This is a genomic window from Pseudomonas sp., assembly GCF_028293835.1.
In the GTDB taxonomy this organism is placed as follows: Bacteria; Pseudomonadota; Gammaproteobacteria; order Pseudomonadales; family Pseudomonadaceae; genus Aquipseudomonas.
This window is the reverse complement of record NZ_JAQGNX010000175.1, coordinates 1-56,138: the sequence shown is the minus strand read 5'-3', so window position 1 is coordinate 56,138 and position 56,138 is coordinate 1. Positions and strand designations below refer to the sequence as shown.

Here is a 56,138-nt window from a genome sequence, read left to right as displayed (position 1 = left end):
AAGGGCAGCCCGTAAACATTCTTGTTCCAGGTGCCGAACGACTCCAGCAGGATCGGAAAGAAACCGTCGAGCTTCAGCTCCGGGTCAGCCAGTTTTTTGTCATTAGTGAAAGTCTTGATCGGTTCAAGCCAGCCGTTGCCGGCGAACTCGCCGATCCACACCACATCGGTCAGCACCACATCGTTTTCGTTACCCGCAGTGAAATCCAGCACTTGGCGTTCGCGGCTGTTTTCATAGGGGACGGTTTCGTAGCTGACTTTGATCCCGGTCCTTTTCTCGAAGTCGGGCAGTAACTTGATGGCGGCAGCGTAACCGGGACGGTCGAGGAAAATGGCCTTGATCTCTGTGCCTTTGTAGGGCGTGGCGGCTTCTTCCAGCGTCCAGGCGTGTACGCCCCCCGAGGCGAGGGCAACCGACAGCGCAAGTGCGTTCCATACTAGCTTTTTCATTACGTGACCTCATTTGTTGTTGTTGGTGAGGAGTACGTCATTGGGCGGGCACTGGCGTGCCATTTTTTAAGGCGTTCGTTTTCAGGGGGCTCATCTCAAGGGGGCTCATTTTAAGGGGCCGGGCAAATCACCGTCTTCAGGGCACCGTCGATGAACTGAGACGGATAAATGAATGCATCGGCGGCCTGGCTGAGGTCGAAGCGGTGAGTCACCAGGCATTCGACGTCGACCAATCCTTGCGCGACCAGTTTTATCGCACGGTCGTAGACATGGCCCATGCGCCGGGACATGCGCACGTCGAGGCCCTTGCGCCGCAACAGCGAAGCGCTCAGCGGCATGTACTGGTCGCCATCAGGAATACCCACCAGCACCACCCGCCCGCCAATCCGTGCCGTTTGCGCTGCGATCTGAAAACCATGCGGGGAATTGGTCGCTTCAAGGACCAAATCCACGCCGCGGCCGTCAGTCCATTCGGCAACCGCTGCATGATCATGGGAGACCTTATTGGCACCCAGTCGCAGGGCCATATTGGCGCGGTAAGTGATCGGGTCGATGGCGTAAACCACGTCCTTGCACATCATCCGTGCCAACTGCAACAAGCACAGGCCTATCGGGCCGCAGCCGATGATGGCAACACTTTCGAAGACTTTTTTGCTCCCGGCCAGGTCCATGGCGTGGATCGCCACCCCGAGGGGTTCGAGCATCACCGCCTGAACACTGGTGAAACCTGCTGGCACCGGGTAGATCTGGCTCGGCGACACCGAGATGAATTCGGTCATGGCGCCATGGGTATCGGGCGGTGAGCCGAGAAACACCACGTGAGGGCAGAGGTTGACGTGGCCACGGCGGCACCATTCACATTGGCCGCACGGTTTGGCCGGATCGACTGCCACCAACTGCCCGGCAGTCAGGCCCAGCGCGGGATGATCATCCACCACGTAGCCGGCAAACTCGTGGCCGGCGATGAATGGTTTGGTGATTCGCGCATGACCAATCGCGCCTTCCTTGTAGTAATGCAGGTCGCTGCCGCAGACCCCAACCGCGCTGACGCGTAGCAAAACCTCATCACCCACGGGCTTAGGCATCGGTTTGTCACCGATTCTCACGTCGTGAATGCCGTGGATATAAGCAGCCCGCATACGACCTCCTGCTTGACATTTGTAATTGTTGAATTACAAATGATCGTAGAAGGAAAATTCTGACTGTCAAGGGTCCGACATCCTGCTTTGCTTTACCTGTAACCAGCGGCAGTAAGACGTGTCGTCACCCAAGCTCCGAGCGCCCCCGTGTCGCCGGAACTCACAACAATAATCAAGGGGAAACGATTTTGACTGAGCTCAGATTGAGTGGCGTCGAAAAGGCGTATGGCGACATCAAAGTCCTGCACAACATCGACCTGGAAATTGAGAGCCGCGAGTTCGTGGTGTTCGTCGGGCCCTCAGGCTGTGGAAAATCAACCTTATTGCGCTCTATTGCCGGACTGGAAAGCATCACCCAAGGGCAGATCCGCATCGGCAGCCGTGATGTGACCTACCTGGAGCCGGCGGATCGCGGCGTGGCCATGGTCTTCCAGTCCTACGCGCTGTACCCGCACATGTCGGTGTACGACAACATCGCCTTTGGCTTGAAAATGCAGAAGCTGCCCAAGGCCGAGATCGAGGCCAAGGTGCGCAATGCCGCTCGCATTCTGCAACTGGAGGCATTGCTCGACCGCAAACCCAAAGCCCTGTCCGGCGGACAGCGTCAGCGCGTGGCTATCGGTCGGGCGATTGTCCATGAGCCGGAAGTCTTTCTGTTCGACGAGCCGTTGTCGAACCTCGACGCGTCGTTGCGGGTGCAGATGCGCATCGAGATTGCCAAACTGCACAACGACCTGCAGGCGACGATGATCTACGTGACCCACGACCAAGTCGAGGCCATGACCTTGGCCGACAAGATCGTGGTGCTGAACAAGGGCCGCATCGAGCAAGTAGGTTCGCCGCTGGAGCTGTACCACCACCCGCGCAACCGTTTTGTTGCTGGCTTTATCGGCTCGCCGCAGATGAGCTTCGTGCCGGTCACCGTCGTGGCGGTGGCGGCAGAAGGGGTGCGGATCAGCTTGCCAGGCGGGGAACAATTGCTGGTCCCGGTCCACGCTGAAGGCATTACGGTGGGCGTGCCGCTGACCCTCGGCCTGCGGCCCGAACACCTGTCAGAACTGGGCCATGGCGAGGCGCGGATTCTGGCGAAAACCCTGGTGGTCGAACACTTGGGCGGTGAAACCTTCAGCCATGCGCAAACCGCCGACGGCCATCACATCATGGTCAAAGGCGCAGGGCACTCACAGGTCAAAAGTGGGCAAAACCTGGTCATCGGCGTTACCGGCGCGGGCTGCCATTTGTTCGACGAACAGGGTTGCGCGTTAGTACACCTGACCCATTACAGCGACGTGGAGCACCCCACGTTTCCGGACGGTGACCTTGCCATTGAACAACAGATCTCGTCACTGTAAGAGCTTGCGCCCCGTCTTCGACGCTGCGCTGTCGCGCCGTTCAATTTAATTTTTATAGAACTCAGTAAGCTATGCATAGCTTGATAGGTCCAGACGTCTATTTGGCGAACTTCCTCGCCCCAACAACGCAAAGGATCACCGCAACGGTCACCCCGAGCATGCCACTGCTCACGTGCTCATGGAGCAGCGTAGCGGCCAGCGCCAATCCGAAAAAGGGTTGTAGCAGTTGAAGCTGGCCAACGGCGGCGATACCGCCCTGGGCGAGGCCGCGGTACCAGAATACGAAGCCGATCAGCATGCTGAAGACCGACACGTACGCCAGGCTAAACCATGCCGGGGTGCTAATGCCGGAGAATGACGGCGGTGCCAGAAACCAAGCCAGGGGAGCCATCACCGGCAGCGACAGCACCAGTGCCCAAGAAATGACCTGCCAGCCACCAAGCGTCCTTGAAAGCTTCGCCCCTTCGGCATAACCCAGGCCGCAGGCGAGGATGGCCAGTAGCATAAGAATGTCGCCCGCTGGCGATGCAGTCAGCCCTTGAGAGAGGGCAAACCCTACCACCAGAGCACTGCCCAATACCGAAAACAACCAGAAAACTGGCCGCGGCCGCTCGCCACCGCGCAACACCGCGAACGCAGCGGTGGCAAGTGGCAACATGCCGACGAAGACGATGGAATGCGCCGACGTCACGTACTGCAACGCCAGCGCCGTCAGCAGCGGAAACCCCACCACAACGCCCATCGCTACGATAACCAAGGGCAGCAATTGTTGTTTTGCAGGGCGCTTTTGTTTAAAAAGCACCAGCACGCAAAACGCCAGAACGCCAGCAATGGTCGCCCGTGCAAGGGTCAAGAACACCGGATCAAACTGCAGCACCGCCACCCGCGTCGCAGGCAGCGAGCCGCTGAAGATGAGCACGCCGATGAACCCGTTGAGCCATCCGCTTGCGGCTTTTTCCGTCGTTTGTGATTGCAGCTGCGATGTACGTTCCATCGTGGACACACTCGGTATTGTTTGTGGTTAATCCATCGTATGATCGAATATCAATACAATCAAAATATTGTCATGGATACGCTTTGGTATGCCTCGCTCACGTTACAAGTCACTGGTAGATTCCTTCGCGGCCGACATCCGCTCAGGCCGATTGCTGCCCGGCACGCGGCTGCCAACCCACCGCCAATTGGCGGCTACCGAAGGGTTGGCCTTAGTGACGGCGAGTCGGGTCTATGCCGAGCTGGAAGCCATGGGACTGGTCAGTGGCGAAACCGGGCGAGGCACTTTTGTCAGGGAGACATCACTGCCCCTTGGCCAAGGCGTCGATCAGCAAGCCGTTGCCGCTGGCATGATCGATCTCAATTTCAACTACCCGTCGCTTCCGGGGCAGGCTGAATTATTGCGCACTGCGCTACGCCAACTGGCGTTATCCGGCGATCTGGAATCCTTGTTACGCTACCAGCCCCACGCCGGGCGTTTGCATGAGCGCGGATCGGTGGCGCGCCATTTACGCGCCCGTGGCCTGACCGTCGCTGCCGATCAGGTATTGATCGTTAGCGGCGCTCAACATGGGCTGGCTGTGACGATGATGGCGCTGCTGCAACCGGGCGATGTGATTGCCGCGGACGCGCTGACCTATTCAGGGTTCAAGGTACTCGCCGAAGCGCTGCACCTTGAAATAGTGCCAATACCTGCATTCGGTCACGGGCCGGATCTGCAGGCCCTCGATAGCCTGTGCCGCAGCCGACGGGTGCGGGCGGTGTACACGATGCCGACCCTGCACAACCCGTTGGGATGGGTGATGAGTGCCGACCAACGCGAACATTTGGTCAGTATCGCCCGTAGGCATGGGCTGCTGATTATTGAGGACGCGGCGTATGCTTTTCTGGCAGAAGATCCGCCTGCCCCCTTGGCCGCACTGGCACCCGAGCGAACGGTTTATGTATCGGGACTGTCCAAGAGCGTCGCCACCGGACTGCGCGTTGGTTTCGTCGTCGCCCCGACCGAGAAGGTTGCCGCGCTGGAGCGAACCATCAGGGCCTCCACTTGGAATACGCCAGGGGTGATGACCGCGATTGCAAGCGCGTGGCTCGACGACGGAACCGTTATACAACTGGAAGCCGAGAAGCGCCGTGACGCGCAGATGAGGCAAGCCGTGGCGGCTGAAGTGCTGACGGGGCTTGCCTGCACAAGCCACCACTGTTCATATTTTCTGTGGCTGCCGTTGTCTGAAGATGCCCGGGCAGACCAGATCGCCACGGCATTGATGCGAGAAAACGTCTCGGTCTCAACCGCTGAGCCGTTCGCTACCTCCACCCACGTACCCCATGCGATCCGCTTGGCATTGGGCTCGGTGGAGATAAGCGTACTGCGGGAGGCGCTGGCTAAGGTGAAATGGGTAGTGGGGGCTTATTCGTAGTCGTTCGCTCCAACCAATTGCGGTTAATTTCAAGCAGACCGCTGCACGCTGACAATCCCATGCTCTAGCATCGTCGCCAACAGTACGTCTACTTTGTTGCGCAAGTGATCTTCCATCAAGGCTCGTAGTTTTTTGCTGTCGCCTTTTTTAAGGTGCGTCAGCATTTGCTCATGTTCGGTAACCGCTTGCAGCCAGCGTCCCGGTGTTGGCGTCAGGCGCCGACGCACGTGGCGAAGTCGAGCGTTGAGGTTGCCAAACATTTCAGACAGTACGCGGTTGTCCGCCACGGCCAGAATTTTCAAGTGAATCGCCTGGTTCAGCTCAAAGTAAGTGGTGAGGTCTTTTTGCTCGTAGCTTAGACGCATGGCTGCCTGCAGCGTATCCAGCTCAGCGATGTCAGAGCCTGAAATCTTTTGGCAGGCCTGCTCCCCGGACAACCCCTCAAGCGCTGCCAGCAAGGTCAGCATGTTCGCCGCCTCATCAAGGGTCACGCTGGCAACTTTCGCCCGGCGTGTTGCAGAAATCTCCACCAGTCCTTCGCGAGCCAACATCTTGATGGCTTCACGCAACGGCGTGCGCGACACCTCCAGCGCCTCGCACAGCGCGCGCTCGGAAAGCGGGGCGCCGGGCTGTAATTCACCGCTGACGATGCGCTCTCTCAAGGCGGCGTAAGCGGCCTCGTTGATGTTCGCTAAAACTGTTTCCTCGGCCATTTATCTCTCCTTCGGTATCCCAGACTGATCAGCGCGCTCGGCATTGGACAGTGAACGATTATCGGGTGGAACGAAAAAATAATCTATGTGAAACGGGTTAATAAGCTTCTAGCCCAATGATTTAGGGGTTTTACGCGTACCTAACGGCCATGTCATTGGTCAGTACGCCGATGGATGTGAAAAAAACCGCTTGCGCTAAAACGCATCATAGCTATATTTGGGATACCAAAAACGTAAATCGGTATCCCAAAATAATAAGGTACGGTTATGAACACGCACATCCCCCCGGGCAAACCTGCGCCCGATCAAGTCGGTTCTGCTGCTCCTGTGTTGGTCGAGCGCGACGGCGCCGTAGTCACTGTCATCCTTAATCGCCCGGAAAAACTCAACGCCACCACGATGCCCATGTGGAAGCTGTTGGATGAGACCCTTAGTGCTCTGGACGCTGACGATTCGATCCGCTGCATTGTGATTCGGGGCGCCGGCGTCAAAGCCTTCGGCCCCGGCAATGATATTTCCGAATTCGAAACCCATCGCAGCAATGTCGAGCAAGCGCGCCTTTATGGACCCGTTATGCACGGCGCGTTGCGCGCAATCGCCCGCTGCCGCCATCCGTTAGTTGCGATGATTCACGGCATCTGCGTCGGTGGCGGTCTTGGCATCGCGTCGCTCTGCGACATCCGGATTTGCGGTGAATCCAGCCGTTTCGGTGTGCCGGTGAATAAGCTTGGCTTGGCCATGTCCCACGATGAAATGAGCGGCCTGATGCGCATCGCCGGACCCGACGTGACCCTGGAAATGCTGTTGGAAGGCCGGGTATTTGATGCCGCCGAAGCGCTGCACAAACGCATCGTCAGCCGCGTGGTTGCGGACGCTGAGGTTGAACAGCAGGCATTGGAAAGTGCGCAACGCATCGCTGGCGGCGCGCCGCTGGTGGCCCGCTGGCACAAGAAATTCGTGCAGCGCAGCACCGACCCCACGCCGTTGTCTGCCGAGGAATACGACGAGGCTTTCGATTGCTTCGGCACCGAGGATTTCCAGATTGGCTACCAGGCTTTTCTGGCCAAACGCACCCCTGTTTTCGGAGGCAAATAATATGGCCGGTCCACTGCAAGGCATGAAAGTCATCGAACTGTCGCACATCATGTCCGGCCCCATCTGCGGAATGATGCTGGCCGACATGGGCGCCGACGTAATCAAGGTCGAGAAAATGGACGGCGGTGATGACTGCCGCCGCTTCGCGCCGATCCTCGAGCACGGCGAATCCGCCTCGTTCATGATCCTCAACCGCAACAAGCGTGACATCGCCTTGAACCTCAAGACCGAAGGCGGTAAAGACGTGTTGCGGCGGATGCTGGCGGACGCCGACGTGGTCACCGAGAACTACCGCAAAGGCACCATGGAAAAGTTGGGTTTGGGTTACGACAGCCTGAAGCTGCTCAATCCCGGACTGATTTACTGTTCGGTGTCCGGTTATGGCCGCACCGGTCCGTACGCTGACAAGGGTGGCTTCGACCTGATCGCCCAAGGCCTGTCTGGTTTGATGAGCACCACTGGCGAGCCGGGGCAGGACCCGATCAAAGCGGGCTCGCCCATCGCCGACATCAACGCGGGGATACTTGCCGCGCTGGGCATCGCCGCAGCGTACGCTCACAAACTGAAAACCGGGCAGGGCCAAGTGGTGGATACCTCGCTGCTGGAAGCGGGCTTCCAGCAGATGTACTGGCCGGCCGCGAACTACTTTTCCGAGGGCGTGATCCTGCCGAAAATGGGCTCCGCCAATTCCACCAGCACGCCGTATCAGGCGTTCCGTACCCAGGACGGCTGGATCAATATCGGCGCGGCTAACCAAGGTAACTACGAGCGTTTGCTGCAAGTGCTGGACGCGTCGCACATCACCAACGATCCACGTTTCGCCAGCAACATGTTGCGCATGAACAACCGCGAAGCATTGGTGGCATTGATCACTGAATGCCTGTCCCACGACACCACCGACAACTGGGTCGCCCGACTCGACGCCGCTGGTTTACCGGTGGGCGCGGTGCTGGACATCTCCCAAGTGATCGAACATCCGCAGATTCTTGAGCGGGAAATGATCGTCGAGACCCACCACCCAGTGACCGGTTCGGCGCGCAGCATTGCCTTGCCGATTCGTTTTTCGGAAACACCAAAGCAGGTCAGCCGACCTTCACCGTTGCTGGGCGAGCACACCGTGGAAATTCTCAACGAGTACGGCTACAACGCCCAACAGATCTCGGACCTGCAACGTGAGGGCGCGATTCTGGAGCTATAGCCCCGGCCCACGCACACACGCGCATTAGTGAACAACTACAAAAAAAACACTGAGGATCGCAACCATGAACAGGCTGAAAATCAAGGCCACCACCACTGTGTTGGTGATGCTGTGCCTGATGTACTTCATCACCTACGTCGACCGGGTCAACATCAGTACCGCGGCGAGCCAATTCAGCTCTGAGTTAGGGCTGAGCAACACGCAACTGGGCTTTATCTTTTCCGCGTTCGCTTATCCCTACGTAGTATTTCAGTTCATCGGCGGCTGGGTCAGTGACCGCTTCGGGGCCAAACGTACGCTGATTGCCTGCGCGTTCATCTGGACCATCGCCACCACCTTGACCGGGATGGCGGGCGGCTTCGTCTCCCTGGTACTGGCGCGTCTGCTGTTGGGGTTGGGGGAGGGCGCGACCTTTCCGGCGGCCACCAGCGCTATGGCGTCATGGATCGCCAAAGACAAACGCGGCATGGCCCAAGGCATCACCCACTCGGCGTCCCGTCTGGGCAATGCCGTGGCACCCATACTGGTGATGGGCTTGATGAGCGCTTACGACTGGCGCTTCGCGTTCTATCTGTTGGGCGCGTTAAGTTTCGGTTGGCTGGTGTTGTGGTACGTCACCTACACCGAAAAACCCGCCGATCACCCGCGCATCACCGCAGAAGAACTGCGCACATTGCCCGCGCCGAAGATCCATCCCATTGACGTACCGGGTACATGGGCACGCCTGTACAAGCGCATGCTACCGGTGTCCAGCGTGTACTTTTGCTACAACTGGATTCTCTGGCTGATGCTTAGCTGGATGCCGCTGTACTTCATGCACAACTTCAACCTGAACATCAAAAGCGCGGTGGTCTTTACCTCCGGCGTGTTCTTCGCTGGAGTGGTCGGCGATCTGGTGGGCGGCATGGTCAGCGATAAGCTGTTGCGGCGCACCGGCAACCTGCGAATCGCCCGCAGTTATATGGTCGCGGTGTGCATGGCCTTGACCGGACTGTCGTTAATCCCGGTGCTGGTGCTGCATGAGCCGATGTACGCGCTGCTGTTCCTCGGCGCCGCGATGTTCTTCAACGAGATGACCATCGGCCCGATGTGGGCAATACCCATGGACATCGCCTACGACCGCTCCGGCACCGCCAGCGGCATCATGAGCGGCACAGGCTTCACCGCCGCCATCGTCAGCCCAGTGCTGGCGGGGTACCTGATCGACCAGACCGGCAACTGGAACATCACCTTCCTGGTGTCCATCGGCATCATGGTCTGCGGCGTGTTGCTGACGTTCACCATGAAGCCGGAAAAACCGTTTGTGGCCGAGATGAAAGTACCGCCCAAAGACGTTGGCGCATTCGAGCGTAAAGAAGCGGTGGCGAAATAACCGGCGACCCTGGGTTTCTGTAGAACCACGTGTTGGCGAGGCGTCTCAAGCGCTCACCCGACACGTTGGCTCCACGAGATTTATGTGACCTGTTCAGGCGCCGAATCAATCACACAACGGCGAAAGCTCCTCCTCCATCACCTCGCGAGCGCATTGGGCAAATTTTCTCACCAGTCTGGACTGCGGATGGTGCAAGGGGAACAGCAAACCAATGACCACCGGAATGCTCGCGGTGAAGGGTCGGGACTCGATGTTATTGAGCGTCGCCTCTTCAATGGCCGCTATCGGGTTGATCAAACTGACGCCCATGCCCGCGCCGACCAGTGCGCAGATGGACGACCCCAGGCTGGCTTCGGCGACGATAATTGGGTTGACCTGAGCCTCGTTGAAAATTTTGTCGATCTGGTTACGCACCGGACTGGTGTTGGGGAATGAGATGTAGCGTTCACCCGCGAAGTCTTGCGGAGTGACCTTTTCCAGCAGGGCGAAGCGGTGTCCTTTGGGAAAGACCGCCACGCAGTTGGTAGTGATTACCGGCTCCACCAGGATCCCCGGTGTCTGGCCGTAAAGCATCGCCAGGCCAGTACTGCATAGCCCCGAGCGGACCCATTCATTGATGTTGCTTTCGTTACCGGACTGAATGGTCACCAATACGTCCGGGTACTCAAGCTTGAAACGGGCAACCGCTCGCGCGAGCAGTCCTCCGGCCAGGCGCGGCATGGCGGCAAGCATCAATCGGTCCCTGCCAAAAGAGCGGATCACGGCGGCCGCCGACTCCAGACTGGACAAGCCAGCGAAGGTCTTTTCAACCTCTTGATAAAAACGCTCGCCATCCAGCGTTGGCTTGAGTTTGCTGCCATTGCGTTCGAACAGCGGAAACTGCGCGACGCCTTCAAGTTGCCCGATGAGACGGCTGATTTGCGGCTGCGAAGTATGCAGCGTTCGGGCGGCAAGCGTCATCGAACCCGTCATCATGATCGCCCGAAACGCCTCGATCTGGCGCAATTTCATGCCCGTTCTCCCATATCAATTTGGTATCTAGCAATACGCAACTGGAATTGGGCTTCACACTATTCTTCGCGGATACTTTTAGCCACTACCGATCTCCTGTTCCTGCTTCTGGTCCAACGTTCGCTGTTCCCGATGACGATGTTCACTGGTTCGATTACCGACCCAAGGAAGGAAAATGAAAGTAGCCTCAGCCGTATCAGCACTTGCACTGTTCATCATCAGCGGTACCGCGCTGGCAGATGGACGCATCGACAGAATCAAAGAAACCGGCGCCATCACCCTTGGCTACCCTGAAAGTTCGGTGCCGTTCGGCTATCTGGACGACCAGCAGAAGCCCATCGGCTATACCGTGGAAATATGCGAGGCCATCGCCGCTAAGATAAAAACGGCGTTGGGCCTCGCAGCGCTGGACGTACATTACAACCCTACCGCATCGGCAACCCGTATTCCGCTGCTGGCCAACGGCACTATTGACCTGGAGTGCGGTAACACCACCAACAAGGCCGATCGTCATTCGCTGGTGTCGTTCGCACCCACCACCTTCGTGGCTCAAGTGGTGTTGGTGGCCCGCAAGGACGCCGGTGTCGACGTCAACGACCTGTCCACTTTTCGCGGCAAAACCATTGCTGCGCAAGCCGGCGGACAAACCTTCAAGCTGATCTCCATGCTTAACGCCCAGTACGGTTATGGCATCACCGTTGCCCCAGCCAAGGACACCGGTGAGACGTTTCTGATGGTCAGCAGTGGTCGCGCTGCCGGCTCGGTCAATGATGATGGGCTCGCTTACGGTGCCGTCGCGTCCTCCAAGAATCCTGAGGATTATCGAGTGGGCACCAAGGGCTTGGAACTGGCGCCGTACGGCATTCTCGAGCCCAAGGATGATCCCGAGTTCAAGAAACTCGTGGACACTTCCGTGGTTGAGTTGATAAAGGACGGCACGGTTGCCAGGCTGTACGACAAATATTTCATCTCAGCGATTCCGCCCCGTGGCATCAACCTCAAGTACCCCATGAGCGAGCCGCTCAAGCGGGCGTTGGCGAACCCTACTGACTCGGCCGATCCAGCCGCCTACGAGTAAGCGCGTCGATGAATTATGACTGGCGTTGGAGTGTCTTTCTGGACGTCTCTTCCAATGGAGTGGACACCTACTTACATAACCTGTTCGTGGGTGTCGGCTGGACCTTGGCACTCTCCCTGACGACAGGGTTTGTCGCGCTAACCCTGGGATCAATCGTGGCGGTAATGCGGAGCTCTTCGTCGGTAGCGCTGCGGTTTATCGGTACAGTCTACGTTGAGGTGTTTCGCAACATTCCGCTGCTGGTGCAGATGTTCCTCTGGTATTTCGTGCTGCCGGAGTTGCTGCCAAAACACCTGGGGGACGCCATGAAGCAGATGGCCCAGCCATGGGGGCAGTTCATACCTGCCGTGCTGTGCCTGAGTACTTACGGTACTGCGCGGTTGGCCGAAACCATTCGCGCCGGTATTCAGTCGCTGCCACGAGGGCAGGCGCAGTCCGGTACAGCCATGGGTCTGACTCCGCTGCAGGTCTACCGGTACGTGATTTTGCCACAGGCGTACCGGATAGTTATCCCGCCCCTGACGTCGGAGTTCATGGGGATCGTCAAATATTCGTCCGTAGCGCTGACCATCGGCCTTCTGGAGCTGACGGGGCAGGCGCGGGCCATGCAGGAGTTCAGCTTTCATATTTTCGAAGCGTTCTCTGCTGCGACGGTGGGCTACCTCGCCATCAACGGCTGTGTGGTGCTGATTATGCGCAGTATCGAACGTCGTTTTGCCTTGCCCGGGATGATGGGCTGGAAGGCGAAAATCAAGCTGAACGGGAGCGCATCATGAATTTTGATTTCGCTGCCATCGTCCACGCCATTCCGTACCTGTTTGGCACCGGCATGACGTTCACCCTGGTGCTCACGTTCGCAGCCGCGACTATGGGCCTGGCGCTCGGAACGCTACTGGCGTTGATGCGCCTGTCACCGTATCGCGTGCTGTCGGTGCCAGCGGGTTTTTACGTCAACACCATGCGCTCTATTCCGTTGTTGCTGGTGATCTTCTGGTTTTACTTCTTGATGCCCTATATCGGCGCCTGGATTACCGGATCCTCACGGCCGATGAATGTAGGCGCCTATAAGTCGGCGATCATTACCTTCACGCTGTTCGAGGCGGCCTATTTTTGCGAAATCATGCGCGCCGGTATTCAGTCAGTGTCTCGCGGCCAGGTATCCGCAGGGCTGGCCATCGGTCTGACCTATCGCCAGACGATGCAGAGCATCATTTTGCCCCAGGCGTTTCGCAACATGCTGCCGTCGTTACTGACGCGGGTGATCATTCTGTTCCAGGACACCTCGCTGGTTTACGTACTGTCGCTGACCGATTTTCTGGGTGCCGGTGCCAGGATCGGGCAGCGCGATGGCCGACTGGTCGAGTTATACCTGTTCGTTGCATTGGTTTATCTGGTGATCTGTTTCACCGCCTCGCGGCTGGTCAAGCTGCTTGAAAAACGAACCCTCGCCCTTCGCTGAGCGTGCCAATCAGTATCAAGTCACTGAGAGCCTTCCAGATGATTGAGTTCAATAACGTCAGCAAGTGGTACAGCGATTTTCAAGTGCTGGATAACTGCACTACACGCATTAACAAGGGTGAAGTGGTGGTGGTGTGCGGTCCGTCGGGGTCTGGAAAATCAACCCTGCTCAAAACGGTAAACGCGCTGGAGCCTTTCCAGAAGGGCAGCGTGTCGGTCAACGGCGTCTCCGTCGGCGATCCTAAAACCAACCTGCCACACCTTCGCTCACAAGCGGGCATGGTCTTTCAGCATTTCGAACTGTTTCCGCATTTGACCGTGACGGAGAACCTCTGCCTGGGCCAAACGAAAGTGCTCAACCGCAACCCGAAAGAGGCTCAAGAGAAAGCCTACGCATTGCTTGATCGCGTCGGGCTGCTGGCGCACAAGGACAAGCATCCCGGGACGCTCTCTGGTGGACAGCAGCAACGCGTCGCCATCGCTCGAGCATTGTCGATGGATCCCACGGTCATGTTGTTCGACGAGCCGACCTCTGCGCTGGACCCGGAAATGGTCAACGAAGTGCTGGACGTCATGAGTGATCTTGCCAGCGAAGGCATGACCATGATGGTAGTGACCCATGAAATGGGCTTTGCCCGCCGCGTGGCTGATCGCGTGATTTTCATGGACGGCGGCAGAATCATTGAAGACTGCATCACCTCGGAATTCTTCGATAACGTTGAAGAGCGCGCCGATCGCACCCGCCAGTTTCTTTCCAAAATCCTTCAGCACTGATAGGGGTTGATCATGTTTCCTTTGAGTTCCCACGACGTGCAGAAGGGTCACGCCTCGCCTGTGGATTTGCGCAGCGATACCGTCACACTGCCAACGCAGGAAATGTACGAGTGCATGCGCCACGCGCCCATCGGTGACGACGGGCTTGATTTCGATCCGTCGGTGCGTCAGTTGGAAGAAACCGTTGCCCGGTTATTGGGGAAAGACCAAGGATTGTTTGTTCCCAGTTGCACCATGGCAAATTTGCTGGCCGTCCTTGCACAGACTGATCGCAGCGAACAGGTGGTCCTTGAATCGACCGCGCATATGTTCACCTCGGAGCGGGGCGGTTCGACTTTCACCGGGCTGTTCTACCTTGGCGTTCCGGGACAACGCGGCGCCATGGACCTGAATGAAGCCGAGGACGCGCTCAGGGGCGGCAAACACAAGCTGAAAACTGGCCTGCTGACCATGGAGACATCGCACAATAACGCTGGCGGCACGGTGCCTTCCGTGGAGCATATGGCGGCGGTCTATCGGCTGTCCGAGGCGCAAGGTGTCCGGGTTCACTTGGATGGCGCGCGGCTGTTTAACGCGGCGGTGGCGTTGAAAGTCCCGGCGGCTATGGTGGCGGCTCATGCTGATACCGTTTCCGTATGTTTGTCCAAAGGCCTGAGTGCGCCGGTGGGAGCGGTACTGGTAGGACCGCCGGACACCATGGAGAAAGCTCGTCGGCTGCGTCGGATGCTCGGCGGTACTCAGCGCCAGGCTGGAATCATGGCGGCGGCGGGGTTATACGCGGTGCAAAACATGGTCGCGCGCCTGAGCGATGACCATGAGCGGGCACGGCTCCTGAGCAACCGGCTCAATCAACTGGGGCTGCCGTTTAGCGCCTCGCTACCGGAAACCAATATCGTCCAGGTGGACATATCCAACACCGGGCGTGATAGCGCGACCTGGACCAAGAACCTGGAAAACGTCGGGTTGCTGGTCCGTCCGTGGGGCAACAACCGGTTACGTTGCGTGACCCACCGACACATTGACGAGGGCGACATCCAATGGGCGGTAGATTGTTTCCGGGCGAGCATGGTGATGGCGGCTCACTAAAATCGCTGTCGGGGCGGGTACGGAAAAGCGACGCGGTTTCACTGAAATACCGAGTCGCCTATTTCCCGAATAAATTCGGTCCCACCGGGGATTTGCGTGAGTCCACGACATCCTTGGCGCTGATTGATCGAATGGATCAATCCAGGCGGCGGCATGAATAAGCCTGTGTTTGATAGGGGAACTCAATGGTTTTGCGCCCGCGCAGAGCCGGGTGCGTCTCAATCAAGGTCTGCAGTTGCTCGGCCACTGCCGCTTTCTCGGCACTCGGTAGGGCGGCGATGAAACTCACTGACAAGAAGCGATCCATGATGACGGACTCCGGACTTCCTGTATGGGTGTACTTAAAGCAGGTCAGTTCAGGCGGCGAGAAGTAGCGCCCGTTGAACGGCAGTCGCCAGTCTCCGGTATGAAAGCGTGGGGTATCCCCTTCATAGGGTGTGATGATCTTAGTAATCTCCGCTACCCAGCCCACCGACTCATCCCGCACGTTCCAGATGAGCCCAAGTCGACCGTTCGGTTTGAGCACTCGGTGAATCTCGGCGAGCGCCGTTTCATTGGCAAACCAGTGGAAAGCCTGGGCGCATATCAGCGCTTGCGCCACGCCATCATCGAGAGGGATGGACTCGGCCGTTCCCCCTAGAATTTCAACGTCTGGTAGCTGCTTGGCAAACTCGAGTCGCATGGCTTCAATGGGTTCTACAGCAATGAGATCGATGTCCATGGGTGTTAGCAGTCGGGTGAGCTTGCCGGTGCCGGCTCCCAAATCGATGACCGTGGAGCCAGGGCTGATGTCCAATGCAGACCTGAGCCAGCTGCTTATATCGCTTGGATAGTCTGGGCGTCCCTGGGTATAGGTATTCGCTTGCGTGGAAAACCCCACCTGAGCAGACTTATGAACAACTGTCATTTTCAGCAACCCTCTGTGAATGAGCGGTACACACACTATGGCAAATGTTTAGTCTGGAGTGGCATTCGGCTCAGGCCAGGCGCCCATGCCAAGGCGACCAATTGCCAATACGCGCGCTCTGGAAGCACCGTCGCGTGCCTGCACAGCCATGCCCCGAAAAAGCGCGCTGAAATATGCCCCGAGCGCATCAATATCAGTTCCAGGCGGGATTTCGCCAGCCGCCAGCGCTTCCTTAAGGCGAGCCACTAACGCGTTTTCGGACGCTGCCCTGTGGGCGGACATCAGAGCGCGCACCGACCCATGGGCTGGAGACAAATGGGTTCCGGCCAGGGAAATCATGCAACCGGCCGGCAAATCGTCACAGGTGAACTGTGCGGCGGTGGCCTCGATCAGGCGTGTAAAAGCCGTTTTGGCATCTGTAACACCGGTCAGGGCTGCCTGAAACCATTCGCTCGATATTGCCAGGTAATGGTCGGTCGCTTCCCGATAAAGCGTCTCCTTGTTGCCAAAAGAATTGTAAAACGTCGACGGGCTGATTTTCATGGCGCTGATCAAATCATCGAAAGACGTTCCTTCATAGCCATGCTCCCAGAACAGCTTCATTGCCACATGAATCGCCTGCAGGCGGTCGAACGCCAGAGGGCGACCGCGGCGACGTCTTGGCTGCTGTTCTATTTCTGTTGTCATAGCTCCAATAATCCTTGACTGCTTCGCTTAAAAGCCTATCTTCTTAATACAGGAGCTTTAACTCCAAAACAAACTGCGAGCAGCGGGCAGGTTTTCCGGGCTCGAAGACGCTAGCATTGTAGAGGCGCCGTAATCGTATGGACACCACGCTGCAATGGGCCCGTCGTGCACTGAGTTCCCCTAACCATCATGAAGATCAGGGATGTATAACGTCATGAGCACTCTATCGCCGGTCAACACGCTCCCTTTAATAACGATAAAGCCTGTGCCGACTGTACTGCCCGGGACAGGTAATTCCGGGACGACAGCAACGACCGCTGCACCGACTTCAATTGTCACACTGGGGAAAAACGCGGCGCTAACAAGCGCTCAAACTTATTCCTCACGTGGGCTAGTGGATGAGCCAGCGACGCGGCCTGTGTTAGAGAATGAACGACAAGACAAAGTAACATTGACCATGGAGGGTAATTTTGCAGCACAGCCACCTGGTGGCGTATTTCATGGCCTCGGCGCCGCGCTGCTGACTCAGCTGTCAGAAGGGGTCAACAATTACTCACAGTCACTATTGAAGTCGTCAACCGGACAAGCGCTTGACCCAACCGAACAGCTTGTCGACCAGACGCAACTGCATACTGCAGCCGATAACTCAATTACGCTTACGGTTAAAACCGCAAGCGGCAGTACCGTACTTATAAATTTGGCCAGCCAGGCAAATGGCCTTGCGGTTCAGGTCCAGGTGAAGGGTGGAACACTCAGCGATGCCGAACGCAGTGCGGTAGGGAATCTCGCTGATGCATTTCAATCGGCTATCGACGGGTTCACTGAAACGCCACCACGGCTTGATCTAAGCAAACTTACCCAGTTCGATCCGTCTTTGCTTTCGTCCGTGGACCTGAACGCCCAGTTAAAACTCGGTGAAAGTAAATACCAAACCCTTGGTTTTCATGCCGATGGGCAGAACAAGACGGTGAACATGAGCGGGCCTATAGGCAGCTTGCAACTGGCCGTGAATACAAAAAATTCGCAGATAATGGGAAATGCTCAACAACAATCCCAAGCGCTGAATAGCTACCTGAGCCAATTCGATGCCGCCCGACGTCGAGGCGATGGCAACCAAGACCTCATGACGCTTTTTAAAGATGCATTCTCTGCAATGAATAGCGTCAACAGCAAAGATCTGAAGCAGGTAAACCTCAAGACACCCAGCTCAATAAGCCTGAACGATGTAGACCACGGAATGCTCACCGGTTTGGCGGATTTCACGGCATCGATCACCCAAGTGCCGCAATCGATCAATCCAATGCGTGTCAATGAAACAGATAACTTCTCCTATCAGGTATTGCAGACCACTAGCATCAATGGGGAAAACCAACTAAACCATTCGATCAAGCAAGACCAGCAATCGCACCTGACGGCCAGCTATCATCAGGGCCTTTACCCTGGTGCGCTTGCAGCGCTCGACCACACGAAGCAGTCTCAAAATTATAAGTATTTGCAGATTAACGATGACGCCAGCAGTTCAACCAGTGTCGCTTATAAAGCCGGGCTGTTGACTGCTGTTTCGCTGGTTCAAGCGGCCACACAAACTACGCACAGTCTTAAATACGAAATGGGCGATCTCAAAGAGGACACTACGACCCCGGTCGAGGCCACTAAGACCCAGGATCTATTGGGCATACTGCAAACCGCTTTGCGAAAAGACAAACAGGAGACGAAGGATAGCGGCAGCCCGACATCTGAGAACACGCTGGCTATTCACAGCCAGGTCATTTTGCAGGCTGATCCGTGGTGAAGCGCTCTGAGGCCCCATTATCTGGACGGGAAGAAAGAGCAGATTGTATGGACCGAGCAAGATCTGCATAAAACAATCACGTTTACGGCGGGCTGGCATTATCCTGCGTACCGCCGCTTAATCCGGGAAACGACGATGCAGCCAGGCAGCTGATGGTCGAAGCTAGACCGATTAGTGGCTCCTTGCACCATCGCCCCTTTATCACTTTAAGCAAGAGAACCCCATGGCAAACCAAGACCTGACCTTCGTGCCCGACCCAGACCCGGATTCCATTTCCTCCGACGTCGCCGGTTTCGGCGGCCTGCTGGTCTCCACGCAAATCCCTACCCGAGCCGATGGCAGCCTGGAGTTGGGCGGTATCGTTGAGCAGAGCGAGTGCACGCTGCAGGCGCTGAAACTGGCGCTGGAGGGGGCCGGCAGTTCCATGGATCGGGTTCTGCATCTAACCATCTACCTCACTGACATAGCTGACCGCGCCGCTTTCAACGAGGTCTACAAGCGCTTTTTCGTCAAGCCCTGGCCGGTTCGCGCCGCTGTCGGCGTTGCCGCGCTTGGGGTCAAAGGTATGCGTGTGGAAGTCACCGCCATGGCGGCCAAGGGCTGAGTATTCGGACCTGTTATCCCAATCGGACATCCTGATGACGACCCGTAGAGAATCCGCCCCGCCTTCGAGGCCGCGCTGGCACGCAGTGGCACGGTACGTGTAGGCGCTGCCGAAGGCTGCGATCAAGTTGCAGCCTTTCAGAAGCAGGCTTACCTGTACATCTCGCGTCTTGGCTGAACGACCAGGTAACCAGTGGCGCAAGGACACCTATATACTTCGCGCTTTTTCGGCTGAGCAGATGATTCAGATTAAAAGCGAGCGGGGCGCTACAACGTGCGGGTTACTGGCGATTATCTTGTGGAGCACCGCCGCCGGGCTCATCAGGAGCGTGAGCGAAACCTTCGGTCCGTTAGGGGGGGCGGCCATGATCTACACAGTGGGGGCCATGATGTTAGTGGCTTCGCTGGGGCGACCGCGTCTGCGCTCTATTTCCCGGCTCTATTTAGTTCTGGGAAGTACCCTATTCGTCGCTTATGAGGTCTGTCTGGCGCTTTCGCTGGGTTTTGCCATCAACAATACCCAGGCCATCCAGTTGGGCGTGGTTAATTACTTATGGCCCTGTTTAACCGTCTTGCTGGCCATTGTCATGAATGGGCAGCGGGCTCATTGGATTATCGTGCCTGGCACGGCCATAGCGCTTTTTGGCATTCTTTGGGTCGTAAGCGGCAACGGTTTATCAGTGCCCGGGATCGTTGCCAACGTGCAGTCCAATCCCTTGAGTTACAGCCTTGCAGTCGCCTGCGCGATCACTTTCGCTCTTTACTGTAACGTCACCCGCCGCTATGCGGGGGGCCAGAATCTCGTGGTGCTGTTCTTCGTCCTGACTGCGGCGGTTCTTTGGCTAAAATATGCCTTAAGCGCTGAGGTGATTCCGCCTCTTACGTTCCGTGGCAGTCTCGAACTGGTCTTGGCAGGTGCAGCGATGGCGGGGGGATATGCCCTCTGGAATCATGGCATTTTGCGTGGGAACCTTACCTTGCTGGCTACCGCTTCATATTCTGCTCCAGTGCTGTCGTCGGCGTTTGCCGCGGCGTGGTTAGGCGCGCAATTGAATGGGCAGTTTTGGCAAGGGGCGGTGCTAGTCACCACCGGTTCGCTGATTTGCTGGCAAGCGACTCGGCAGGGTAAGAAATCTGAGTAAATGTAAGCCTCTCAATTGTTTTTAGCACGAACATTGCTGCCACGTCTCCGACGCCGCGCTGTCTGCTGATTCAGTGACTTAGCCGTTGATTGATAAGAGCTTCCGCAGGCTGCGACAGTCGCGCTCCCTTGAAAAGGATCACTCCAGCAGCGAAACCAAACGCGGCTCAATCGAACCCTCAAACACTTCGAGCAACGCCAGCGTCACGGGTAATTTGAAACGCCGCCTGCCCGCGCTGCCGGGATTGAGGTGTAGCTGATCGCCGTGCCATTCGATGCGCGGCTTATGCGAATGGCCAGTGATCACCAGCTTTATGTCTGCATCGAGCACGGCTGGCACATCGGCGATGTCATGCACCAGCAGGGCCTGCCATCCGTTGAGGTCGAAACGCAAACGGTCAGCGAGGTGTTCTGCCCAAGGAAATCCCAGATCGTTGTTGCCGCGAACGACATGCAACGGGGCAATCGACGCCAATTGTTCGAGAATTTCAGGAGCGCCAATGTCGCCCGCATGAATGATCCATTCACAACCCTTTAAGGCAGCAACGGCTTCGGTGCGGAGCAAACCATGGGTATCGGAAATCACGCCAACCTTCATTCAAAGCTCCAGAACAAACTCAACGTAAAAAGACCGGTGTACCTAAGATTTTTCGCCAAGGAGCAGCAGGGTTCTGGCGTCTGCCTCGCCGGCAAAGAACTGATCGAGGGCGAGCTGGAATTGAGGGCGATCAGGCGCAATGTTGGCGAACAGCGTGAGGCATGAGCGTAACTTCAGGTCGTCGGGAGAGCCAAGCATTTCCAGGGCACTCTTGTCGCTGTGTTGCAGAATAATATTTACGCTTTGTTCCAGCCGTGGTCCCAGCAACTCATGCTGCAGATAAGCCCGGGCTTCGGCAGCACCCGAAATAGCAAAACGCATGGCAGTCTCGCTACGGCCAAGACCGTGCAATTGCGGGAAGATGAACCACATCCAATGGCTGGACTTGTGCCCGGCCCGCAACTCTTCCATGGCCCGAGCAAAAACCGGGCGCTGGGCCTCGACGAAACGAAGAAGGTTGAAGGGATCGTTCATAGCTGTACTCACTAGGTTGGCGGGCGTTGCGCAGCCTGATTGGGCCATTCGTTCCACGCAGATTGCAAACAGGCCACGCCACGGAAAGTTACGCAGAGTGCATTGGCCTGTAAGCGTATGACTCATTTGGATGGCATCGGTTTCGCACAAGAGTTGAACGGTGAGCGAGGCAGATACCTCTACTGTCAGGAGAACTATGCCGTTCGGCGCGATGCCGAAAGCTGCTCCAGGGGAAGCTTTGGTTATCTCTCCCCTCTGCCCGAATCAACGCCAGCGCGAACGCCGCTAGCCAAGGGGACCTGATGAAACATCCGAAACTCATTCACCACGGCGCTCGCGAAGGCGTCACCGGGTCGTGCCATCAGTTATGGATGGACGACACCTTTAGTCTGCTAATCGACTGCGGCCAGTTTCAGGGCGAAGACGAAGGTCAGGGCGGCGATGACGGGCTCGCGTTGGACTTCTCTATCGAAGGCATCAAGGCGTTGATCGTGACCCATGTCCACATTGACCATGTCGGACGTATTCCGAACCTGCTGGCAGCGGGTTTCGAAGGGCCGATCCTCTGCAGCGAGCCCTCCGCCCGACTCTTGCCAATTGTGCTTGAGGATGCATTCCGCCTCTCCATCAGCCGCGATCAGGAACAATTAGAGCGCTACCTTAAGGTCGTGGAGCAACGGATCATTGCGTTGCCCTACAGCAACTGGTTCACCCTGCACGAAACCACTACGGTTGATTGCAAGGTACGCCTACAGCCGGCCGGGCATGTGCTGGGTTCGGCTTATGTCGAACTGGAGCTGAGCACCCCCAGCTCTGGTAGCGAGCGCATCGTGTTCAGCGGCGATCTGGGTGCGCCCCATTCGCCGATCCTGCCTGACCTCGTTCCGCCCGAGCGGGCGGACCTGCTGATCCTTGAAAGCACCTATGGTGACCGCCGTCACGAAGACCGCGTGCACCGCCGCGAGCGTCTGCAGGCATCCATCGAGCGTGCGTTGGCCGACCAGGGCACGGTGCTTATTCCTACCTTTAGCATTGGCCGAACGCAGGAGCTGCTCTATGAGCTGGAGGAGATTCTCTACGAAAAAAGCGAGTCGGCAGACACCTCTGTCACGCCCGGTGAACCTGGGAAGCCGAGCAAGGAGGGCGCTCCCGATATCGACTGGCCGCACATCCCCATTATTCTCGACTCGCCTCTAGCCGGCCGATTCACCAAGACCTACAAAGAGCTGCAAGCCTTCTGGGATGAAGATGCCCGGAACCGCCTGGAGCAAGGGCGCAAGCCGCTGTCCTTCAAGCAGCTCATCACCGTCGACAGCCATGACGAACACATGCGTATCGCCGAATACCTCAGCGAAACCGCACGGCCCGCTATTGTCCTCGCCGGGAATGGCATGTGTTCGGGCGGGCGAATCGTCAACTACCTGAAGGCTATGCTGGGCGATCCTCGACACCATGTTGTCTTTGTGGGTTATCAAGGCAAGGGTACGCCAGGGCGAGACATCATGACGTATGGGCCGGAAGGCGGGTTTGTCGTTCTGGAAGGGCGCCGCATCGACATCCGCGCTGGCATTGATAGCGTAGGCGGCTATTCGGCCCATGCCGACCAAGCTGACCTGGTCGGTTTCGTCACCCGGATGAAGGAATGGCCGAAAGAAATCCGCCTCATCCATGGCGAAGGCCAGGCCAAGCAATGCCTGGCCGACGTTCTGAAGGCGAGGTATCGGGAAGCGGGGAAGGAAGGGCATGTACATATTCCCTAGACAGGATTTTCCTCTTTTCGATACTACCGAGGGTGCTCCTGCGGGCGCCTGAAATCCGGATACTCCACTCATCGGGCCAGGTAGAACTGGCGTTTTACGACCGGCTCGAAGGTTCTGTAAGCCCCATAAGAAGGGTTATGAAAGCCAACGCGCTTCTTGGTCAGCATCGCAGTCGCTGGGTAGCTGAGCGAAACGGTGCGGTAGAAGCGCCCTCTACTGCCAGGTTTTGATATGTGTGAATGCATTGTTCAGTCGTATTCCTCCCGTTTCTATCCTGCGCACTTGGGCCGGCGTCCGGAATCCCCAAGCGCCTTTGAAAAGAATGCATGGGAGATAGCCAGAGAAACCAGCATTAGCGCCAATCCTGCCCCTCCCGACCCAGATCGAATCATTCGACCTAACCACCCACTCACCGCAGTGATGAGTAAAGACGGGGACCTCGAATGCTTGCGAGTCCGTTGGGGGTGGTCTCCTGTCTGGAGCATGGGTACGCGACCGCCGTTGACTCATCTGCCACTTGAAATAGTGATGCGATCAAAAGTCTTTGAGAGGATGAGAAGTGGTGGCCGTGCGCTAGTTGCCGTGGATGGATGGTTTGATCTTGCCCGGGATGACTCGAGTCGGGACCGACCTGTCTACATGCGCCCTCGCTTCGGTGGGCCGGTCTTTTTGGGGGCCTTGGTCCAGCTCAGCGAGTCCCCAAGCGGCTGCAACGGGTTGGTTTTGGTCACGACTGGCGGCGGAGGAGCGACAGGCCCACTACAGCTACTCGCCTTTAGCGGTGAAAGCGCCGGCCAGTGGCTGGATCCCACACTTGGCTGGGAACAAGCACAGGAGTTGGCATCTCAGAGCGCGGTGCAAGAGCCAGAGTTTGAGCATGTGGCAGTCAGTGATCATTTCCTCAACAGGAGCCGATAAGTAGCGAAGGTGCAGCATGCTCAGGCTGAGAAGTGAGGACCTTTTGTTGATTTGAAACTCGATGGAATCATCCATCCATGCGTCGGTCGATGACTAAGCACTCTCGCTCATACCGAAGGCTTTGCGCATCCTGCCGGGCCCAGGGAACCAAGGAAATGAACCATGACTAACGACAACTACCTTCCTCGTCTGTTGCTCGCTGCTGTATGTGCACTGAGCATTCCAGCCTTTGCAGATGAAGAGCCGAGCGTGAAACTAGACCGACCAGGCGCGGGCATGCAGGAGATCAAGAAAGGTAGCAAGCTGCCCGACGGATACAAGCGTGAGGCATTGGCGCTGAAGGACTGGGACAAACGCCATCTGACCGCTCCTGGGGAAAACGAACAGTGGGTAGAGATTCAGGACAAATACGTGCTGGTGAACATTCCAAGTGGCCTTGCTAAAACACTGGTCGACAAGTCCGCCGTTCAGAAATGACCGCTTGTTTATACAGCGCTATCACATCCACGGATCCTCATTATTCTGCCATGGCATAGCACGTATGCCCTGGCCTCGCCTTCCGGGAACAGCCTCCTTGCACTATCGTCCCCATCAGGCGCCGCGATAACACGTTGCGGCGCGAAAACTCAGGCGGCGAGAGACTTCTATTCGACCTTCGCCCAACCTCTTTTGGAATATTTACTGGAGTAAAAAACCATGGTTGACGAAAACGGTCCTCATTATTTTGTGGCCTTCCAAACGCCTGGCCCGAATTGGGTCCAGGGAGTGAAATACAATGAGCAGCCTGAGTTCATGGCTCATGTTAACTACATGCTCGAAATGCAGCAGAAAGGCTTGACCGTCCTTAGCGGTCCGTTCATGGAAAAGGCGGGCGGTCTCAATGGCGTGCTGGCAGACGGCGGCATGACGATCTTCAAGGCCGCAGATTTCGATGAAGCCATCAAGATAGGCACGGACGATCCGACGGTGAAGTCCGGCATGCTGAACGTCGATGTGAAGATGTTCTGGGTGCCGTTCCATAGCTGATGGGTGGCCGCTGATGGCGGGAAGGGCGGCCACTGCTCCGTACCGAAGACCAAGCCGCCAAGCGGCGCGCATTCAATAAGGCGTGCCGTTCTGTCGTTGCTTTCGTAAAGCCTGGGCATACCATTCGAACTCGTCCAGGAACCTGTTCATCTGTTTCGTTGTGCGTTCTTCTTTAGGCTGCCCATCATTAGCCAAGGCGTCGCCGATGCGAGGAATGGCAAACAGGCTGGGAATACTCGGCATGCCCAGTTCTCCGAGAATCATGCGTAGTTGCATGGCGGCCCGCACGCCGCCATACGCTCCTGCGGAATAACAAGTGATCGCGGAAGGACGCCACATGTACTCCTCCAGAAAATGATCCAGCAGATTTTTCAACGCTGGCGGAACGCCGTTATTGTATTCCGCGCTCACCAACAGAAAACCATCGGCGCGGCGGTAAAGGGTGGCAAGTTGCTCCAGTTCGGCCGGCGCCGACCCCTTGGGGTATTCCTTATACATGCGGTCCAGCAGAGGCAGACGGGTCACCATGGGATCTACGAGCACCGCCTCGTGTCCACGCTCTTCAAGCGCTGCCAAGAGCAATCGAGCGGCTTTGATGCCTTGACGATCGGTACGCACTGAGCCCAGCAATACAGCGATGGTCAGGGGCGGGGAGTCGGTCATGGTGTGGGTTTCCTGGTTGAGTGGATCGTTCTCGGTTCTTCGTTGCTTTCGTTAACCTCAGGTAGTTGACGCTTTTGGGGTGGGTGGGTTCCTGATGAAGGCATAAGCGCTGGTCGAAAGCACCAGCAAGTGCTCCTTTGCGGCCTTGGTGGTCACGGCGTAAGAGTAAAGTCGTCCAACCTGGAGGCCGTCCCAAACAGCACTATCTGCACCAGATTTCCGTCGTTCTCTATTAGATTCACGGGAGCACTTCCGCCTGGCATCACCACGTCGACCATACCGCCAGACACCCAGCCCGCTAGCCAGGCTGCTGCTGCAACTGCACACGCACTTGTTCCTGAAGAGGCCGTCGGGCCTTCACCGCGCTCAAATACCTTCGCGATGAGGGTGTTTGCTGAACTCATGGCCGCCCATTGCAAATTTACCCCTGATGCAAACGGGTCGCCGTCGCTATGGGCACCTTCGGCGAAAGCAATATGCGCCAGGGCGTCATGGAGCGGTTGCTCGTGTAGCTGACGAAACCCGGGAAGCGCCTCTGCCTCAGGTACCAACGTTACGCAGTGCGGATTGCCGATGCGAACGAAGACGCTCAGACACCAACGCGGGTCCAGGCCGATGAGAAGCTTCACACCCGTGAACTGCACATTACCCTGGGCGTTCTCGATCATGCCTGAGCGCTTTGCCTGGACGGCCTCTGGTCCAAATGCAGGCGTTCCAATATCCAACCAGAAACCAGGTAGCCCTTGCCGCGTATCCGGTGTAACCATTGTCGCCACGGGAGACGGTGATGAGCTGTGGTCGTGATGAACCCTGAGCATGAAAGGGGTCGTGGTGCCTATCTGTCCCGAGTCGGTCAGCGCTTGCGAAAAAATGGTCAGCCCGTTTCCGCTGCGCTCCGCCAGCGTGCCGTCCGTATTGACTATCAGCAGGTCGAAAGGACTACTTGTTTCTTGGAACGGCCCAATCAGCAAGCCATCACAGCGATGTTCTTTCGCATTTTCGGGACGCTGACCCGGTGGCCAATGACACAGGGCCGAAACTGCCTCCTCTGCCCATACCTTACGTGTTGCTGCGGCCAACTCCGCATTCTGTGAAATGTTTATTCCCAGCGAGCGAAGTGTTGACGGCGAGGCGACCACGTAGCGGTTTCCCCGTGCATCATACAAAGCCGTCATTAATCATGCCTCCACCTCAAATCAGGAGTTGATTCTAAGAGCGGGGAGCCCGAAGAAGGCAAGAATTTTTATGGCTTCGGGCGGATCTCTGCCTGTCGCGACTGCCGGATCGGGTTCGCCACGTTGCAATCGGATAGCCGCTTGGACACCCGGGCCAATTCGGCCGTTGCCGGTTGTGCAGATCATGCGAAATGCTGAACGGCGCGACGGAATCGCCTGTCATAGATGAACATTCATTCACCGGAAGGCTACCGCCATGGGTACCGACGACCAAACGAAAGTCAACGAGCTCCGAATCTGGCACGACGTGTTAGAGGATAAGAATCTTAGCTTGGGTGCCCCCGAGTACTTCGTTGCGACCCTGCGCACACATGCCGAGGTTTTAGAGCGGCTTGGGATAATCACGACTCAAGAGTGCTTCGAATTGAAGAAGCATGCGGATGCGGCCTACGAACATGCCATTGAGTTCGGTCCGATTGAAACCGATGAGGACGAAGAGGGGAAGTAATGTCGAGCAGCGGGATCCAGACGTAAATCCCGCGTACTCGCTGGGGCGCCTCTACTTGCTCTTTTCTTGAATTTCTTTAAGCCGCGACCATTGCCGCCGCGCTTCTGAATATTTTCCGTCCGCAATTTTTTTTGCCTCCGTAAATCGGTCGACGGTGGCGCAGCTCAAAGGGCAATCGTTCAAAATTGCATAAGCTTCTTCGTCAAGCTGATCCGCCTCGAAAAAACTTTGAGTGACTTGCTGAAATGCGCCAAATTGGGAGTCCATCTGTACTGGCACATGTTTTAAATCGTTCATGTGGCTTCCCTCTGCGTTAGAGATGGCGCTCCTGGCGGGATCTCTATGATTGAACCGGAAAAACTGCCTGACCGGTCGATTTTCGCCTCGTCGAATGACTGCGCGAGTAAGCACCTACCATTGCACCAAGTTGGACCAAATTGAACCATTCGCCGACGGAAGGATATGATGATTTATACAGTTCACAGGCTAGAGGAGTGCCCGTTATTAGCCCCCGACCCCAGGCGGCCGAGCGTAGTTTCCTATGCTCGGTTCTGTCAGATTTTTAACGTTTAATGCGCCAACATGTTGTGGTGGATGCTGTCCATGATCCATAACGACAAACCCACCATCAGCAAGATAATGATGACCGAAAAAAACAATGCAACCCGGTTCCAACGCTGTTCGTCGGATGTGTTCAGGTGTAGGAAGTAAGCTAAATGAGCAACTACCTGAACGCCGGCGGCAATCACCACTGTCCACAAGGTGACAGGCCGCGACAGAAGCGGGTACATAGCCAATCCGAAAGGGATAAATGTAAGGATGAGGGACAGGATGAAACCGATCTGATATGAGCGGCTGCTGCCATGGCTTGAGCCCGCAGAGCTGCGAACCGGGCTTTGTGTATACATTAGATCACCCCCAATAGATAAACGACGGTGAAAACGCAGATCCAGACGACGTCGAGAAAGTGCCAGAACAGGCTCAAGCAGCTCAGACGAGTGCCGTTAGTGGTAGTCAGTCCCCCTCTTTTTACCTGCCACATCATAATTGCCATCCACACCAGACCTGTCGCCACGTGTGCGCCATGAGTGCCCACTAGCGTGAAGAAAGCAGTGAGAAACGCGCTTCGGTCGGGCCCATATCCCTCATTGATCAAATGGATAAATTCATTAATCTCCATGCCAATAAACCCCAAACCGAGCAAGAACGTCACGGCTAACCAGCGCAGTACCAGTTTGCTGTTTTCGTGATTCATTGCCAGCATGGCGTAGCCGTAAGTAATGCTGCTTATCAGCAGCAGCATCGTTTCCGTCAAAACATAAGGCAGCTCGAAAAATTCGCTGCCCGTTGGCCCGCCAGCAACGCTGTCACGTAGCACGGCGTAACCGGCAAATAATGTCGCAAAAAGAATGCAGTCGGTCATCAGGTAGACCCAGAAACCGAACAGCGTCATTGACCCCGCATCTTCGTGCCCATGCTCATGGGTATGAGCGACATCTTTCTCCAATATCATTTGGCTCATGTCACGCCTCCGCCATTTCCTTAATGTGTTTCTGCTCGATCCGCGCTACTTCCTCGGCCGGGATAAAATAATCCGTGTCCTCGTCCAAGCTGCGTACGATTAAGGTAATAACTGTGGCTACCAGCCCGAAAATAGCCATCCACCAGATATGCCAGACCATAGCGAAGCTGAAAATCAGCGCGAAGAAGCTCATCACCAGGCCCGCCGACGTGTTGCGTGGCATATGGATGCTTCGGTAATCGGTATGGCTTAGGGTGCTGACGGCGCGCTCTTTTATTCCCCAGTAAGCGTCCAGATCGTCAACTTTGGGTTGCTCTGCAAAGTTGTAAATTGGCGGAGGAGAGGAAGTCGCCCACTCCAGTGTGCGGCCGTCCCAAGGGTCCCCGGTGAGGTCGCGGTTTTGATGGCGGTTGCGAATGCTGATGAATAACTGCAAGGCCTGGCAGCTAACTCCGCACAGAATAATTGCAACGCCAACCAGTTCAAGCAAAAGCCAGGGTCGCCATTGGGGGTTATCGAAGTGGTTAAGCCGCCGGGTCATTCCCATGAATCCCAGAACATAGGACGGCATAAACGCGAAGTAGAAACCGACAATCCAGCACCAGAACGCCATTCGCCCCAGCTTGTCGTTCAACGTGAAGCCGAATGCTTTAGGGAACCAGTAGGTCAGGCCAGCCATGTAGCCAAAAACGGCACCGCCAATGATGACGTTATGGAAGTGGGCAATAAGGAACAGACTGTTGTGCAACATGAAGTCGGCACCTGGTACCGCCAACAGCACACCTGTCATCCCGCCGATACTGAAGGTCACAATGAACCCCAACGTCCACAACATAGGTGTCGTAAAACGAACTCGGCCACGGTACATGGTAAACAGCCATGTAAAGATCTTCACCCCGGTCGGCACGGCGATGATCATGGTCATTATGCCAAAGAACGCATTGACGTTAGCGCCGGCACCCATGGTGAAAAAGTGATGCAGCCAGACAACGAAAGACAATACGGTGATTGAAATAGTCGCCCATACCAACGATACGTAGCCGAACAGCCGCTTTGTGCTGAACGTCGCAGCAATCTCGGAGAATATCCCGAACGCTGGCAGGATCAGTATGTAAACCTCCGGATGCCCCCAGGCCCAGATCAGGTTTACATACATCATTGGATTACCTCCGGCCTCGTTGGTAAAGAAATGCATGCCCAGATACCGATCTACGGTAAGCATGAATAACGTCGCCGTGAGAATGGGAAACGCCGCGAGGATAAGGATTGAAGTACACAGGGAGTTCCAGGTGAACACCGGCATCTTGAAAAGCGTCATGCCGGTGGTGCGCATCTTCAAAATCGTGACGAAGAAGTTCAGCCCCGTCAAAAGCGTGCCTATACCGGAGATCTGCAATGCCCATATGTAATAATCCACGCCGACGCCCGGGCTGTAACCCAGCTCCGACAACGGCGGATAGGCCACCCAGCCTGTGCGGGCAAACTCGCCAATTCCGAGGGACACGTTGACCAGCACTGCACCGGCCACGAATAACCAAAAGCTCAGAGAGTTAAGGAATGGAAAGGCCACGTCACGCGCACCGATTTGCAGCGGTACAACAACGTTCATCAGACCGACAACGAACGGCATCGCCATGAAAAAAATCATGATGACGCCGTGCGCCGTGAAGATCTGGTCGTAGTGTTCCGGCGGGAGATAGCCGGGACCGCCATCGGCCGCCATCGCTTGCTGAGTACGCATCATGATCGCGTCGGAAAACCCGCGAAGTAACATAACCAACGCAACGATGATGTACATCGCGCCGATTCTTTTATGATCAACCGAGGTAAACCATTCCCGCCATAAATAGCCCCAGCTGCGCTTGTAAGTGACTGTTCCGACTAATGCAAAACCCATAAGGCCGACAATCGCCAAGGTGTACATGACGATGGGTTCACTCGTCGGGATGGCTTCCCACGACAGCTTTCCGAACATGTTCATTTTTCCTCCTGTACAACTTCGCTGTGTGGTTGATGTTCCTGATGAGCCTGCATAGCCTCGTGGGCGTGTCCGTCTTTATTCATGCCTTCGTACTTGTCGACGATGGTTTGAAAGAGTTGGCTGTCTACTGAAGAGTAATAAGTGATCGGGTGACGGATAGTGGGGCGCGCCAGAACGTCATAGGTCGCCCGGTTCAAACTCAGGGGGGCGGTGCGCACCTTTTGCACCCATTGCTCGAATTGCTCGGGCGTGCTGGCAAAGGTGGTGAAATGCATGTCGGAGAAGCCCTGCCCGTTGTAGTTCGCGGCGATACCCCGGTACTGCCCGACCTCATTGGCAATCAGATGCAGTTTTGTTTGCATCCCCGCCATGGCGTAAATTTGTCCACCTAGCGCTGGGATAAAAAACGAAGTCATCGCGGCATCTGACGTAATCGTGAAATTCACTGGCGTGTGCACCGGCACGGCCAGTTCGTTTACCGATGCGATCCCCAGATCCGGATAGATAAACAACCATTTCCAGTCGGTCGCGATGACCTGAACGTTGATCGGATCGACGTCGGAATCAAGCGGTCTGTAAGGATCCAACTCGTGAGTGGTTTGCCACGTCACGACGCCCAAAATCAAAACGATGACTAACGGAAACCCCCACACGACAGCCTCGATCTTGTGCGAACTAGCCCAGCGCGGCCGATAGACGGCCTTTTTGTTAGTGGCGCGGAAGCGATACGCAAATACGAATGTCATGACAATGACCGGTATCACCACAAGCAACATCAGGGCGGTGGCGAGGATAATCAGGTCACGCTCTTGGGCGGCGATGTGGCCTTTGGGATTGAAGACAATCAAATTACAGCCCGACAGCAAGCAACAAGTGGCGGCTGCTACGATGGCGCGAAATGGAGTTGGCGTTTGCATTTAGAAGTTTCCGTCTAATCGTTTATGCGAAGCCTGAAAGCTGTAACGACAGTGCCGCCTGGATCAGGGCGAGATGGGGTCGCTGGCCGGAAACGTCTCATCCAGTGCCTCATCAATATTCGATTCGGTCACGCTGCGTTCGCCAATACGCACGCCTGTTTCGCAATGGCATGAAGGGGACGGACATGGCTTGCCGTGAGGGTGCAAGTCGCCGCAGGCGTTGCTACAGAACAACTCACCGTTGCGTTCATAACGCTGCTCATCAATTACGCATGTGCAATCCGGGCAAGCGCAAAGCACTGACGGTTGGACGGACATGACCATCTCCTTTTTTCAAAAGTGGTAAGCCAGTCGCTGGTGGTGCGTCTGGGGTACAAGACGTTTGAAGAGCGCTGTCTCAGTTGGTTTTAACAGTACCGACGAATGGAGCTGCCAAGCGAAGCGCTGTTAGCTGTGAAGGTGTAACCATCTATCAGCTTTTGAAGGACTGGCCTGTTAAACGCCAGATCTTGAGCTTTATTTAATGACAGCGACGTACGCCTTAATCACGAAGCGCAAGGGAGGCTTGATCATGCAGGTCCGGGGTAAAGTATTTAACGATTGGATGGCAGCAGCTGCACCAGAAGAAACCTATTCTCAGTCCCTTGAGAATGGCTGCTGCATTGACGTTCGCGCACGGGAAGTACCATCAGGGGATATTCAACTGCTGGTCTGCGTCTATGCCAAAGATGGGACCGCCTGCTACGAGCATGTCTCTGCGCTAGACGGTAACCAGTGGACGGTACAAGACGCATTGAGCAAAGGGGAGGATCAGGCAGAGCGAATCGCTGGCGGTGAGGGCGGCCGCTTGCCGTGTGCTGATGCGGGGAGACTTGGCGCTGGTTAATGATGCCCAGATCCAGAGCCTTCAATAAGAACGAGCGCGTAGTTCCAGGCTGCGGCAACTTTTGCGTATCACCGCAAAATGGGCTGCTATCCGTTTATCGATCAAATTTATATCAGAACTTGCCACAGATGGGATTGAGTGGACTGCGCTTTTCAATACCGGACCGAACAACGCCGAGCGCTTTCGATAATAGCATTGCACTACCCATGGATTGAACGAGGCGTCAGGCATAGATACTATAGCTGACAGACTTGGTATTCATCTTTGATAACTCTATTGCGTGAATTATCCCACACGTCAGCGCATTTTCTGGATCCAGGATACGTGGCGCAGCAGTCAGGTACTTCTCCGTTTCCAGTAACTCCAGAGCGCCTGGGGTTCGCTCGGCGACGATGCGTGAATACAGTTGCAAGTCATAATCGAGGCTCATTGCGTATTCAGACATCCGCGCGTGGTCTACTGATCCCTGAAGATACCAATGAAAAGGATGGAAAAGAAATTTGCTGTGCAGACATGCGGTTCTATGCTGGCCTGCAAGAAAAACGATATTGCCCATGGATTCAACGGTCCCCATGTTATGGGTATGCACCGGAATGGGCAATGAAAGTAGAAAATTATACATCGTGAATCCATAACTGGATTCACCTCCCATGGTGGCGAGATTGATGATCAGATCCGATGCGTCTTTCTGCACGGCCAGCGAAGCTTTGGCAATGAGCTGACCGCAGGTGGACGCGTTGATGGGGCCAGTAAAATTGATGATGTACGGTCTCATGCAAGCACCTCTGGAACTGATGAATATACGCAGCGTGGAAACGCTGTCATCCACACATCGACTTCTCGAGTTGGAGCTTTATCAACACCCTACAGTCCTTTGGCTGACGGCTATGACGTTGTCGATTCAAAGGGTAGGGGAGATAGCTCCCCTGCCCGAGCACTATTAACTCAATTTAAATCAGCTTTTGCTACGTCCGCCTCCATGGCTATTTTCGCCTCCTTTTTTCCCTGCTTCTGATGCCTTCTCGCGATCGTTGGCAAAATTGCCGCCTGACGATTCGCCGCCTTTTTTCCCGGCCTCGGACGCCTTCTCACGATCGTTAGCGAAGTTACCTGGATTCTTATTGCCCGTAGTCATGATAGCTCTCCAATATCAACTTAAACTATTCGTTTGGTTAGCGTCCATCATTGATGACGGACATTATCTCCGATAACGGTCGCCCGGAAATGTTTCAGATGATTAACAGATGACCGATAAGCGGTAGTTACGATCACTGTATGCGGTGTTCCGTCGCGTTAATGCATTGAACATAACCAGCTAATAGCCGCTTCGTTTGTTTATTTCCGGTCTGTTGAATAGAGTGTCTTAACGGCAAACACTATCTTGATGAATCGGTTGAGCCCAGTGCGCCCCTCACATTTGTGTTTAGCTCCCCGAGGCTGAACGGTTTGGCGAGCACTTTTCCAAGTAGCATGCCTTCTGAGATCGCTTCTGCCTTGGTATAGCCGGTAATGAATAGAACTTTGAGGTCGGCATGTTTCGCTTTAAGCCTCTGCGCCAGTACCAGGCCGTTCATCGCCCCTGGCAATCCGATATCTGTTACTAAAAGATCCAGAACTCGCATTTTCTCTACTTGATTGAATGCTGACGTGCTGTCCACCGCTTCGAATACGGTATAGCCGAGGTCAGCAAGGAATTCGACCGTCATTTCGCGAACGCCTGCTTCGTCGTCCACCACCAGTATTACTTCATTTATTTTTCTTGTATCGAGCACGGGCTTGTCAACACTGTCGACGTTGTCAGCGATGGGGTCGACGCTTCGCAGATCAACCGGGAAATACATCGTCACGGTTGACCCAGCGCCAACCTTGCTATGGATGCGGATCTGTCCACCGGACTGTTGTGTGAATCCATAAATCATGGAGAGCCCAAGCCCAGTCCCTTGGCCGATTTTTTTAGTGGTAAAGAAAGGATCAAACGCACGCCTAAGCACTTCTTCAGGCATTCCAAATCCGTCATCAGTGACCTGGAGCGACACATAAGGCCCCGGCTTAAAATCCTGTTCAGTTGCAGATTTTTCATTCACCTCAACGAGCCGAGTGCTGATGGTTAGCGTTCCGCCGCCGGGCATGGCGTCCCGAGCATTTATCGAAAGGTTGAGAAGGGCGTTTTCCAATTGGTTGAGGTCACAGTTGATATTGCCGCCATGGGAAAGCTTGCAGTTGACCTTGATCGTTGGACCCATTGTGCGACGTATCAACTCTTCGAGCCCCACGACGACCGCGTTCGGGTCTACGATTTGAGGCTCGAGTGGCTGTAGCCTTGAGAAAGCCAGCAACCGCGCCGTGAGCGCAGCTGCTCGCTTCACGGATGTAAGCGCAAGCGTATGATATTTATCCAGTTCCGAAAAACGGCCGGCATCAATGCGTAGCTGCATGAGCTCAAGGCTGGTGGAAATACTGCCCAAGAGGTTATTGAAATCATGGGCAATACCCCCCGTAAGCTGCCCTACCGCTTCCATTTTCTGGCTCTGACGAAGTTTTGATTCGGCCGCTTCGCGTTCCCTCTGTTCGTCCCGCAGCTGCTTGGTCCGCTCTGCAATACGGTCCTCGAGCTTATCGTTCCACTCCCTCAGCGTTGTCTCAAGATGGACACGCTCACTGATATCTTCCACCGTTCCGTACCACTGTCTGCAATGCCCTTTGTCGTCGAGATCCGGGAAAGCTCGTACGTGATACCAGTCGTAGGCATTGGACAATTGGCGCAGACGTACCTGAATGTCAAACGGTGTCGAGTTGGCGACAGAATGAGTCCATTGCTCAATGATGGCTGGCATGTCGTCTGGATGGGTGAACGCTCTCCAGCCTTGCCCCAGCGTCTCATCACGGGGCAACCCCGAAAAATTTGACCAACGACTGTCCAGGGAAGTAATCGCGCCGTTGGCGTCCGCTGTCCAGGGTATCTGGGGATTGAGTTTGGTCGCGATGCGGTACTGCTCTTCGCTCTCGCGAAGTTTCGCTTCGGTAACTTTCAGCGCATCGGTAATTCGGAAGCGTTCGAAGCATCCTGCAATGAGGTTGGCATAGCTGCGAAGAAAATCTACATCGCTTGTAGAGAAAGCACGGTCGACACGACTGTCGACCTCAAAGATACCCAGTGGCAACTGTGTATGCGGCGCGTAAACAATGACGTTCACAAACGCGGACACACCGTTGCGGATAAGAAATGGATGAAGTTCGAAGCGCGTTTCATGCTTGGCGGCAGGGGAAATAACCGGCTGGTTAACGCCTAACGTATACCATTCAGGCGTACCTTGAAGCAGCGGTACTCTTATCTGGCCGACAACTTCAGGCGTCCACCCTACACCGTTTCTTACCCATAAATAGCGCTGGTCGGGGTCCACCTGCATGAACTTCGCCAAGTGCGTATCCAGGGCTTCTCCGACTTTTGAACACGCCGAATCAATAACCGTGTCCAAATCCGGGCTTATCAATGCAAGCTCACCAAACTCGGCAAGTATTCTGCGCTGACGTATCAGCGCTTGCTCGTTTGCGGACAGGCTCATAGCTTATTCTCAGGCAGGCCAGGAACGTACGTGGCGTCAATCTTTAACCACGATTTTGTACAGCGATGTCTTCAGTGTGGGACCCTGTTTGGGGTTGTAAAAATTCATATCCGGGATACGCGAATCAGTAACGTAAACAGTGCCGTCCGCGCCTTGGGCGAAGGTATCGGGCCAGCGCAAGTCTTTATCCTGAATCAGGACTTTTACCACGTCTCCCTGGCGAATCTTGATGGAGTGATCTTCTACCGAGCTGATATACATCGTTCCTTTAGCGTCGATCAGCAGACCGTCGGCAGGCCCATTCTCACCCACCTTTTGTACTTTTGCGGGCAGGTCGCCAAGCGCCGCCGTTTGTAACTCCGATGTCGAGATTCGGTATAGGGTGTTGCCCTTCACCGCCTGCCAGTACAACGTATCGCCATTAGGGGAGAGTGCGATTCCATCTGCGGAAAACTGCACGCCTCGACCGTCCGGCCGTTGCAATGGCTTGCCGTCGGCCTTGACCATCACGCCCTTTTCAGCCTGTGTACTAGTCGCGCCATCCAGGGCACGCCGCGCTTTGCCAGTATTCAGATCGAGAACTACAATCGCGCCGCTAGTCCCGGAGTCGGTGATATAGGCGAATTTTCCGTCGGGGCTTAAGCGTACGTCGTTCAGATAACTTCCTTGAGGCGCTACATCCAGCCCGAATGGGTACACCCTGGCGACACTATTGCTCGCCAGGTCTATCTTCACCAGCTTGGCTGCCCCCGGTACTAGTTGTGCCTGCGCCGGAGCCCCCGCATCGATCACCCAGAGGCTGCCTTTTTTATCGGCCACCACTGACTGCACACAAACCCAACGATTGCCTGGGCTAACGCTGTCTTGTCGGGCGTTGCGCCAACTGTTCCAGCTGGCGTCTGGATAGGATTTAAGGCTGCCGTTGGGCAGCAATTCAGCCACTGATATTTCCGAATCCTCGGTCCATCGCGGAAAGTTGACGAATAGCCGGCCCGTTTCGTCCGCCGTTACGCCCGTTACCTGATGGTCGAAGCTGGCAACTTTTTTGAGACTGTAGCCGGGATCAGCCACGGCGCTCTGAACCGGTGCCAGGTTGCCGAGTAAAACGGTGATGACGCAAAGTGCGAAAGCTGCCCGGTGGTTCATGAGTTACTCCGTAATGAGGTTGGATGAGTCCGAGGAATTACTGAGTTGAGGCGACGTGGCGACCCTTGGTTCCATCTAATTAGAGCAGCGGTATGAACAGGCAAATCACTCATTACACGTCAATAAACCAGAAGCTGGCCCACGAGATGGTTCTGCGCGGACGCATTAAGTTTGCCGAGGGCAGCGAGCAACTAAGTTCGGATAAGCCAGCCTGCTCGACGACTTGATCCACACAATGTAGCTGCCGTCGCAGCTGAGCTTGAAGCTTCGCAACCCGTGCCTGTCGAAGCCGAAATGCACCAACAGCCCAAGCGCATTGTGCTGCCACAGCAAAATAATTTTACCGAGGGCGTCAGTGGTCCGGGCTAATAGCCGAGGTGTTGATGTCCAAGCATCAACTTGGGTAATTAACTTGGCCGGTAATGCGTTTTGGAGGAGGAAGTCATGCTCAGCTACCTGTTCATAGGTGCCAACGACCTGGAGGCTTCTGCACTATTTTACGATGCCGTCCTTTCGCCTCTCGACTATGAGAAAGATCAGTCTGAAGGTCATTATTGTTTCTCACTGCCCGACACTGCGGACAAGTCCAATGGCCCAGGAAGCATTCATGTCGCCAAACCTTTCGATGGCCAGCCCGCAACGGCGGGGAATGGCTTCATGCCGGCCCTGAGGGCTGGCTCCAGGTCGAAAGTGGATGAGGTTTACGCGGCTGGTCTCGCCAGTGGCGGGAGGGATGAAGGCAAGCCGGGTATCCGAGAGGCATACACTGCTAACTTCTATGTCGCATACCTTCGCGACCCAGCGGGAAACAAGATCGCTGTCTTTTTCAAAGGTTAGTGGTATTCGTTGGCAGCGCCAGGTATCCCTCACAGAGGGATACCACCACCTCGCATGCACCCGGATCGCGCCGGAGCCCCGGATAATCCGCTCATCGGCCTATGTAGAACTGTCGCCTTACGCCCGGCTCGAAGGATCTGTAACCCCAGCCAGCATCGCAGTCGCTGGGTAACTACCGACCTGCATCCTCGCTTCGGTGGGCCGAGCGACGAAGACCTGGGCGTACCTACCCGAAAACCCACAGCCTCAACTCAGCTGGCGCTTATCTTTGCGAATGGATGTTGGCAGAGGAACATATTTCGATGAGTTTTTTCTCGTTAGATGATTTGCACCGAATCCTGCTGGGGAAAGGGAGTTGGTGGCTGCTTTTAGAGGTATTTGCCCGCTCGGCATTCCTGTTCGTCCTGATCATGTCCTCGATGCGCCTGTTGGGCCGCAGGGTTGCTTCCCAATACACACTGTTTGAATTGTCGGTTGTGGTGACGTTGGCCGGGGCCGTTGGGGTGCCCCTTCAAGCGACGGACCGGGGACTGCTCCCGCCGCTGTTGATCATGGCCGTGGTGATCGCGCTACAGAGATGTATGTCTTTTGCCAGTCTGAAAAATGGCAAGGTGGACAAACTTGTGGCCGGTGAGGTTAGCGTCATCCTGTGTAACGGCGAGATTTGCCTGGACGAGCTGCGCAAGGCGGTCTTGTCGCGGGAGAGATTGTTCTCCCTGCTGCGTGGACGGGGCGTTCAGCATCTGGGGCAACTTAGCCGGGTTTATCTAGAGCCATCAGGCAATATCGCCGTCGTGTGGGCCGATACACCGAGACACGGTCTTTCCATCGTTCCTGATATCGATCATTCCTTGCGTCAAGCAATGCAAGTAAACGGAACGTGGTGCTGTGCAAGTTGCGGTTTTGCACGTGAGGCGGAGCCTGAGCACTCTGCGACTTGCGATCGTTGCGAGGCAAGGGCATGGCAGGCAGCCGCGACAGAGTTAGAGGACTGACATGAGCGAAAACCTGGGAACAGTGCAGCGATTACTGATGGGCGATGCGCCATGGGTTTTTCTACTGGAAATCATCCTTCGCACGGTCACGATCTATATCGTTTTGTTTATTGTCATGAGACTTATGGGCAAGCGCATGGCTGCCCAACTCAGCATCTCGGAGATGGCGGTGATGATCACTCTGGGCGCTGCGATTGGCGTGCCTTTGCAAACGCCAGCCCAAGGGCTATTACCTGCTGCCGTTTTGCTGGTGAGCGCTTTGCTTTTTCAACGTGGGCTGTCCTATGCCGCCTACCGCCGGCGGAGGGTAGAAATTGCCACCCAAGGTGATGTCACGCTCCTGCTGGAAGACGGGCGCCTGCTTTTGGAAAACCTGGGTAAGGCGGGCCTGAGCATTGCTCGAGTCCATTCGACGTTGCGCGCGATGGATATTCAACACCTTGGTGAACTGCGCAGAATCTATCTAGAGGCGACGGGCGATTTCACCCTCGTCAAATACCGCACGCCCCATGTTGGTTTATGGATCATGCCTGGCTCCGATGAGGACTTCGTTCATAGAACCGGCGCCGTTGAGGCCCAGGCATGCGCCCGCTGCGGATATGTCACTGGCAGGACAAAGTCTGAGCCGTGCCCTCATTGCCAATGTACCGATTGGTCGACCTCAGCTCACCGGCTCGGCGTAAGCATTCAGGGCGCCATAAAGGATTAAGCATCCAGGGCCGCCCATAGCGTTTCGCCTGTCGGCATCGCACTGCCCAGGGTTAACAAAGAAGCCCTTACCGGTCATCGCGCGGTTTCTTTCCAATGAAAACTTCGTCGGCCTGGCAAAGTCACCTAATAGAACTAGAGCAGGAAGTAGAACTAGAGCACGAAGCGTCGCAGCGATGAGCAGTCCCAATAAAAACCAGGAGTGTTGAAATGATCGACGAAGAGAAAATCCGCCAACGGGCCTATGAGCTGTGGGAATTGGAAGGCCAGCCCGAGGCCATGGAGCATGAACACTGGCGTCAGGCCCGCGAACAACTAGAAGCAGAGCAGCAACCACCCGAGGCCAATACACTTGATTCTGTCGCAGGCGCTGAGCAGACCGGGATAGCGGGGCAGCCGGCAAACAATGAGGAGTCTGGTTCAACCAACCCGGAACACCAGGCATGGTTAACAGCAGTAGGGCAATCGAACTGAAGGCTTGGCATTTGTACACTGCGCTTGCCATGGAGAACGACTAGTGTCAGATAGAAAAGACATTCGTAGAACGACTGTATCAACAAGCGTTGGTGACGACGTAGGCGCAAGGTTAATCGAATGGAACAGCCGATGGTCCATGATGGGAGATTTTGTTGTATGCGACATCTGCCTCGCATCCTGGTCCGTCGACGAAGCGGCTAAACCTTTTGTGCACTTGCCAGCTTGCAGTTCTATAGCAGGGGGACTTTATCCTTGGCGGGAGCTCGCCGATATATTAACGGGCCTTCCGCCAACGCTTAACTAACGGAGGATCAACCCACGGACATGGGTGCCACGCGACGCTCATTGCTGCGCAGCCTTGTCTTCGCGATCCATCCGCTGACGTACTCCGCCAGACACGTCTCGGCCAGACTCCATCGGTATGAAAAGTGAGCCATCCGATGTTGGTGCCTGGGGAGCTTGCTCAAATTGATATTTGTGAGCGACGTCTGCTGAAAACCGTTCTGTCATACCGGGTGCGAGTCGGTGGGACCAGATTGCGCTCTGGGCTTTCCAGCCGACCGGAATATCTTCGCTGGGGTACAGCGCAGCCCTTACGATGGCGTTAACGACTTTTTGCGGGTCGTCCATGCTCGCCATACGCGGTGTATGACCGCTGTAGTTAGCGGCATGCTCCCACCACGGGGTGTCGACTGCCCAAGGCATCACTGTCGAGACGGTAATTGCATCCGCGCCACTCAAGCGGATTTCTTGATTGAGGGTGTGGCCTAGACTGAGGACGCCTGCTTTGGCTGCTGCGTAGCTGCTCTGATAGGCCAGCGGAACCTCGCTGTCCACCGATCCGACGTTAATAAGTGAACCGTATCCCTGCTTTCGAAACTGTTTCATGGCGACATAGCTGCCGTTCACGACACCTTTGAGCGTAACGTCGATTACCCGTGAGTGGTCTTCCAGAGGAATATTTTCAAAAGGACCAATCGCACCGATGCCAGCATTGTTGATCCAGCAATCTACACTGCCGAATCGGGCCACCGCCGCGTGCATAAGATTTCCCATGTCCGTTGCGCTTGTCACGTCGGTGGTGACGACCAGAGCCGTTCCCCCTGCCTGCCGGACCAATGTGGCAACCTCTTCGAGTAATTCAGTCCGGCGTGCGGCAAGCACAACGTTGGCATGGTCTTGCCCCAAGGCCACTGCAGTTCCCCTACCAAAACCGCTGGAAGCTCCTGTGATTACGAACGTCTTACCCGACAGTTTCACCTTGTCCGCCTGGCTTAGTTCGGCCGTTGCGCAGGCGGATAATGCAGCCGCGCACAGCATGAGAAACATGTACCGGGCAAGTTGTCCCATCATCCGATCCTCTGGCTGTGTTCCATCTCACATGGACTCGGAGAGGCAGCAGTTAGTTGAATGGTCAGTGCTCTATTCCGATAACCGGTGGTCTGGGTACTGCTGGTAATCCCGTTTTGGATGCCCATTGCAGTGCGAACCGGGCTTTTGTTTGCCTTTGCGGCAAGACGCGGGCTACCGTTGCCTGCGTTTAGAAAAACATTCCAAAAGGGCGTAACCGATGATCAAGCGTATTGGTGAGACAGATATAAAACTGATTCACAACGCTTCCTGCCACTGTGGAGAGGTAGTGCTCGAACTTGAGCTACCGAATGGCGTAGTTGACCCGAAAAGATGTAACTGCTCGCTCTGCAAAAGAAGGGGGGCGGTGATGGGCACCGTTCCTCTCACAGCCCTGAGAATATTGAAAGGGGCACATGTGCTGAGAAGCTATCGCTTCAACACTCAACAGGCATGTCACTACTTCTGCTCCATCTGCGGTGTTTACACCCATCACACCAGGCGAAGCGACCCCTCACAGTATGCGTACAACGTTGGCTGTTTAGACGGTGTTGATCCTAACGACCTGGGTTTGCTGCCATTGAGCAACGGACGCAGTCACCCGCTAGACAAAAAATGAGTCTTCCAGGCAATAGCAGGCCACCTTAAAATCCTGGGATTGATGCGATGAAACGTAGCGTTAGTTTGGTCACCTTGGCTGTCGACGACCTGAGCAGAGCGGTGCGTTTTTACCAGGATGGCCTCGGCTTACCGACAGAAGGAGTCGTCAACCCGGCGAGAGATACTTTTTGGGGAGGGTATGCTGGCTATTCTCAGGATCTCGACATGCACCTTTTGAAGGTGGCCTGGAACCCAGAGAGGCTGCCATAGGCAACGTTGGCGGTCGGTTGCTTTTGGCCCGGAAGCATCCTCACCTCAATTGCCCACCAGCAGGCCGCGCTGCACTCGCCAGACCAGATAACCGGCAATCAGCGTGGTGGCGACCAGCAAATAACCTACCACGTCGAAGTGCTGTAATTTGCCGTCGACGCCTATCAGTACGATGTGCCCGGCCAACAGCGAGGCAAAGCCGCCTGACAGCTGCTGGATGGCCGAGCTGACGGCGTTGAACGCGCCGCGATGGGAGGGCTCTGGTACGCCGGCGACCATAGCCTGGAAGGGTATCAGCCTGGAAAAAATACCCACGAACAACACGGCGTTCACCAAGACGACCCATGGCAACGGCACGTTGGGCAGGTGCGTGTAGATTGTGACCATGATGATGGTCAGCGCGCTGCCGACGTAGAACACCGGCAGCTTGCCGAAAGCATCACTGGCCCGGCCGATCAGGGGGCCGGTGACAATGGTGCAAAGGCCGGTGAACAGGTACACGGTGGGCAGGCTGGTGATGTCGATGCCCAGATTGTTGACGGTGAAGGCGCTGCTGAACGGCATCAGCATATAGCCGCCGGTGGTCAGCAGTGCGGTGGCGGCAAAGGCAGCCCAGTGCCGTCGCGTGGCCAAAGTGTTGAACAGGTGACGAAAGGCCGTGTGTTCCTGGCGAGCAGCGAGATGGTCGGCGACGGGACGCATCGCCAGCACAATCACCAGCCCCCCGGCGGCGCCCATGGCCGCCAGCAGCAGGAAAGGTGCATGCCACCCCCAGTGGTTGGCAAGGTACAGCCCTACCGGCAGGCCGAGCACTTGGCTAGCGGCAAAGGCTGTCTGGATCACGCCCATGACTCGGCCGCGAGACTGCGGGGCGAACAGGTCGGCGGCGATGGCCAGTACGATCGAACCGATCACCCCGGCGAAGACGCCGGTGACCACGCGTGCCAGCAGCAAGGTCTCGAAGCTGGTAGCCAGACCGCACCAGAGGGTGCCGATGACGAACCCGCTGTAGAAGAACAGCAGCAGTTTCTTGCGATCGAAGCGATCGGCAAAGCCAGCGGTCAGCAGGCCGGAAAGTCCGGCGCTGAAGGCGTAGGCGCTGACCACCAGGCCAAACTGGCGGGTGGACATGCTGAGCGCCGGCATGATCATCGCGCCGAGCGGGGCCATGAGCATGAAGTCGATAATGACCGCAAACTGCAGGGTGGCCAACAGGCCGACAACGAATTTCTGATAGCGGCTGAAGGGCGTCAAAGCGGGGACGTCGGCAGTCATCAAGGGACTCGGGAAAGAATTGGCAGGAGGCACGCGGCCCATCATGGTGCAAAGTGCCCCATAAATACACTTGCCAAAGGTTTGCAGCTCAACGCCTGTCAGTCAAAGGTTGAGTGACCGTTTTTGACACGCTCCTAACCGAACCTGAATTTTTCGGCTATTGGCTATTGGCTATCGAAGGCAACCCAGCCTTAGGAAGCTAGGGCCTAAAACCCTAGCGGATAGCAGATGTCACTTTTTCTTTTTCGCAGGCTTTTCTTCCTTCTCTGATTTCTTAGCCTTTTCTGGCTTGCTGTCAGATTTTTTTGCAGATTTTTCTGGCTCAGCATCCTTTTTCTTGTCTTTCTTTTCGGAAGACTTCGAAACAGCGGAGGCTGCGGCTGATTTCTTTGCCGGTGATGAATTTTTTTCTTTCAATTCCTTGCTGGCTTTCGAAGCTTCACCTTTGCTTTTCTTCTCGTCTTTAGCCACGTTGACCACCTCTCGGAGTATGCCGGTATTGGCATATTGCTTATGGAAGTATCCACAAGCTGATCATTAGGCTAACGGGTCGAAAAGGGGTTCAAATTTTTTCGTCGCGTGCGAGATAGGCTTCAAGCGGTGCACCGATAGGTACTGCCGACCCATTTACTGACGAGGCGAATTCGATTGCACGTGCCGAAGTTCGGCTGCGTCGTGGCTGCAAATGATCTGCATATCATCCAGTTCGGTCAAAGCCAGAGCCCGCAAACGATTTTGCGTACTGACACGCGCGGCATGATCCTGGTCCATCATCCGTTGATAGAACCGCAATCCAGGTGGACAGTGTCGCCGGGGCCTGTGTATTTCACCGTGATGGAAGTATGCGTCACCGGCGTGCAACTTCCAGTGTCCTTGGGAGCACACGGCAATACCGGCATGCCCCGAAGTGTGGCCCGGCAGCGGGACCATCAGGATCTCCTGGTCTAAACCCTGCACCGGCGTGACGCTTGAAAAACCTTTCCACTGCTCGCCGTCGGGCTCATAAAACCGCCAATGACGGCTGCGCTGCCACTGCATCTCACGGTATCGACGCGTTGCTCGCCAACCATCCAGGATTTTCGCGGCCGTGTATTCAGTTTGCATCACATGGACCATCGCATCGGGAAAATCACTCAGCCCTCCTGCGTGATCAAAGTCCAGATGAGTCAGCACGATATGGCGCACATCGGAAGGGGCGAAGCCAAGCTGTTTGACCTGTGAGACCGCCGTCAGGGAATGCTTGAACTTTATATTGTTGAAGTGCCGGAAGAACGACGCGATACGAGAGGGGTTCTCGACATCAGCGCTGCCAAACCCGGTGTCTACCAGGATAAGGCCGTCACGATCAGTTTCTATCAACCAACAGTGACAGACCAAATTAGCGAACAACCCCAGGGTGGTGCCGTCAAACAATGGCCCGCCGAAGGGGCACATACAACCGCAATTCAAATGATGAATGTTCAATGTCAAACCCGCCTGCGCTGGATCTTCAACTGATGAGTTGTCCAACAACTAAAACATCCGTAGAAGGTAGTTTTTTCCCATGATTCAGGTCCCTTTGGTCCAGGCAGGTGCTGCTGTTCCTGTTTCAAGGCGTTTTCGAATTCACTGGCAATGTTCGGATGCCCCGCTTTTCGGGTTAGTTCAATCAGCATCTCCCAAGCGTCGTTATCTTCCAGTTCGATGGTGAGTATTGCGCTGAGACACTGGGAAACCGTCGTCCGCGAGTCGGTCAGTACTTGGAGTACTCCCTGCGACTTTACGCCAGCCACGTCATCCAGCAAGCTGGGAAGTGTCGTACTCATCCGAGTTCTCCAGTTATCAACTAATTTCATCGTGTCACAACTACCGACCGGTACAGACGCGGCAGGATTTCCATCGCCCAGACCAATGGCCGCTTGGAAAGCGGCAATAACTGACGAACGGCGGCTATGCGAAAGTGTTCTGTGAATTGCCGAGCCCAGTGGTTGACTGGACTTGGTCCCTTTTGCGATTTGCGTCGCAGCGCGAGCTTGTACCTAGGGGGGACACAGCTTCGTTTGACGCAGCCATTTTCAACCCGTGACGACCACGGTGGAGGATGCAGCGTGCTGGGGAGTCATACAAGGTCCATACCCCCTCGTGACCTAGGAGAACCAGCCCTGGTGTGCTGTTTCGGGCGGAGCGAAGCGAGTGCGTTGAGTGGTTTTTAATCCAACGGGTCTTTAGCCGATCAATCAGGAAGGTGGTGGTGATCGCTTCTAGGTTCCTTACATCAATTAAGGGCGTTGACTTGAATATATAAATGGCAATTTTAAATATTAGCATTATGATAGTGGCGAAATAATGCTACTGCTTAAACCCGGTGGCATAACCGCAGGGCTTGGTTATGATCAGATCCTTGGTCTTCGGTTGTTTGGAGCTTTAAACGCTTGCCGGGATCAGAGCCGGTGAGCGTTTTACGTCGTTCAGGGACTAATGCAGGGCTTTTAATGCTCAATGACATCGAATTCTGGAAGCTGTTGCGCAAAGAGTTGCTGCCCCTCCGTCCAAGCCAGTACGACATCACTTCAATATGCAACCTTACCTGCGAAGGCTGTCTGTTCTTTTCAGGTGATGACTATCTTGGGCATAAAGACGCCAAGGATTTGAAGGTCATCGAAGCATTTTTCACAGGCGAAAGCGCTCGGGGCGTGCGCTACGGTTATTTTGGCGGGGCGGAGCCTTCGCTCGCCGAGAAAAAATTAGTCATTGCCAACAAACACATTCCCTATGGCGTGGTGTTTACCAATGGCATAAAGCGTTTGAGCGCCGAGATCGATTATCGAGTGCACGTCTCGCTTTGGGGCAATCCCGAACGTAGTCGCGAACTACGCGGCGCTGACATCATGACCAAGCAGATCAAGAATTACCGTGGCGACCACCGCGCTGTTTTCGTATTCACTTTGACCGCGCGTAACCTCGACGATATTCCGTATATCGCCCAAACGTGTGCGGACAATGACTTGGCGCTGACCTTCAACCATTACAGCCCCACTACCAAGTACATGGACTTTATCGGCAGTGGCGCCGGTGCCGACCAATATCACATCACCAGTACTGCCACAGACAATCTGATTTTAAGTGACGACGACTTACGACTTGCTCGGGACAGTATCGCGCTGGTGTTGCAACAGTCGGGACAACGAGTCCTTTATGACAATGATTTCAATAACTTAGTACACGATCCGGCTGGTTTATATCCCGATGCCCAAGGCGCAGGTGCGATAACTCGCGACTGTGGCGTGCTGTTGACTTCATCCCTGCGCCACTACAACACCGACTTGAGCCAAAGCACCGGTAAATGCTGTACGCCAAATATCGAATGCAGCGGCTGTCGTCTTTACGCTCAGTCGTTCGCCAGCGTGCTGGCACGGGCGACTCGAGATATGCGCCATCCCGGTGGCCAGCAACGGCTGATCAGACTCTGGCGTCTATGGTGTGAGTTGTTCCTGAATGACGACCGCTTGCGTATGGATCTTTCAAGCAGCGACGGCGTGAACCTCCCTCTGACTTCTATAGCGGAACACCCTTGTGTCAGTCATCAGTTCGTTTAAAAAATATCAAATTGTCTGGGTTTGGAATCAGACCACACCTGCGCTGCGCAACGAACTCATCGCCTTCTGGCGTGACAACGGTGCGATACAAGATCCGATAGAGGCTTGGCGCAGAACGTTTGAAGTGGCTTGCGTGGTCTTGAATGCCGAGGGCCGAGTCGTGGGGGTCAGTTCGGTGTATTGCGCCAGTCCTGCCGCGGGCAAGGTGCTGTATTGGTTCTACCGCACTTTCATCCAAGAGGACTGCCGCGACGTTGGCCTGGCTCCCCGTGTGTTTGCTCATACCTATGAGCAACTGGCGTTGGCCTATGCCGGTGAAGCCCGGGCACCTGCGGGACTGATGATCGTTACCGAGAATCCGAAGCTGGAAACTGCTGCCGGTGTTCGCGTTATTCAGAGCGTCGGTTTTCAGCGTTTTGGCCTCGATAGCAGCGGCCAAAGCGTCTGGCATCGGCTGTTTCTGCCATCACCCCAAAAATCATGACCAACTTGGCAAGGAGCCCTGTTTATGACTGAGCGAACCCTGCATTTTATTTCCGGACTACCTCGTTCTGGCTCGACTTTGCTGTCGGCATTGTTGCGCCAAAATCCCCGTTTTCACGCGAACATGAGCGGCCCCGTGGCGGGCATGGTCAACGATTTGCTCAACGGCATGAGCGGCAGTAACGAGTATTCGCTGTTTATTACTGATCAGCAGCGCCAGCGAATTCTGCGTGGGTTGTTCGAGCAGTTCTACGGCGACGAGTTTGCTAAACCGGTGATTTTTGACAGCAATCGTGCATGGTGTTCGCGCATGGGGTTGCTGCAAAGCCTGTTCCCGGACAGCAAAGTAATCGCCTGTGTGCGTGACGTGCCGTGGATCATCGACAGTATTGAACGCCTCGTTCAACGCAATACTTTTTCGCCCTCAGCCCTTTTCAACTTTCAGGCGGGCGGCACGGTTTATAGCCGCGCAGATACCGTGGCCGGGGCTGATGGCTTGCTCGGTTATCCCTACAACGCGCTTAAAGAAGCGTTTTACGGGGCGCACACCAAAAATTTGCTGTTGGTGCGCTACGAAAGTTTGGTCAGCGCCCCGCAAGCAGTGCTTAAGGGCATTTATGCCTTTATCAACCAACCCTCCTTTAAACATGACGTGCACAACATTGAGTTCGACGCGCAGGCGTTCGATCTGCGCGCTGGCATGCCTGGGTTACACGACGTGAAACCCAGTGTGCAAGCCAGCGCCCGGCCGACAATCCTGCCGCCCGACGTGTTTGCGCGCTTCAGTAATGACGCTTTTTGGCAACATCCCCAACACAACCTACAAGGGGTCAAGATTCTTTGAAAACCCTGAAAAAAAAGAAAACCATTGGAGCTTAGTTAGATGAATAAGGCCATTTACCGGCTGGTGTGGAATAGTCGTTTGGGGGCGCCACAAGTCGTTTCCGAAGTCGCCAAGTCGAAAACCTGTGGTGGTTCAGTATCGGTCAGCGGCCCGGGAGCCCGCACCTCGAGAACGCGTGGTAAAGCAGCCGTCTGGCCGCTGGCGTTGTTGTCGATGAGTATGGCGTCGTTAGCATTTGCGAGCGCGAACCCTACCGTCACTACAGGTGCTGATTCGGGGGCAGGTTCGTTGCGTGACTTACTGCCATCCACCGGCTCGGTGATTATTGGTTCTGGCGTCAGCACGGTTACGCTCACCTCCGACCTGGCAGCCTACAACGGACTAACGAGAATAACTGCTTCTGCTCCGGTGACCATCACCGGGGGGAGCTTGGTCGGTAGTGACGGATCGTTATTATTGACCGGGTCGAACGTTCTTGCAGGCGCACTGACGTCGACGATTTCAGGGCGGTTCACTGGCGTTTCGGGTAATGGTATATATTCAGGAACTGGAGCCGCCGGCGGGGCGGGATCAGCCGGTACGTCTGGTGGCACAGGCGTTGGCGGCGTCGGCTCAGCAGGTTCAACCGGCAAGTATTTCTCTCCATCTAATGGTTCTGCTGCCATCAGTGGAAGTTTTTTTGCCATCACTAACAATGCCGTAGTGACCGGGGGCCTCGGCGTATCTAATGCGGCCCCGGGCACTGGTGGTGCTGGCGGTAACGGCGGCGTTGGCTACTATTCTGCTAGCCACGGCGGAGCAGGTGGTAACGGCGGTGCTGGCGTAAGTGGCGGGGCTGGCTCTGCCGGTGGCGCTGGTGTTTCAGGCAGTTACTTTTCCGTGATCAACAATGCCAGCATCTCCGGTGGTAATGGTTCTGTTGGCACTACTGGTGGTACCGGCGGTCAAGGCGGTAACGGTGGGGCTGCTTTAAACAGCAGTAAATATGGCAACGGTGGCAACGGCGGCGCTGGTGGTAATGGTGGTAACGGCGGAGCCGGCGGTGCAGGCATAACCGGTTCGCACATCAAGATAGTCAATACCGGAACCATTCAAGGCGGTAACGGTGGCATTGCTGGTACAGGTGGTGCGGGCGGTTTGGGCGGTACAGGTCTGGTTGCTGGTCAGGTCGGCGCCAACGGCCAGGCCGGCAGCGCAGGTGTCGGTGGTGCCGGTATCGTGGCCACAGGGGGAGGCTCGGCCATCTACAACGCCGGGACTATTTCCGGTGGTTTTGCCAATAACGGCAGCGGCGCCCGAGCCAATGCAATCGAGCTGTCCGGCGGTGATAACAAGCTGGTGCTTGAAGCGGGCTCCGTCATTAACGGCAACGTGGTGAGCAACAGTGGCCTTGGCGGTAGCGGTGATGTATTGGTTCTCGGCGGCGAAAACCTGGTAGTTTCCACTACGTTCGACCTTGGCTCGGTCGGTGCTGTAGGGAGTGCGGCGCAATACCAGGGTTTTGCTGACTTTGAAAAAGAGGGCGCCAGTACCTGGACCCTGACAGGCACCGACACCTTCACACAAAACTGGACGGTAAGCGCCGGCACCTTAGCCATGGCCAGCGGTTCAAGCCTTTTAGGTACGGTCGATGTCAGCAGCGGTGCAACACTCAATACCGGCGACGCTTCTATCGGAGGCGACCTCAATAACGCAGGCTCCGTGGTCGTTGGCACAACTGCCTCGCCTTTTGCAACGTTGACTGTCGGCGGCGCCTTTACTCAAAGTGCAAATAGCACCTTGCAGGTGAGTGCCTACAGTGCGACGCAGTACAGCAAGCTTAGCGCTACAGGTAACGTCCAACTGGACGGCACGCTAAACGTTGATGTCAAAAGTGGTAATACCTTGGCTGCTGGTAATCAACTCGCCAATGTGGTCAGCACCACTGGCACGCTCAGCGGACAGTTCAGTCACGTCACCGATAACAGCCTGCTGTTCAATTTCACTCCGGTTTACAACAGCAAGAGTGTCGACTTGAATCTTGTGGGTGCCAACAGCGGTACCGATACTGGTAGCGGTGGCGGCGATAGCGGTGGCGGCAATAGCGGTGGTAATACCGGTAATACCGGCAGCAACCCGACCACGGTTGTGGGCAGTATTCAGGCACTAGGCAATACCCAGGGCAGGGGCGCGGCTGTAGTGCTGGATCAAGTTATCGCCAGCAGTCCCGGTGGCCGGTTGGCCAGTTACCTGGTTCCATTGACTACTCAAGCTGAAGTGTCGAAAGCGGTGAGTGAAGTCTTGCCTCAAACCGGCGGTTCAACAGTGGCGGCGCAAACCGCGCTGACCAGCATCAACCGGGTGGTTCAGGCGCGCTCCGATACAGTGCGTGGCGTGTCTTCCGGTGATAGCGCTTTCAGTGACGACCATTTCTGGATCAAGCCTTTTGGTTCCTGGGCTGATCTGAACAGCAATGGCGGCACGCCTGGAGTCGAGTCAAGTGTTGGAGGGATGGCGTTTGGTCTAGACGGCAGCCTGAATGATCGTTGGGTGCTTGGTACTGCGTTCGTCTACGCCAAAGCCGACACCCATAACAGCGGCAACTCGCCTCGTCAGTCACTAACCACTGACGTTTACCAGTTGGTGGGTTATGGCACCTATCACCTGGACGACACTACCGACTTGAGCTTTCAGATCGATGGCGGTCAGAACCGTAACGATGGCAAGCGCGATATCGACTTCGCCGGGCTGCAAGCCAAATCCAGCTACAACTCCTGGACCGCTCACGCGGGCGTCGTACTGGACCGCACGTTCAGCCTGACCAGTGCCACTCGTTTCACACCTTCTGTGCGGGCTGATTACACTTGGATCAAGGACGAATCCTACACCGAGAAAGGTGCAGATGCGCTGGACTTGCAAGCCAAGAGCCGCAACACAGATCAATTCATTGTTGGGTTTGACGGCAAGCTGGCTCATGACTTCACCGATCGGGTGAGCTTGAGCGGCACTGCGGGCGCTGGTTATGACTTCCAGGCAAGCCGTGACTCTGTGGTTAGCAGTTTCGCCGGAGCACCCGGTGCGGCCTTCACCACCTATGGTGGCGAGCCGCAACGCTGGTTGGTTCGTGGCGGTACCGAGTTGAGCTACAAGGTTAGCGGTCCGCTTCAATTGTCAGTACGTTACGACGTTGAAAAGCGCATCAACTTCCTCAACCAGACAGCCTCGGCCGAGGCGCGCTGGGCCTTCTAAACAAACGCTGATGTAACACTTACGCCCATTTCTCTTCCTGGGAAATGGGCGTTTTCATGTCTACTAGGCTGCTGATTATTAACGTACAGTCGCCGCTCTCACAGCCTTCATTGTTAACGAGCCTGTATGCGCAACGCCCACATTGCTTTCCCATGTTTCACCTTTAAACCAACCTCGCTTATAAGGCGCGGCCTGCTGGTGAGCCTGTTTATTTTCTCGCTGGGGGGCTGCGTCGATGCTCCCGGTATTGCTGATCTCGACCAGCGCGCAGACAGGCTGGCGAAGTCCAGTGGTTTGATACGAGGACAGGTTCAGACTGATAGTTTTGTGCTGACCAGCTTTTACCAAATCACTCGGCCCGACCTGCCGTTGACCGTCTATATAGAAGGCGACGGTTTTTCTTGGCGCACTCGCAGCCAGCCGTCAACGAACCCCACCCCGCACAAACCAATAGGCCTCGAACTGGCCTCGGTCGATCCGGCACCCAACAGGCTTTACCTTGCGCGGCCTTGCCAATACACACCGATGGCGGCTAACCCAGGTTGTGTGGTGAGCTACTGGACCAACAAGCGTTTTGCTGAAGATGTAGTTGTGGCGATGAACCAAGCCGTGAGCTATTACGCCAGGCAAGTGCCGGGGCAACGCATCAATCTGGTGGGTTACTCAGGCGGCGGCGCCATTGCGGTGCTTGTTGCCGCCCGGCGCCAAGACGTTGCCACACTGCGCACCGTCGCTGGAAATCTGGACACCGCCGAATTCAATCGCCTGCACCGTGTGACGCCAATGCCGGAATCACTTAACGCAATCGACGTCGCATCGCAGATCAGTAGCGTGCCGCAGATTCACTATTACGGCAGCGAAGACAGAGTTGTGCCCGAAATAATTGCTCAACGCTTCGCAAACAGCACCGGAGATCGCTGTACACAAATACGCTCCGTGCCGGGTATGGGCCATAACAGCGACTGGGCAAAGGTTTGGCTTGGGTTGTTGAAGGCGGTCCCGCAGTGTTTGGGGCCGCCTTAATGGCAACCCAAAGTGAGCTGGCCTGACGTAATAGACCCAGAGCCGACGTTGGGCTGGTCTATCACCCATCGCAGCACCAGCCGAGCAGCGCGGTCTTGCCACCACAACCTGTAAGGATTGGAACATGGAAGGAGGACTTCTCCCTCAACTATCGCTATAGAGCTTTAGCTTTTTTCGAAGAAAAGTGAATTTCAAGTGAGGGAACCGACCGCAGGCGTCACTAGCGCCGCTATTGGCGGTTGTAGTCAGCCATGTCAGCTCTTCCGACGTGATCTGTCCGCCTTTGGAGATTGCTGCCCTTGGCCTTATGGCGCGTAGCAGCCTGTCCGCCAGCCGATTGGTAGGTGAGGGAGGGTTCTGAATATTGCAGGAAAGGTTCCTGTGACCCCTTAAACCAACTGACGAATCCCAAGGGCCAAAATCAAACCGCCGCACAGCCGATCTATTTGTTTCTTGCCACGCTGATAGGCGGACGAAATTCTGGGCTGCGACAGGGTCACCGCAGCCATCGCATACCAGCTCAATGATACCAATACGACAACAGCCAGCATCGCCGAAAACGTTCCGGGCGATACATGAGCGGGGGCTGCGGCTGAAAAAACTGCTGCGTAGAACGCCACCGATTTAGGATTGCCGATGTTGGTGATCACGCCTTGGACAAAGGACTTTCGGCAGTTGCCATCCGCTATGTGATGCGGCGCAGTCACTACATTATTACCTGAATTGATCAGCAGCCTAATGCCGAACCACATCAGGTAGGCAGCTCCAGCGATTCTTACTACAAGCGCGGCCCAAGGGAACGCAGAGAAGACCACACCGATCCCGGCAATCGCGCAGGTAGACCAGAACAGATTGACCAGCACGATCCCTCCGACCAGAGCTAGAGCCTCAGAGCGTGTGGCAGATACGGCTTTGTGAACAACCGCAACAAAATTCGGACCCGGGATGACGACACCGGCGAGGTACACCCAGAACACAGTTAGAACAGCCGAGCTATCGATCATGTAGTTTCTCAATGTTGGTGACGATAACTTCAGTGACGCAGTGAGCAGACCATTTGAGGTCAAGCCAGTCAAGCCGCCATTGATTACATGACCACTGCGATCAACTTGGGCAGGTAGCTGCGGGGGTTGTGTGCGAACCTTTGGCTTTTTGTTTCTGACGTGGGTAGCTCAGATCAGGTAGCGTCTCGGGGGAGGTCCGGATGAAATTAGGATTACGTACCGTTCATTTGATTGGCACAATTAGGTTTTTGTGCTTGTGGAGCACGTATTCCGCTAACTTCATCCAGGAAGTCTCGTAGCAGGATGCCGAGCTACATCTGCGACGGACTCGACGTTTGGCGCTAGCACCGAGGGAATGACAGCTATCGACCCGAAGCGGACATTACGGCTATACCACGCGCAAACCAGACGGCTTCCTGCCCACGCTCGTTCGCGGATCAATCAAGGGTAGGATCTGCGCGACGGCAAATACTACCTCAAGGCACGTGAACCCTAGGATCAGAAAACTGGCCCCATGCGCTACGGCAAAGATTTGCCATAAGGCGAACAGTATTCTCGCCAGTGCATCATATATACCAACGCTACGGCTTGGGTGCTTAAGTCGCCAAAGTGACCAGACGACGACCACGCTGCCCAGCAGGTTAGCGAACAGCATTCCGTTGATGTCTAAGCTCGGCACTGGGCGGCCCAATGCCAAAGCGGCGGACAACGCTGCGAAGCCTTTAAGGACCAGTGATGCTGTCCAAGGCGTCATGAAGCCCACCGTAGCTATGAGGTCATAGAAAGCGCTACCCCGGACGATATGTAGATTGTTCTTTACGCTAATCATAATCTGCCCTCATTGTTTGAGCCCGCAGGCTAAACCCTAGTGTTAGGTCCAGAGTCAACACAGGTACGGGTGATTATGAGAATCGGAGAAGTGGCGAAACGTACGGGTGTGTCAGTTGACGCACTGCGGTTTTATGAAGCGAGAAGGCTGATCAAGCCTCTGCGTACTGCCAACGGTTATCGGCTCTATCCGGAACAAACGCTGCAACTGGTGGGGTATATAAAGTTGGCGCAGCAGCTTGGGTTCTCGTTAGGGGAGATTGGCGAAAATTTGCCACTGCTGTGGAACAGCGAAGGCGTCTCTAAGGACTTACTGGCCCAGTTATTTAACGAGAAAATTGCTTTACTGGATGAACGTGTCAAACAAATGCAGACTCTGCGCAATCTCCTTGCCGAGCGAGCCGCGCAGGTATGTCCTCTGTTGGTAACAGGGCTTATTGCCTCGTCTTGAATGACCGCTTCTGGCCCGATAGCTGCCGTCCGTCCAATCCGCCAACCGCCTAGCGTTTGACGGCTCTTGTATTGCCGAGGATCCTACCAGTGTCTTGCGCAGGAGGGAGCCCAAATACCCGCGCATAATCTCGACTGAATTGCGTTGCGCTTTCATAGCCAACCTCGAAGGCCGCAGCCATGACACTCTTGGCACTTGCCACCATCAGGGTTCGAGCCTGGAGCAGGCGCACGCGTTTCTGATACTGCAAAGGGCTCAAGTTGGTCACTGCCTTGAAGTGGCGATGAAATGCCGAGACGCTCATTGACGCTCGTTCCGCCAAACGTTCCACGCCGATGGGCTCGGCAAAGTCGCGGCGAATCCATTGGATAGCCATGTTCACGCGGGCCATGGCGGTATCGGGCGCTGCGATCTCGCGCAGCATCCAGCCAAGGGGCCCCTGGAGCACGCGGAAGATTATTTCGCGCTCGTAAACCGGGGCCAAGGCTGCGATGGCATCCGGGTCGCCCATCAGTCGCAGCATTCGCACCCAGGCATCCATCAGATCGGTCGTGACCGAGGCGACTGAGAAGCCAGGATTGTTCTCGACGCGCGCAGCAGGTTTGGGCAAGTCGGCGAACAGCGTCGACAAGACTGCCGGATCAAGCGTCAGGCTGACGGCCAGATATGGCTCGCCTGACTCGGCGGGGTGCACCGACCCCACCGCAGGCAAATCGATGGACATGACGAAATAGGTCGCAGGGTCATACCTGAGCGTCCGATCCCCAACAGTCATGCTCTTGCT

Annotated in this window: 57 protein-coding genes and 3 pseudogenes (1 of these 60 running past the window's edge); 32 read left to right on the top strand and 28 right to left on the bottom strand. The window is 55.7% G+C overall.

From position 1 onward, the window contains the following. Positions 1-449, bottom strand: the beginning of a protein-coding gene (locus JWR17_RS24170) for a sugar ABC transporter substrate-binding protein (RefSeq protein ID WP_299835554.1). Its footprint begins 880 nt before the window's first position; the window shows 449 of its 1,329 coding nt (coding positions 1-449); its start codon is at positions 447-449; the stop codon falls past the left edge of the window. Between the two features lie 110 nt (positions 450-559). Continuing rightward, a complete protein-coding gene (locus tag JWR17_RS24165) occupies positions 560-1,588 on the bottom strand; it encodes an alcohol dehydrogenase catalytic domain-containing protein (RefSeq protein WP_299835553.1) in 1,029 nt (342 codons plus the stop codon). 188 nt (positions 1,589-1,776) lie between these two features. Between JWR17_RS24165 and ugpC the strand changes: the two genes are divergently transcribed. After that, positions 1,777-2,940 carry a sn-glycerol-3-phosphate ABC transporter ATP-binding protein UgpC gene (ugpC, locus tag JWR17_RS24160; protein ID WP_299835552.1) on the top strand — a complete coding sequence of 388 codons (1,164 nt, stop codon included), beginning with the start codon at positions 1,777-1,779 and terminating at the stop codon, positions 2,938-2,940. Positions 2,941-3,037: 97 nt separating this feature from the next. On the opposite strand, the gene JWR17_RS24155 is transcribed toward ugpC, so the two are convergent. Next, positions 3,038-3,934: a DMT family transporter gene (locus tag JWR17_RS24155; protein WP_299835551.1), complete on the bottom strand. Its 897-nt coding sequence runs from the start codon at positions 3,932-3,934 to the stop codon at positions 3,038-3,040. Positions 3,935-4,022: 88 nt separating this feature from the next. Between JWR17_RS24155 and JWR17_RS24150 the strand changes: the two genes are divergently transcribed. Continuing rightward, positions 4,023-5,354: a PLP-dependent aminotransferase family protein gene (locus JWR17_RS24150; protein WP_299835550.1), complete on the top strand. Its 1,332-nt coding sequence runs from the start codon at positions 4,023-4,025 to the stop codon at positions 5,352-5,354. Positions 5,355-5,383: 29 nt separating this feature from the next. Here JWR17_RS24150 and JWR17_RS24145 read toward each other — a convergent pair whose 3' ends face one another. Then, entirely contained in the window at positions 5,384-6,067 is a 684-nt protein-coding gene (locus JWR17_RS24145; protein ID WP_299835549.1) for a GntR family transcriptional regulator, read from the bottom strand. A gap of 267 nt (positions 6,068-6,334) precedes the next feature. On the opposite strand from JWR17_RS24145, the gene JWR17_RS24140 reads away from it, so the two are divergent. From JWR17_RS24140 to JWR17_RS24130, 3 genes are all read left to right on the top strand, one after another. Beyond that, a complete protein-coding gene (locus JWR17_RS24140; protein ID WP_299835548.1) occupies positions 6,335-7,162 on the top strand; it encodes an enoyl-CoA hydratase-related protein in 828 nt (275 codons plus the stop codon). A gap of 1 nt (position 7,163) precedes the next feature. Continuing rightward, a complete protein-coding gene (locus JWR17_RS24135; RefSeq protein ID WP_299835547.1) occupies positions 7,164-8,360 on the top strand; it encodes a CoA transferase in 1,197 nt (398 codons plus the stop codon). A gap of 64 nt (positions 8,361-8,424) precedes the next feature. Next, a complete protein-coding gene (locus tag JWR17_RS24130; RefSeq protein WP_299835546.1) occupies positions 8,425-9,732 on the top strand; it encodes an MFS transporter in 1,308 nt (435 codons plus the stop codon). A 105-nt stretch (positions 9,733-9,837) separates the two neighbouring features. On the opposite strand, the gene JWR17_RS24125 is transcribed toward JWR17_RS24130, so the two are convergent. Further along, the gene (locus tag JWR17_RS24125) at positions 9,838-10,743 is read right to left on the bottom strand and encodes a LysR substrate-binding domain-containing protein (RefSeq protein ID WP_299835545.1); all 906 of its coding nucleotides are present in this window, start codon (positions 10,741-10,743) and stop codon (positions 9,838-9,840) included. A 175-nt stretch (positions 10,744-10,918) separates the two neighbouring features. Between JWR17_RS24125 and JWR17_RS24120 the strand changes: the two genes are divergently transcribed. The 5 genes from JWR17_RS24120 to JWR17_RS24100 are packed head-to-tail and all read left to right on the top strand — an operon-like array spanning position 10,919 to position 15,139. Continuing rightward, positions 10,919-11,821 (top strand): amino acid ABC transporter substrate-binding protein, encoded by a 903-nt coding sequence (locus tag JWR17_RS24120; protein ID WP_299835544.1) that lies wholly within the window; start codon positions 10,919-10,921, stop codon positions 11,819-11,821. Between the two features lie 8 nt (positions 11,822-11,829). Continuing rightward, positions 11,830-12,597 (top strand): amino acid ABC transporter permease, encoded by a 768-nt coding sequence (locus JWR17_RS24115; RefSeq protein WP_299835543.1) that lies wholly within the window; start codon positions 11,830-11,832, stop codon positions 12,595-12,597. Further along, a complete protein-coding gene (locus JWR17_RS24110; RefSeq protein ID WP_299835542.1) occupies positions 12,594-13,280 on the top strand; it encodes an ABC transporter permease subunit in 687 nt (228 codons plus the stop codon). The genes JWR17_RS24115 and JWR17_RS24110 overlap by 4 nt, the downstream gene beginning before the upstream one ends. Before the next feature lie 38 nt (positions 13,281-13,318). Continuing rightward, positions 13,319-14,053, top strand: a complete 735-nt coding sequence (locus tag JWR17_RS24105; protein WP_299835541.1) for an amino acid ABC transporter ATP-binding protein — start codon at positions 13,319-13,321, stop codon at positions 14,051-14,053. Between the two features lie 12 nt (positions 14,054-14,065). Then, positions 14,066-15,139: a GntG family PLP-dependent aldolase gene (locus JWR17_RS24100; protein ID WP_299835540.1), complete on the top strand. Its 1,074-nt coding sequence runs from the start codon at positions 14,066-14,068 to the stop codon at positions 15,137-15,139. 136 nt (positions 15,140-15,275) lie between these two features. Here the strand turns inward: JWR17_RS24100 and JWR17_RS24095 are convergent, their stop codons facing one another. Together JWR17_RS24095 and JWR17_RS24090 are read right to left on the bottom strand one after the other, a co-directional pair. Further along, positions 15,276-16,046, bottom strand: a complete 771-nt coding sequence (locus JWR17_RS24095; protein WP_299835539.1) for a class I SAM-dependent methyltransferase — start codon at positions 16,044-16,046, stop codon at positions 15,276-15,278. A gap of 48 nt (positions 16,047-16,094) precedes the next feature. After that, entirely contained in the window at positions 16,095-16,649 is a 555-nt protein-coding gene (locus JWR17_RS24090) for a TetR/AcrR family transcriptional regulator (protein ID WP_299835559.1), read from the bottom strand. Between the two features lie 298 nt (positions 16,650-16,947). Here JWR17_RS24090 and JWR17_RS24085 point away from each other — a divergent pair, with 298 nt between their 5' ends. The 3 genes from JWR17_RS24085 (at position 16,948) to yddG (ending at position 20,270) form a co-directional block, all read left to right on the top strand. Continuing rightward, positions 16,948-18,525: a lactate dehydrogenase gene (locus tag JWR17_RS24085; RefSeq protein ID WP_299835538.1), complete on the top strand. Its 1,578-nt coding sequence runs from the start codon at positions 16,948-16,950 to the stop codon at positions 18,523-18,525. 223 nt (positions 18,526-18,748) lie between these two features. After that, positions 18,749-19,129, top strand: a complete 381-nt coding sequence (locus tag JWR17_RS24080) for a RidA family protein (protein WP_299835537.1) — start codon at positions 18,749-18,751, stop codon at positions 19,127-19,129. A gap of 238 nt (positions 19,130-19,367) precedes the next feature. Beyond that, positions 19,368-20,270, top strand: a complete 903-nt coding sequence (gene yddG / locus JWR17_RS24075) for an aromatic amino acid DMT transporter YddG (RefSeq protein WP_299835536.1) — start codon at positions 19,368-19,370, stop codon at positions 20,268-20,270. A 138-nt stretch (positions 20,271-20,408) separates the two neighbouring features. On the opposite strand, the gene JWR17_RS24070 is transcribed toward yddG, so the two are convergent. Together JWR17_RS24070 and JWR17_RS24065 are read right to left on the bottom strand one after the other, a co-directional pair. Next, positions 20,409-20,867 (bottom strand): metallophosphoesterase family protein, encoded by a 459-nt coding sequence (locus JWR17_RS24070; RefSeq protein ID WP_299835535.1) that lies wholly within the window; start codon positions 20,865-20,867, stop codon positions 20,409-20,411. A 42-nt stretch (positions 20,868-20,909) separates the two neighbouring features. Continuing rightward, positions 20,910-21,341, bottom strand: a complete 432-nt coding sequence (locus JWR17_RS24065) for a DUF1810 domain-containing protein (RefSeq protein ID WP_299835534.1) — start codon at positions 21,339-21,341, stop codon at positions 20,910-20,912. A 302-nt stretch (positions 21,342-21,643) separates the two neighbouring features. Between JWR17_RS24065 and JWR17_RS24060 the strand changes: the two genes are divergently transcribed. From JWR17_RS24060 to JWR17_RS24050, 4 genes are all read left to right on the top strand, one after another. Beyond that, the gene (locus JWR17_RS24060; RefSeq protein WP_299835533.1) at positions 21,644-23,101 is read left to right on the top strand and encodes an MBL fold metallo-hydrolase; all 1,458 of its coding nucleotides are present in this window, start codon (positions 21,644-21,646) and stop codon (positions 23,099-23,101) included. A gap of 231 nt (positions 23,102-23,332) precedes the next feature. Beyond that, a complete protein-coding gene (locus tag JWR17_RS26410; protein WP_366944192.1) occupies positions 23,333-24,019 on the top strand; it encodes an SOS response-associated peptidase family protein in 687 nt (228 codons plus the stop codon). A 162-nt stretch (positions 24,020-24,181) separates the two neighbouring features. After that, the gene (locus JWR17_RS24055; RefSeq protein ID WP_299835532.1) at positions 24,182-24,496 is read left to right on the top strand and encodes an RcnB family protein; all 315 of its coding nucleotides are present in this window, start codon (positions 24,182-24,184) and stop codon (positions 24,494-24,496) included. A 219-nt stretch (positions 24,497-24,715) separates the two neighbouring features. Beyond that, entirely contained in the window at positions 24,716-25,045 is a 330-nt protein-coding gene (locus JWR17_RS24050; protein WP_299835531.1) for a YciI family protein, read from the top strand. Positions 25,046-25,117: 72 nt separating this feature from the next. Here the strand turns inward: JWR17_RS24050 and JWR17_RS24045 are convergent, their stop codons facing one another. Beyond that, positions 25,118-25,708, bottom strand: a complete 591-nt coding sequence (locus JWR17_RS24045) for an NAD(P)H-dependent oxidoreductase (protein ID WP_299835530.1) — start codon at positions 25,706-25,708, stop codon at positions 25,118-25,120. A 152-nt stretch (positions 25,709-25,860) separates the two neighbouring features. After that, the gene (locus JWR17_RS24040) at positions 25,861-26,883 is read right to left on the bottom strand and encodes a diaminopimelate epimerase (RefSeq protein WP_299835529.1); all 1,023 of its coding nucleotides are present in this window, start codon (positions 26,881-26,883) and stop codon (positions 25,861-25,863) included. Between the two features lie 256 nt (positions 26,884-27,139). Between JWR17_RS24040 and JWR17_RS24035 the strand changes: the two genes are divergently transcribed. Next, positions 27,140-27,391 (top strand): hypothetical protein, encoded by a 252-nt coding sequence (locus tag JWR17_RS24035; RefSeq protein WP_299835528.1) that lies wholly within the window; start codon positions 27,140-27,142, stop codon positions 27,389-27,391. A 51-nt stretch (positions 27,392-27,442) separates the two neighbouring features. Here JWR17_RS24035 and JWR17_RS24030 read toward each other — a convergent pair whose 3' ends face one another. The 6 genes from JWR17_RS24030 to JWR17_RS24005 all read right to left on the bottom strand — a co-directional run bounded on the left by JWR17_RS24030 (position 27,443) and on the right by JWR17_RS24005 (position 32,129). Continuing rightward, positions 27,443-27,688, bottom strand: coding sequence for a hypothetical protein (locus JWR17_RS24030; protein ID WP_299835527.1), 246 nt, complete (start codon positions 27,686-27,688; stop codon positions 27,443-27,445). A gap of 272 nt (positions 27,689-27,960) precedes the next feature. Next, positions 27,961-28,299: a cytochrome o ubiquinol oxidase subunit IV gene (gene cyoD, locus JWR17_RS24025; protein ID WP_299835526.1), complete on the bottom strand. Its 339-nt coding sequence runs from the start codon at positions 28,297-28,299 to the stop codon at positions 27,961-27,963. After that, positions 28,299-28,913: a cytochrome o ubiquinol oxidase subunit III gene (gene cyoC, locus JWR17_RS24020; RefSeq protein WP_299835525.1), complete on the bottom strand. Its 615-nt coding sequence runs from the start codon at positions 28,911-28,913 to the stop codon at positions 28,299-28,301. Before cyoC ends, cyoD begins: the two co-directional genes overlap by 1 nt. Position 28,914: 1 nt before the next feature. Then, on the bottom strand, positions 28,915-30,888 hold the full coding sequence (gene cyoB, locus JWR17_RS24015) for a cytochrome o ubiquinol oxidase subunit I (RefSeq protein ID WP_299835558.1): 1,974 nt from the start codon (positions 30,886-30,888) through the stop codon (positions 28,915-28,917). A gap of 2 nt (positions 30,889-30,890) precedes the next feature. Beyond that, positions 30,891-31,811, bottom strand: coding sequence for a ubiquinol oxidase subunit II (gene cyoA / locus JWR17_RS24010; RefSeq protein WP_299835524.1), 921 nt, complete (start codon positions 31,809-31,811; stop codon positions 30,891-30,893). Between the two features lie 63 nt (positions 31,812-31,874). Beyond that, complete coding sequence (locus JWR17_RS24005) at positions 31,875-32,129, bottom strand: hypothetical protein (protein ID WP_299835522.1); 255 nt, start codon at positions 32,127-32,129, stop codon at positions 31,875-31,877. A 253-nt stretch (positions 32,130-32,382) separates the two neighbouring features. Between JWR17_RS24005 and JWR17_RS24000 the strand changes: the two genes are divergently transcribed. Next, positions 32,383-32,697, top strand: a complete 315-nt coding sequence (locus tag JWR17_RS24000) for a hypothetical protein (RefSeq protein WP_299835520.1) — start codon at positions 32,383-32,385, stop codon at positions 32,695-32,697. A 223-nt stretch (positions 32,698-32,920) separates the two neighbouring features. Here the strand turns inward: JWR17_RS24000 and JWR17_RS23995 are convergent, their stop codons facing one another. From JWR17_RS23995 to JWR17_RS23980, 4 genes and pseudogenes are all read right to left on the bottom strand, one after another. Further along, a complete protein-coding gene (locus tag JWR17_RS23995) occupies positions 32,921-33,472 on the bottom strand; it encodes an ATP-dependent Clp protease proteolytic subunit (protein WP_299835518.1) in 552 nt (183 codons plus the stop codon). Positions 33,473-33,652: 180 nt separating this feature from the next. Then, positions 33,653-33,817, bottom strand: a pseudogene (locus JWR17_RS23990) (general stress protein); the annotation flags it as partial. Positions 33,818-34,073: 256 nt separating this feature from the next. Then, entirely contained in the window at positions 34,074-36,260 is a 2,187-nt protein-coding gene (locus JWR17_RS23985; protein WP_299835516.1) for an ATP-binding protein, read from the bottom strand. A 36-nt stretch (positions 36,261-36,296) separates the two neighbouring features. Next, on the bottom strand, positions 36,297-37,406 hold the full coding sequence (locus tag JWR17_RS23980) for an L-dopachrome tautomerase-related protein (protein WP_299835514.1): 1,110 nt from the start codon (positions 37,404-37,406) through the stop codon (positions 36,297-36,299). Between the two features lie 92 nt (positions 37,407-37,498). Here JWR17_RS23980 and JWR17_RS23975 point away from each other — a divergent pair. From JWR17_RS23975 to JWR17_RS23955, 5 genes and pseudogenes are all read left to right on the top strand, one after another. After that, a pseudogene (locus JWR17_RS23975) lies at positions 37,499-37,739 on the top strand (IS66 family transposase); the annotation flags it as partial. Between the two features lie 111 nt (positions 37,740-37,850). After that, positions 37,851-38,243, top strand: coding sequence for a VOC family protein (locus tag JWR17_RS23970; RefSeq protein WP_299835512.1), 393 nt, complete (start codon positions 37,851-37,853; stop codon positions 38,241-38,243). Positions 38,244-38,545: 302 nt separating this feature from the next. Next, positions 38,546-39,238 (top strand): DUF421 domain-containing protein, encoded by a 693-nt coding sequence (locus JWR17_RS23965; RefSeq protein WP_299835510.1) that lies wholly within the window; start codon positions 38,546-38,548, stop codon positions 39,236-39,238. A gap of 1 nt (position 39,239) precedes the next feature. Further along, positions 39,240-39,947 (top strand): DUF421 domain-containing protein, encoded by a 708-nt coding sequence (locus JWR17_RS23960; RefSeq protein WP_299835508.1) that lies wholly within the window; start codon positions 39,240-39,242, stop codon positions 39,945-39,947. Between the two features lie 209 nt (positions 39,948-40,156). Next, positions 40,157-40,420: a DUF2934 domain-containing protein gene (locus JWR17_RS23955; protein WP_299835506.1), complete on the top strand. Its 264-nt coding sequence runs from the start codon at positions 40,157-40,159 to the stop codon at positions 40,418-40,420. Between the two features lie 345 nt (positions 40,421-40,765). Here JWR17_RS23955 and JWR17_RS23950 read toward each other — a convergent pair whose 3' ends face one another. Continuing rightward, the gene (locus JWR17_RS23950; protein ID WP_299835504.1) at positions 40,766-41,776 is read right to left on the bottom strand and encodes an SDR family NAD(P)-dependent oxidoreductase; all 1,011 of its coding nucleotides are present in this window, start codon (positions 41,774-41,776) and stop codon (positions 40,766-40,768) included. Positions 41,777-41,993: 217 nt separating this feature from the next. Here JWR17_RS23950 and JWR17_RS23945 point away from each other — a divergent pair, with 217 nt between their 5' ends. Together JWR17_RS23945 and JWR17_RS26405 are read left to right on the top strand one after the other, a co-directional pair. Continuing rightward, positions 41,994-42,392 carry a GFA family protein gene (locus JWR17_RS23945; RefSeq protein ID WP_299835502.1) on the top strand — a complete coding sequence of 133 codons (399 nt, stop codon included), beginning with the start codon at positions 41,994-41,996 and terminating at the stop codon, positions 42,390-42,392. A 47-nt stretch (positions 42,393-42,439) separates the two neighbouring features. After that, entirely contained in the window at positions 42,440-42,643 is a 204-nt protein-coding gene (locus JWR17_RS26405; RefSeq protein ID WP_366944191.1) for a VOC family protein, read from the top strand. A 45-nt stretch (positions 42,644-42,688) separates the two neighbouring features. On the opposite strand, the gene JWR17_RS23940 is transcribed toward JWR17_RS26405, so the two are convergent. The 4 genes and pseudogenes from JWR17_RS23940 to JWR17_RS23925 form a co-directional block, all read right to left on the bottom strand. Beyond that, positions 42,689-43,918, bottom strand: a complete 1,230-nt coding sequence (locus JWR17_RS23940; protein WP_299835500.1) for an MFS transporter — start codon at positions 43,916-43,918, stop codon at positions 42,689-42,691. Between the two features lie 231 nt (positions 43,919-44,149). After that, positions 44,150-44,398, bottom strand: a complete 249-nt coding sequence (locus JWR17_RS23935; protein WP_299835498.1) for a hypothetical protein — start codon at positions 44,396-44,398, stop codon at positions 44,150-44,152. Positions 44,399-44,545: 147 nt separating this feature from the next. Then, positions 44,546-45,382: an MBL fold metallo-hydrolase gene (locus JWR17_RS23930; RefSeq protein WP_299835496.1), complete on the bottom strand. Its 837-nt coding sequence runs from the start codon at positions 45,380-45,382 to the stop codon at positions 44,546-44,548. A gap of 2 nt (positions 45,383-45,384) precedes the next feature. Beyond that, positions 45,385-45,693: pseudogene (locus JWR17_RS23925) on the bottom strand (hypothetical protein); the annotation flags it as partial. A 696-nt stretch (positions 45,694-46,389) separates the two neighbouring features. On the opposite strand from JWR17_RS23925, the gene JWR17_RS23920 reads away from it, so the two are divergent. The 5 genes from JWR17_RS23920 to JWR17_RS23900 all read left to right on the top strand — a co-directional run bounded on the left by JWR17_RS23920 (position 46,390) and on the right by JWR17_RS23900 (position 53,071). After that, the gene (locus JWR17_RS23920) at positions 46,390-47,493 is read left to right on the top strand and encodes a hypothetical protein (RefSeq protein ID WP_299835494.1); all 1,104 of its coding nucleotides are present in this window, start codon (positions 46,390-46,392) and stop codon (positions 47,491-47,493) included. Beyond that, positions 47,471-47,977 carry a hypothetical protein gene (locus tag JWR17_RS23915; protein WP_299835492.1) on the top strand — a complete coding sequence of 169 codons (507 nt, stop codon included), beginning with the start codon at positions 47,471-47,473 and terminating at the stop codon, positions 47,975-47,977. Before JWR17_RS23920 ends, JWR17_RS23915 begins: the two co-directional genes overlap by 23 nt. A gap of 24 nt (positions 47,978-48,001) precedes the next feature. Then, a complete protein-coding gene (locus tag JWR17_RS23910; RefSeq protein WP_299835490.1) occupies positions 48,002-48,820 on the top strand; it encodes a sulfotransferase in 819 nt (272 codons plus the stop codon). A 39-nt stretch (positions 48,821-48,859) separates the two neighbouring features. Then, complete coding sequence (locus JWR17_RS23905) at positions 48,860-52,048, top strand: autotransporter domain-containing protein (protein WP_299835488.1); 3,189 nt, start codon at positions 48,860-48,862, stop codon at positions 52,046-52,048. Positions 52,049-52,246: 198 nt separating this feature from the next. Then, positions 52,247-53,071, top strand: coding sequence for an alpha/beta hydrolase (locus JWR17_RS23900; RefSeq protein ID WP_299835486.1), 825 nt, complete (start codon positions 52,247-52,249; stop codon positions 53,069-53,071). Positions 53,072-53,460: 389 nt separating this feature from the next. Here JWR17_RS23900 and JWR17_RS23895 read toward each other — a convergent pair whose 3' ends face one another. Next, the gene (locus JWR17_RS23895) at positions 53,461-54,075 is read right to left on the bottom strand and encodes a LysE family translocator (RefSeq protein ID WP_299835484.1); all 615 of its coding nucleotides are present in this window, start codon (positions 54,073-54,075) and stop codon (positions 53,461-53,463) included. 904 nt (positions 54,076-54,979) lie between these two features. Between JWR17_RS23895 and JWR17_RS23890 the strand changes: the two genes are divergently transcribed. Beyond that, positions 54,980-55,354 carry a MerR family transcriptional regulator gene (locus JWR17_RS23890; RefSeq protein ID WP_299835482.1) on the top strand — a complete coding sequence of 125 codons (375 nt, stop codon included), beginning with the start codon at positions 54,980-54,982 and terminating at the stop codon, positions 55,352-55,354. Positions 55,355-55,403: 49 nt separating this feature from the next. On the opposite strand, the gene JWR17_RS23885 is transcribed toward JWR17_RS23890, so the two are convergent. Next, on the bottom strand, positions 55,404-56,138 hold a 735-nt coding region (locus tag JWR17_RS23885), incomplete at its 5' end, for an AraC family transcriptional regulator (protein WP_299835480.1).

Bases quoted from the DNA above. Each gene is read 5' to 3' on its own strand.
- JWR17_RS24120 (WP_299835544.1), top strand. From the start codon at position 10,919: ATGAAAGTAGCCTCAGCCGTATCAGCACTTGCACTGTTCATCATCAGC.
- JWR17_RS24040 (WP_299835529.1), bottom strand. From the start codon at position 26,883: ATGACGGCTTTGTATGATGCACGGGGAAACCGCTACGTGGTCGCCTCG.
- cyoC (WP_299835525.1), bottom strand. From the start codon at position 28,913: ATGAGCCAAATGATATTGGAGAAAGATGTCGCTCATACCCATGAGCAT.
- JWR17_RS24140 (WP_299835548.1), top strand. From the start codon at position 6,335: ATGAACACGCACATCCCCCCGGGCAAACCTGCGCCCGATCAAGTCGGT.
- JWR17_RS23955 (WP_299835506.1), top strand. From the start codon at position 40,157: ATGATCGACGAAGAGAAAATCCGCCAACGGGCCTATGAGCTGTGGGAA.
- JWR17_RS24155 (WP_299835551.1), bottom strand. From the start codon at position 3,934: ATGGAACGTACATCGCAGCTGCAATCACAAACGACGGAAAAAGCCGCA.
- JWR17_RS24145 (WP_299835549.1), bottom strand. From the start codon at position 6,067: ATGGCCGAGGAAACAGTTTTAGCGAACATCAACGAGGCCGCTTACGCC.
- cyoD (WP_299835526.1), bottom strand. From the start codon at position 28,299: ATGTATACACAAAGCCCGGTTCGCAGCTCTGCGGGCTCAAGCCATGGC.
- JWR17_RS23965 (WP_299835510.1), top strand. From the start codon at position 38,546: ATGAGTTTTTTCTCGTTAGATGATTTGCACCGAATCCTGCTGGGGAAA.
- JWR17_RS24030 (WP_299835527.1), bottom strand. From the start codon at position 27,688: ATGAACGATTTAAAACATGTGCCAGTACAGATGGACTCCCAATTTGGC.
- JWR17_RS23980 (WP_299835514.1), bottom strand. From the start codon at position 37,406: ATGAACCACCGGGCAGCTTTCGCACTTTGCGTCATCACCGTTTTACTC.
- JWR17_RS24080 (WP_299835537.1), top strand. From the start codon at position 18,749: ATGGCAAACCAAGACCTGACCTTCGTGCCCGACCCAGACCCGGATTCC.
- JWR17_RS23920 (WP_299835494.1), top strand. From the start codon at position 46,390: ATGCTCAATGACATCGAATTCTGGAAGCTGTTGCGCAAAGAGTTGCTG.
- JWR17_RS23950 (WP_299835504.1), bottom strand. From the start codon at position 41,776: ATGATGGGACAACTTGCCCGGTACATGTTTCTCATGCTGTGCGCGGCT.
- JWR17_RS24135 (WP_299835547.1), top strand. From the start codon at position 7,164: ATGGCCGGTCCACTGCAAGGCATGAAAGTCATCGAACTGTCGCACATC.
- JWR17_RS24085 (WP_299835538.1), top strand. From the start codon at position 16,948: ATGAGCACTCTATCGCCGGTCAACACGCTCCCTTTAATAACGATAAAG.
- JWR17_RS24165 (WP_299835553.1), bottom strand. From the start codon at position 1,588: ATGCGGGCTGCTTATATCCACGGCATTCACGACGTGAGAATCGGTGAC.
- JWR17_RS24065 (WP_299835534.1), bottom strand. From the start codon at position 21,341: ATGAACGATCCCTTCAACCTTCTTCGTTTCGTCGAGGCCCAGCGCCCG.
- JWR17_RS24100 (WP_299835540.1), top strand. From the start codon at position 14,066: ATGTTTCCTTTGAGTTCCCACGACGTGCAGAAGGGTCACGCCTCGCCT.
- JWR17_RS24060 (WP_299835533.1), top strand. From the start codon at position 21,644: ATGAAACATCCGAAACTCATTCACCACGGCGCTCGCGAAGGCGTCACC.
- JWR17_RS24130 (WP_299835546.1), top strand. From the start codon at position 8,425: ATGAACAGGCTGAAAATCAAGGCCACCACCACTGTGTTGGTGATGCTG.
- JWR17_RS24035 (WP_299835528.1), top strand. From the start codon at position 27,140: ATGGGTACCGACGACCAAACGAAAGTCAACGAGCTCCGAATCTGGCAC.
- JWR17_RS23905 (WP_299835488.1), top strand. From the start codon at position 48,860: ATGAATAAGGCCATTTACCGGCTGGTGTGGAATAGTCGTTTGGGGGCG.
- JWR17_RS24005 (WP_299835522.1), bottom strand. From the start codon at position 32,129: ATGTCCGTCCAACCGTCAGTGCTTTGCGCTTGCCCGGATTGCACATGC.
- JWR17_RS26410 (WP_366944192.1), top strand. From the start codon at position 23,333: ATGTGTGAATGCATTGTTCAGTCGTATTCCTCCCGTTTCTATCCTGCG.
- JWR17_RS24050 (WP_299835531.1), top strand. From the start codon at position 24,716: ATGGTTGACGAAAACGGTCCTCATTATTTTGTGGCCTTCCAAACGCCT.
- JWR17_RS24150 (WP_299835550.1), top strand. From the start codon at position 4,023: ATGCCTCGCTCACGTTACAAGTCACTGGTAGATTCCTTCGCGGCCGAC.
- JWR17_RS23995 (WP_299835518.1), bottom strand. From the start codon at position 33,472: ATGAGACCGTACATCATCAATTTTACTGGCCCCATCAACGCGTCCACC.
- cyoB (WP_299835558.1), bottom strand. From the start codon at position 30,888: ATGTTCGGAAAGCTGTCGTGGGAAGCCATCCCGACGAGTGAACCCATC.
- JWR17_RS24095 (WP_299835539.1), bottom strand. From the start codon at position 16,046: ATGACAGTTGTTCATAAGTCTGCTCAGGTGGGGTTTTCCACGCAAGCG.
- JWR17_RS23940 (WP_299835500.1), bottom strand. From the start codon at position 43,918: ATGACTGCCGACGTCCCCGCTTTGACGCCCTTCAGCCGCTATCAGAAA.
- JWR17_RS24105 (WP_299835541.1), top strand. From the start codon at position 13,319: ATGATTGAGTTCAATAACGTCAGCAAGTGGTACAGCGATTTTCAAGTG.
- JWR17_RS24125 (WP_299835545.1), bottom strand. From the start codon at position 10,743: ATGAAATTGCGCCAGATCGAGGCGTTTCGGGCGATCATGATGACGGGT.
- yddG (WP_299835536.1), top strand. From the start codon at position 19,368: ATGATTCAGATTAAAAGCGAGCGGGGCGCTACAACGTGCGGGTTACTG.
- JWR17_RS23910 (WP_299835490.1), top strand. From the start codon at position 48,002: ATGACTGAGCGAACCCTGCATTTTATTTCCGGACTACCTCGTTCTGGC.
- JWR17_RS24070 (WP_299835535.1), bottom strand. From the start codon at position 20,867: ATGAAGGTTGGCGTGATTTCCGATACCCATGGTTTGCTCCGCACCGAA.
- JWR17_RS24115 (WP_299835543.1), top strand. From the start codon at position 11,830: ATGAATTATGACTGGCGTTGGAGTGTCTTTCTGGACGTCTCTTCCAAT.
- JWR17_RS23970 (WP_299835512.1), top strand. From the start codon at position 37,851: ATGCTCAGCTACCTGTTCATAGGTGCCAACGACCTGGAGGCTTCTGCA.
- cyoA (WP_299835524.1), bottom strand. From the start codon at position 31,811: ATGCAAACGCCAACTCCATTTCGCGCCATCGTAGCAGCCGCCACTTGT.
- JWR17_RS23890 (WP_299835482.1), top strand. From the start codon at position 54,980: ATGAGAATCGGAGAAGTGGCGAAACGTACGGGTGTGTCAGTTGACGCA.
- JWR17_RS24045 (WP_299835530.1), bottom strand. From the start codon at position 25,708: ATGACCGACTCCCCGCCCCTGACCATCGCTGTATTGCTGGGCTCAGTG.
- JWR17_RS24000 (WP_299835520.1), top strand. From the start codon at position 32,383: ATGCAGGTCCGGGGTAAAGTATTTAACGATTGGATGGCAGCAGCTGCA.
- JWR17_RS23895 (WP_299835484.1), bottom strand. From the start codon at position 54,075: ATGATCGATAGCTCGGCTGTTCTAACTGTGTTCTGGGTGTACCTCGCC.
- JWR17_RS26405 (WP_366944191.1), top strand. From the start codon at position 42,440: ATGAAACGTAGCGTTAGTTTGGTCACCTTGGCTGTCGACGACCTGAGC.
- JWR17_RS24110 (WP_299835542.1), top strand. From the start codon at position 12,594: ATGAATTTTGATTTCGCTGCCATCGTCCACGCCATTCCGTACCTGTTT.
- JWR17_RS23960 (WP_299835508.1), top strand. From the start codon at position 39,240: ATGAGCGAAAACCTGGGAACAGTGCAGCGATTACTGATGGGCGATGCG.
- JWR17_RS23985 (WP_299835516.1), bottom strand. From the start codon at position 36,260: ATGAGCCTGTCCGCAAACGAGCAAGCGCTGATACGTCAGCGCAGAATA.
- JWR17_RS24090 (WP_299835559.1), bottom strand. From the start codon at position 16,649: ATGAAGCTGTTCTGGGAGCATGGCTATGAAGGAACGTCTTTCGATGAT.
- JWR17_RS23945 (WP_299835502.1), top strand. From the start codon at position 41,994: ATGATCAAGCGTATTGGTGAGACAGATATAAAACTGATTCACAACGCT.
- JWR17_RS24055 (WP_299835532.1), top strand. From the start codon at position 24,182: ATGACTAACGACAACTACCTTCCTCGTCTGTTGCTCGCTGCTGTATGT.